At 68.2% G+C, this 46796-nt stretch carries 43 protein-coding genes, 1 tRNA gene and 1 pseudogene; 42 read left to right on the top strand and 3 right to left on the bottom strand.

The genetic code is table 11. The features are described 5' to 3' along the window. The first annotated feature begins 155 nt into the window (after nucleotides 1–155). Both ACQY7V_RS00295 and ACQY7V_RS00290 read left to right on the top strand, forming a co-directional pair. Nucleotides 156–3269 carry a DEAD/DEAH box helicase gene (locus ACQY7V_RS00295; RefSeq protein ID WP_428638388.1) on the top strand — a complete coding sequence of 1038 codons (3114 nt, stop codon included), beginning with the start codon at nucleotides 156–158 and terminating at the stop codon, nucleotides 3267–3269. Nucleotides 3270–3306: 37 nt separating this feature from the next. Continuing rightward, entirely contained in the window at nucleotides 3307–6558 is a 3252-nt protein-coding gene (locus tag ACQY7V_RS00290; RefSeq protein ID WP_320836428.1) for an error-prone DNA polymerase, read from the top strand. Here ACQY7V_RS00290 and ACQY7V_RS00285 read toward each other — a convergent pair. Next, nucleotides 6555–7217, bottom strand: coding sequence for an HAD family hydrolase (locus tag ACQY7V_RS00285; protein ID WP_320836427.1), 663 nt, complete (start codon nucleotides 7215–7217; stop codon nucleotides 6555–6557). The two genes, ACQY7V_RS00290 and ACQY7V_RS00285, sit on opposite strands and share 4 nt — an antisense overlap. A 68-nt stretch (nucleotides 7218–7285) precedes the next feature. Between ACQY7V_RS00285 and ACQY7V_RS00280 the strand changes: the two genes are divergently transcribed. The 7 genes from ACQY7V_RS00280 (at nucleotide 7286) to ACQY7V_RS00250 (ending at nucleotide 11812) form a co-directional block, all read left to right on the top strand. Then, nucleotides 7286–7792 (top strand): MarR family winged helix-turn-helix transcriptional regulator, encoded by a 507-nt coding sequence (locus tag ACQY7V_RS00280; protein WP_407822786.1) that lies wholly within the window; start codon nucleotides 7286–7288, stop codon nucleotides 7790–7792. 153 nt (nucleotides 7793–7945) lie between these two features. Further along, nucleotides 7946–8031: transfer RNA gene (locus ACQY7V_RS00275), tRNA-Leu, on the top strand. 103 nt (nucleotides 8032–8134) lie between these two features. After that, nucleotides 8135–8815, top strand: a complete 681-nt coding sequence (locus ACQY7V_RS00270; protein ID WP_303773386.1) for a DsbA family oxidoreductase — start codon at nucleotides 8135–8137, stop codon at nucleotides 8813–8815. Next, nucleotides 8815–9873 (top strand): GNAT family N-acetyltransferase, encoded by a 1059-nt coding sequence (locus tag ACQY7V_RS00265; RefSeq protein ID WP_428638385.1) that lies wholly within the window; start codon nucleotides 8815–8817, stop codon nucleotides 9871–9873. The genes ACQY7V_RS00270 and ACQY7V_RS00265 overlap by 1 nt, the downstream gene beginning before the upstream one ends. 70 nt (nucleotides 9874–9943) lie before the next feature. After that, nucleotides 9944–11041 (top strand): FAD-dependent oxidoreductase, encoded by a 1098-nt coding sequence (locus ACQY7V_RS00260; RefSeq protein WP_184452491.1) that lies wholly within the window; start codon nucleotides 9944–9946, stop codon nucleotides 11039–11041. Nucleotides 11042–11073: 32 nt separating this feature from the next. After that, complete coding sequence (locus ACQY7V_RS00255; protein ID WP_303773383.1) at nucleotides 11074–11355, top strand: DNA primase; 282 nt, start codon at nucleotides 11074–11076, stop codon at nucleotides 11353–11355. A gap of 235 nt (nucleotides 11356–11590) precedes the next feature. Next, nucleotides 11591–11812: a hypothetical protein gene (locus tag ACQY7V_RS00250; RefSeq protein ID WP_154477705.1), complete on the top strand. Its 222-nt coding sequence runs from the start codon at nucleotides 11591–11593 to the stop codon at nucleotides 11810–11812. Nucleotides 11813–11947: 135 nt separating this feature from the next. Here the strand turns inward: ACQY7V_RS00250 and ACQY7V_RS00245 are convergent, their stop codons facing one another. After that, complete coding sequence (locus ACQY7V_RS00245; RefSeq protein ID WP_428638382.1) at nucleotides 11948–12886, bottom strand: aldo/keto reductase; 939 nt, start codon at nucleotides 12884–12886, stop codon at nucleotides 11948–11950. A gap of 108 nt (nucleotides 12887–12994) precedes the next feature. On the opposite strand from ACQY7V_RS00245, the gene ACQY7V_RS00240 reads away from it, so the two are divergent. Continuing rightward, nucleotides 12995–13849 carry an undecaprenyl-diphosphate phosphatase gene (locus ACQY7V_RS00240; RefSeq protein WP_320836424.1) on the top strand — a complete coding sequence of 285 codons (855 nt, stop codon included), beginning with the start codon at nucleotides 12995–12997 and terminating at the stop codon, nucleotides 13847–13849. 37 nt (nucleotides 13850–13886) lie between these two features. Here the strand turns inward: ACQY7V_RS00240 and ACQY7V_RS00235 are convergent, their stop codons facing one another. Next, the gene (locus ACQY7V_RS00235) at nucleotides 13887–14756 is read right to left on the bottom strand and encodes a RecB family exonuclease (RefSeq protein WP_154477699.1); all 870 of its coding nucleotides are present in this window, start codon (nucleotides 14754–14756) and stop codon (nucleotides 13887–13889) included. 79 nt (nucleotides 14757–14835) lie between these two features. Here ACQY7V_RS00235 and ACQY7V_RS00230 point away from each other — a divergent pair, with 79 nt between their 5' ends. The 32 genes and pseudogenes from ACQY7V_RS00230 to ACQY7V_RS00075 form a co-directional block, all read left to right on the top strand. Next, entirely contained in the window at nucleotides 14836–15879 is a 1044-nt protein-coding gene (locus ACQY7V_RS00230; protein WP_428638380.1) for a tRNA (adenine-N1)-methyltransferase, read from the top strand. Further along, nucleotides 15872–17422, top strand: coding sequence for a proteasome ATPase (gene arc / locus ACQY7V_RS00225; RefSeq protein ID WP_154477695.1), 1551 nt, complete (start codon nucleotides 15872–15874; stop codon nucleotides 17420–17422). The genes ACQY7V_RS00230 and arc overlap by 8 nt, the downstream gene beginning before the upstream one ends. 1 nt (nucleotide 17423) lies before the next feature. Next, on the top strand, nucleotides 17424–18935 hold the full coding sequence (dop, locus tag ACQY7V_RS00220; RefSeq protein WP_320836421.1) for a depupylase/deamidase Dop: 1512 nt from the start codon (nucleotides 17424–17426) through the stop codon (nucleotides 18933–18935). 25 nt (nucleotides 18936–18960) lie between these two features. After that, on the top strand, nucleotides 18961–19143 hold the full coding sequence (locus ACQY7V_RS00215; protein WP_154477926.1) for a ubiquitin-like protein Pup: 183 nt from the start codon (nucleotides 18961–18963) through the stop codon (nucleotides 19141–19143). Between the two features lies 1 nt (nucleotide 19144). Beyond that, complete coding sequence (pafA, locus tag ACQY7V_RS00210; RefSeq protein ID WP_320836420.1) at nucleotides 19145–20533, top strand: Pup--protein ligase; 1389 nt, start codon at nucleotides 19145–19147, stop codon at nucleotides 20531–20533. Then, nucleotides 20530–21528: an FKBP-type peptidyl-prolyl cis-trans isomerase gene (locus ACQY7V_RS00205; RefSeq protein ID WP_303773373.1), complete on the top strand. Its 999-nt coding sequence runs from the start codon at nucleotides 20530–20532 to the stop codon at nucleotides 21526–21528. Before pafA ends, ACQY7V_RS00205 begins: the two co-directional genes overlap by 4 nt. 9 nt (nucleotides 21529–21537) lie before the next feature. After that, nucleotides 21538–22311, top strand: coding sequence for an imidazole glycerol phosphate synthase subunit HisF (gene hisF / locus ACQY7V_RS00200; RefSeq protein WP_154477687.1), 774 nt, complete (start codon nucleotides 21538–21540; stop codon nucleotides 22309–22311). Nucleotides 22312–22353: 42 nt separating this feature from the next. Further along, nucleotides 22354–23562: a chorismate synthase gene (aroC, locus tag ACQY7V_RS00195; protein ID WP_320772189.1), complete on the top strand. Its 1209-nt coding sequence runs from the start codon at nucleotides 22354–22356 to the stop codon at nucleotides 23560–23562. Next, the gene (gene aroB / locus ACQY7V_RS00190; RefSeq protein WP_303775454.1) at nucleotides 23559–25148 is read left to right on the top strand and encodes a 3-dehydroquinate synthase; all 1590 of its coding nucleotides are present in this window, start codon (nucleotides 23559–23561) and stop codon (nucleotides 25146–25148) included. Before aroC ends, aroB begins: the two co-directional genes overlap by 4 nt. Further along, on the top strand, nucleotides 25145–25693 hold the full coding sequence (locus tag ACQY7V_RS00185) for a shikimate kinase (RefSeq protein ID WP_428638375.1): 549 nt from the start codon (nucleotides 25145–25147) through the stop codon (nucleotides 25691–25693). The genes aroB and ACQY7V_RS00185 overlap by 4 nt, the downstream gene beginning before the upstream one ends. Nucleotides 25694–25702: 9 nt before the next feature. After that, nucleotides 25703–26266, top strand: a complete 564-nt coding sequence (efp, locus tag ACQY7V_RS00180) for an elongation factor P (protein ID WP_184452507.1) — start codon at nucleotides 25703–25705, stop codon at nucleotides 26264–26266. Then, a complete protein-coding gene (nusB, locus tag ACQY7V_RS00175; RefSeq protein WP_235360883.1) occupies nucleotides 26266–26874 on the top strand; it encodes a transcription antitermination factor NusB in 609 nt (202 codons plus the stop codon). Before efp ends, nusB begins: the two co-directional genes overlap by 1 nt. A gap of 217 nt (nucleotides 26875–27091) precedes the next feature. Further along, on the top strand, nucleotides 27092–27733 hold the full coding sequence (locus tag ACQY7V_RS00170) for a GntR family transcriptional regulator (protein WP_154477677.1): 642 nt from the start codon (nucleotides 27092–27094) through the stop codon (nucleotides 27731–27733). 297 nt (nucleotides 27734–28030) lie between these two features. Further along, on the top strand, nucleotides 28031–28807 hold the full coding sequence (locus ACQY7V_RS00165; protein ID WP_235360884.1) for an SDR family NAD(P)-dependent oxidoreductase: 777 nt from the start codon (nucleotides 28031–28033) through the stop codon (nucleotides 28805–28807). 82 nt (nucleotides 28808–28889) lie between these two features. Then, nucleotides 28890–29885 carry a TRAP transporter substrate-binding protein gene (locus ACQY7V_RS00160; RefSeq protein ID WP_428638371.1) on the top strand — a complete coding sequence of 332 codons (996 nt, stop codon included), beginning with the start codon at nucleotides 28890–28892 and terminating at the stop codon, nucleotides 29883–29885. Continuing rightward, nucleotides 29882–30529 carry a TRAP transporter small permease gene (locus tag ACQY7V_RS00155; protein ID WP_235360886.1) on the top strand — a complete coding sequence of 216 codons (648 nt, stop codon included), beginning with the start codon at nucleotides 29882–29884 and terminating at the stop codon, nucleotides 30527–30529. The genes ACQY7V_RS00160 and ACQY7V_RS00155 overlap by 4 nt, the downstream gene beginning before the upstream one ends. Beyond that, nucleotides 30522–31799, top strand: a complete 1278-nt coding sequence (locus ACQY7V_RS00150) for a TRAP transporter large permease (protein WP_235360887.1) — start codon at nucleotides 30522–30524, stop codon at nucleotides 31797–31799. The genes ACQY7V_RS00155 and ACQY7V_RS00150 overlap by 8 nt, the downstream gene beginning before the upstream one ends. A gap of 50 nt (nucleotides 31800–31849) precedes the next feature. Continuing rightward, nucleotides 31850–32689 (top strand): transketolase, encoded by an 840-nt coding sequence (locus ACQY7V_RS00145; protein WP_235360888.1) that lies wholly within the window; start codon nucleotides 31850–31852, stop codon nucleotides 32687–32689. Continuing rightward, nucleotides 32686–33633: a transketolase family protein gene (locus ACQY7V_RS00140; RefSeq protein WP_154477665.1), complete on the top strand. Its 948-nt coding sequence runs from the start codon at nucleotides 32686–32688 to the stop codon at nucleotides 33631–33633. The genes ACQY7V_RS00145 and ACQY7V_RS00140 overlap by 4 nt, the downstream gene beginning before the upstream one ends. 187 nt (nucleotides 33634–33820) lie before the next feature. Then, nucleotides 33821–34390, top strand: a complete 570-nt coding sequence (gene pyrR / locus ACQY7V_RS00135; protein WP_154477663.1) for a bifunctional pyr operon transcriptional regulator/uracil phosphoribosyltransferase PyrR — start codon at nucleotides 33821–33823, stop codon at nucleotides 34388–34390. A 1-nt stretch (nucleotide 34391) separates the two neighbouring features. Then, nucleotides 34392–35384: an aspartate carbamoyltransferase catalytic subunit gene (locus ACQY7V_RS00130; RefSeq protein ID WP_154477661.1), complete on the top strand. Its 993-nt coding sequence runs from the start codon at nucleotides 34392–34394 to the stop codon at nucleotides 35382–35384. A gap of 19 nt (nucleotides 35385–35403) precedes the next feature. Then, complete coding sequence (locus ACQY7V_RS00125) at nucleotides 35404–36696, top strand: dihydroorotase (RefSeq protein ID WP_428638390.1); 1293 nt, start codon at nucleotides 35404–35406, stop codon at nucleotides 36694–36696. Then, nucleotides 36696–37892, top strand: a complete 1197-nt coding sequence (carA, locus tag ACQY7V_RS00120) for a glutamine-hydrolyzing carbamoyl-phosphate synthase small subunit (RefSeq protein ID WP_407822787.1) — start codon at nucleotides 36696–36698, stop codon at nucleotides 37890–37892. The genes ACQY7V_RS00125 and carA overlap by 1 nt, the downstream gene beginning before the upstream one ends. Continuing rightward, nucleotides 37892–41191 carry a carbamoyl-phosphate synthase large subunit gene (gene carB / locus ACQY7V_RS00115; RefSeq protein WP_154477657.1) on the top strand — a complete coding sequence of 1100 codons (3300 nt, stop codon included), beginning with the start codon at nucleotides 37892–37894 and terminating at the stop codon, nucleotides 41189–41191. Before carA ends, carB begins: the two co-directional genes overlap by 1 nt. Continuing rightward, on the top strand, nucleotides 41188–42033 hold the full coding sequence (pyrF, locus tag ACQY7V_RS00110) for an orotidine-5'-phosphate decarboxylase (RefSeq protein ID WP_428638366.1): 846 nt from the start codon (nucleotides 41188–41190) through the stop codon (nucleotides 42031–42033). The genes carB and pyrF overlap by 4 nt, the downstream gene beginning before the upstream one ends. Before the next feature lie 85 nt (nucleotides 42034–42118). After that, the gene (gene mihF, locus ACQY7V_RS00105; protein ID WP_235360892.1) at nucleotides 42119–42430 is read left to right on the top strand and encodes an integration host factor, actinobacterial type; all 312 of its coding nucleotides are present in this window, start codon (nucleotides 42119–42121) and stop codon (nucleotides 42428–42430) included. Nucleotides 42431–42458: 28 nt separating this feature from the next. Next, entirely contained in the window at nucleotides 42459–43016 is a 558-nt protein-coding gene (gene gmk, locus ACQY7V_RS00100) for a guanylate kinase (protein ID WP_303773357.1), read from the top strand. Nucleotides 43017–43061: 45 nt separating this feature from the next. Further along, nucleotides 43062–43328, top strand: a complete 267-nt coding sequence (rpoZ, locus tag ACQY7V_RS00095; RefSeq protein WP_154477649.1) for a DNA-directed RNA polymerase subunit omega — start codon at nucleotides 43062–43064, stop codon at nucleotides 43326–43328. 3 nt (nucleotides 43329–43331) lie between these two features. Further along, the gene (coaBC, locus tag ACQY7V_RS00090; protein WP_428638363.1) at nucleotides 43332–44555 is read left to right on the top strand and encodes a bifunctional phosphopantothenoylcysteine decarboxylase/phosphopantothenate--cysteine ligase CoaBC; all 1224 of its coding nucleotides are present in this window, start codon (nucleotides 43332–43334) and stop codon (nucleotides 44553–44555) included. Beyond that, complete coding sequence (gene metK / locus ACQY7V_RS00085; protein WP_428638361.1) at nucleotides 44552–45745, top strand: methionine adenosyltransferase; 1194 nt, start codon at nucleotides 44552–44554, stop codon at nucleotides 45743–45745. Before coaBC ends, metK begins: the two co-directional genes overlap by 4 nt. Continuing rightward, nucleotides 45742–46344 (top strand): vitamin K epoxide reductase family protein, encoded by a 603-nt coding sequence (locus ACQY7V_RS00080; protein WP_303777837.1) that lies wholly within the window; start codon nucleotides 45742–45744, stop codon nucleotides 46342–46344. Before metK ends, ACQY7V_RS00080 begins: the two co-directional genes overlap by 4 nt. Nucleotides 46345–46382: 38 nt before the next feature. Then, nucleotides 46383–46796, top strand: a pseudogene (locus ACQY7V_RS00075) (primosomal protein N'); the annotation flags it as partial.

The following is a 46796-nucleotide window of genomic DNA, read 5'->3' as shown; positions in this document are numbered from 1 at the left end:
TTCTGTCTACGTGCGCGCCCGCCGCCCGGAGGGGGCGGATCTGCTCCTCGTCAACAGGGAGGGGCGGTGGTGGATCGACTCCGTTCTCGACTAGCCGTACTGACCGGGCGGCCTGCTTGAAGGAGTGCGACCCCTGCGGGGAATAGAATGACGAGATGCGCATTTCGTCCGAGACGGCACTGATCCTCATCGAATCCGAGGACCGGGAGCTCATGTCGCGCGCGGGACCGGCGAATTGGGCCAAAGGCGCGGCCCTCCTGAGCTCGGGCAAGCTCGTCTCCGTCGAAGAAGCCGAAGAGGCGCAGACGTGGACGGCTCGGGTCCGTGATCGCGGACTCGCTTACAGGACCTGGGTGCGCGTCCTGCCGGGAAAGGTCGAACTCAGCTGCGCGTGCCCCATCGGTCAGGACTGCGCGCACGCGGTGGCGCTTCTTCTCGCCCTGCGCGATGAGGCGCGCTCTGTCACGCACGAGCCCGCGCCGTGGCGGGCCCGCCTCGCGCCCCTGGTCGGCGGGAGAGGCGCTCGCGGAGAACCCCTCGCGCTCCTCGTGAACGCCGCCGAACACCCCGATGAGATCCTCCTCGAGCCTTTGCGGCGCGGCACGATCGTCCCGTGGACGCGCAAGCGCGCGAGCTGGCCCGACCTCGTCTCGACCCAGTGGGCCTCGGTCACCGAGGGAATCGATCCCGTCCACCTGGCGCTCATGCGGGAGGGGTACTCCCTGTCGCGCAAGGAGGACGCGTGGCACTCGCGCAACGAAGTCCGTCTCTCCTCCCTGGGGGCGGAAGCCCTCGGCTGGCTGCGCCGTCTCGCCCGAGAGGGCGTCGCCCTCTTCGCCTCCCTCGAAGACTTCGCGCCTCTGAGGCTCGACACGATCACCTGGGACCTGGGACTGGACCTGAAGGCGCTCGACTCCGGCTTGAGGCTCGACCGTCTCGCCACGAACGGCGAGGAACGGATCGTCCATCCGCGGATCGACGAGGGGGCGGGACTCATCGTCCTCGACGGGGGCGCTCGGCTCGGGGCCCTTTCCGGAACGGAGCTCCTCAAGCTCGTGCCCGCGCAGGGCCTCGCCATTCCCGCCGAGGACGTCGCCGACTTCACGACGGCCTTCCTCCCCGTTCTCAAACGCCAATTCCCGATCGTCTCGGTCGATTCCTCCGTGGATCTTGCATCGCCTCCCCCCGTCCGCCTCGTGGCGACGCTGCGCCTCGAGGATGCGCGCACGCTCCTCGTGCGCTGGTGGGCGGAGTTCGACTGCTCGGGAACGGCATCGCGGATCCTCCTCCAGCGCGCCCTCGATGCGCCGGGGGTGGCCGATCTCGCAGCGAGGATCGACGTCCTCGGCCGCGCTGCGGCACCGAGAGGGCTGTGGGAGCCGGGCCCCGCGACGCTGCGTCTTCCGGGCTGGCGCATCCCCGAATACCTGGATCGCGTCGTATCGGTCATCGATGACCCGGACCTCGTCTGGGATGTCGACGAGGCCGTATCCGGCGCGCAGCTTGACGCCGAGCCCCTCGTGATGACGGTCGACATGGCGGATCGCGACTCGGACTGGTTCGGATTGAAGGTCCGGCTCGATGTCGGCGGCGTGGAGGTGCCCCTCGCCGAGGTCCTTCGCGCGCTCGCCGAGGGCGAGGACCACCTCCTCGTGTCCGGACGCTGGGTGAGCCTCGACGGGCCGCGTTTCGAAGCGCTCGCCGCCCTCCTCGCCGAAGCGCGGGCGCTCAGCGATGAAGAGGAGCCGGCCATCGCCCCCCTCCACCTGGGACTGTGGCGGGAAATCGAAGAACTCGCCGATCACGCGCGCGCCGCCCGGGAATGGCAGGACCGGGTCAGAGGCCTCTCCTCGCCAGCCGAGGTCGAGATCGCCCCTCCCGCCGAGGTCGAGCTGCGTCCCTACCAGCGCGAGGGGGTCGAGTGGCTCGCCTCCCGAGCCGGAGCGGGTCTCGGCGCGATCCTCGCCGACGACATGGGACTGGGCAAGACCCTCCAGATCCTCACCGCCATCGCCTCGACCCGCCCCGATCCCGAGGCCCCGCCCGTCCTCGTCGTCGCGCCGACTTCGGTGGTGCCGACATGGAAGCGCGAGGCGCAGCGCTTCTTCCCCGGTCTGCGCGTGCGCCTCGTCGCTGAAACCCGCAGGAGGCGGGGAAGCCCCCTTTCCGAAGCCGCAGTCGATGCGGACATCCTCGTCACCTCGTACACCATCGCCCGACTCGAAGCCGAGGAGTGGGCCGAATCGGAGTTCTCCGGCCTCGTCCTCGACGAGGCTCAAGCCGCGAAGAACCCGAGAACCGCGATCTACAAGGCCCTTCGCTCTCTGCGCACCCCCTGGGCCTTCGCCGTGACCGGCACGCCGGTGGAGAACTCCCTCTCGGACCTGTGGGCCCTGCTCTCCCTCACCGACCCGGGCCTCCTGCCCTCCTGGACGACCTTCACGCAGGCCATGCGCAAGCCGATCGAGGACGAGGGCGATGAAGAGGCCCTCGCCAGGCTCCATCGTCTCGTGGCCCCCTTCATGCTCAGGCGCACGAAGGAGGAAGTCGCCTCGGATCTTCCGGACAAGGTCGAAACCCTCGTGCACATCGATCTGGGCGCCGAGCACCGCAGGATCTACGAGCAGGCGCTCATGCGCGAACGCGCGAAGATCCTCGACCTCGCGGGGGATTCGGCCAAACGGATCGACTTGCTCGCCTCCATCACGCGCCTGCGCCAGCTCGCCCTCGATCCGGCACTCGTGGATCCGGCGTACGGCGCGGCGGGCTCGGCGAAGATCGAGTACCTCGCCGACGCCCTCGACGAGATCGTCCCCAGGGGGCATCGCGCCCTGGTCTTCTCCCAATTCACCTCCTTCCTGGCGCGCATCCGCGACGTCCTCGAACGCCGGGGCGTACGGGTCGTGCAGCTCGACGGATCGACGAGGGACCGCGAAGGCGTGATCGACGATTTCCGTTCGGGACGGGCGCCCGTGTTCCTCATCTCGCTGAAGGCGGGCGGTACGGGATTGACCCTGACGGAGGCCGATTACGTGTACGTCATGGATCCGTGGTGGAATCCCGCCGCCGAAGCCCAGGCCGTGGATCGCGCGCACCGCATCGGTCAGGAGAAGAAGGTCAATGTCTACCGCCTCGTTGCCGCGGACACGATCGAGGACCGGGTGGTCGCCCTTCAGGAGCGCAAACGCGCGCTCGTCACCTCGGTCGTCGAGGGTGCGGGGGCCGCAAGCGGATTGAATGTGGCCGATCTCGCCGCCCTTCTCGACTGAGCACCGATGTCGAACACGTGTTCGATATCATGTGCGGGTGAGCAGAGACGAAGCCCCCGTGCCCTATGCGGAACTCCACGCGCACTCGGCCTTCACCCTGCTCGAAGGGGCCGATCAGCCCGAAGACCTCGTGCGCGCCGCAGCCGATATCGGCCTCGAGGCGCTCGCGGTTCTCGACGTCGATGCGATGCGATCAGCGGTTCAAGTCGCCACCGCCTCGCGGCGCTTCGGCCTCCCCGTCGTCCAGGGCGCCGAGCTCACCCTCGATGCGGCCAGTCTCACGCAGGTCGACCCTGCTGCACGGGGGAGGGGGTGGGGTCTCGTCCCGGGAGCGGAGGACCCGGGCGTGCGCCTGCCCGTCCTCGTCTCCTCGCCGAAGGGCTACACGGCCCTGTGCTCGGCGATGAGCGCCCATGCGCTCTCCCGACCGGGGCGCCGCCTCAGCCCCCACGCCCTGCCCGAACTCTCGGCGAGCGCCCGCGACTGGTACGTCCTTTCGGGGACGGGGCGGGGGCCGCTGCGACGCGCCCTCGTCTCCGGGGGACTCGCAGGCGCCAGGCGGATGCGCGATCTGCTCATCGAGGCCTTCGGCTGCGATCGCCTCCTCATCGAATCCGCCCTCGGACCGCATGACCGGGATGAACTCGCGGACCTTCTCGCCCTGCTCGCCGCCGAGAAGGACCTCCCCCTGGTCGCAACGGGAGCGGTGCGCTGCGCGACCCCGGCGTCTCAGGCGATCGGCGATGTCCTCGCCGCGACGCGCCTCGGGGTCCCCCTCAGTCGGGCTGAATCGCATCTGCCCGCTCTGCGCTCCTTCCTGCGCAGCGGAGAGGAGATGCTGCGCCTGCATCACCGGCATCCGCGCGCGATTGCGAACAGCGTCGAGATCGCGCAGAAGGCGGCCTTCGATCTGCGCCTCCTCGCCCCCGGGCTCCCGCGCACCCGCGTGCCCGAGGGGCTGGACGAGGAGACCTGGCTCGCCGAACTGACCAGGCGCGGAGCCCTCGAGCGCTACGGGGGCAGGGGAACGCACCCGCGCGCCTGGGAGACCATCGACCGCGAACTCGGGGTGATCAACGCCCTGGGCTTCCCCGGATACTTCCTCATCGTCAAAGAGATCATCGACTTCTGCGAGGAGAGGGGGATCCTCTGCCAAGGACGGGGCTCGGCCGCGAACTCGGCGGTGTGCTACGCGCTGGGGATCACGGCCGTGGACGCGGTGCGCCACCGCCTCCTCTTCGAGCGCTTCCTCTCAGCGGGGCGCTCGGGTCCGCCCGACATCGACATCGACATCGAGGCGGGTCGGCGCGAGGAGGTGATCCAGCACGTCTACTCGATGTACGGCCGCGAACGCGCGGCTCAGGTGGCGAACGTCATCACCTATCGCCCCCGCTCGGCCATCCGGGACGCCGCGCGGGCCTTGGGGTATCCGCCCGGCGTGGCGAAGGCGTGGGCGATGGAGGCGTCCCGCAGGGAATCTCCGGGCCCCGAGGGGGAAGGCGCGCCGAGGAGTGAGGAGGTCCCGCCCCTCGTCTCCTCGGTCGCGCGTGCGCTGCAGGGATTGCCGCGGCACATGGGGATCCACTCCGGCGGCATGGTCCTCAGCGAGCGGCCGGTCGCCGGGATCTGCCCGATCGTCTGGGCGGCGAAAGAGGGCCGGAGCGTCCTTCAGTGGGACAAGGAGGACTGCGCGGATGCGGGACTCGTGAAGTTCGACCTGCTCGGGCTGGGGATGCTCACCGCCTTGAGGATCGCGTTCACGCGCCTCGCCGAGGCCGGGGAGTCCGGCCGCAACGGGGCTCCCCTCGGCCTCCACAACCTGCCCGAAGAAGATCCCCGCGTCTACGACCTGCTGTGCGCGGCGGACACCGTCGGCGTGTTCCAAGTGGAATCGCGCGCCCAGATGAATACGCTGCCCCGTCTTCGCCCCCGCTGCTTCTACGACATCGTCGTCGAAGTGGCCCTCATCCGTCCCGGTCCGATTCAGGGAAGGGCGGTGAACCCCTATCTGAGGCGCCGACTGGGAAGGGAAGCCGTGTCCTACCCGCATCCGCTCCTCGAACCCGCTCTGGCGAAAACCTTCGGAGTGCCGATCTTCCAGGAGCAGCTCATGCAGATCGCGATCGACGCCGCGGGTTTCTCCCCCGCGCAGGCCGATCGGCTGCGTCGGGCGATGGGGGCGAAGCGCTCACCGGAGCGCATGGAGGAACTGCGCCCGGCCCTCATGGAGGGGATGGCCGCGCACGGGATCGGGGCCGCTGTCGGCGAGGAGATCTTCGCCCAGCTCAAGAGCTTCGCCGACTTCGGTTTCCCCGAGTCCCACGCCTTCTCCTTCGCGCACATCGTCTACGCCTCCGCCTGGCTCAAGGTGCATCATCCCGAGGAGTTCTACGCGGCCCTCCTCGCCGCTCAGCCGATGGGCTTCTACTCCCCGGCTTCGCTCGTTCACGATGCGCGCCGCCACGGGGTGCGCATCGCCGCTCCGGATGTGAACTCCTCGGAGCTCTCGGCCCGAGTCGCCCGCTCCGAGGAGCCCCGGGTGAACCCGCCCGTCGGCGCAGTCGTCCCTCTCGACGTGGATCCTTCCTCAGTGCTGCGCCTGGGGTTCGACTCCGTGCGCGGACTCGGGGCCGGGGGCGAGAAGCTCCTGAAAGCGCGCGAAGAAGGGCCCTTCAAGGATCTCGGGGACTGCGCCCGGCGGGCGAGTCTGTCGGAGTCCGAGATCGTCCGCCTCGCGAAAGCCGGGGCCTTCACGAGTCTGGGGGTGTCGGCGCGTGAGGGGGTGTGGGCGGCGGGGGCTCTCGGCAGGCCCTCGTGGGTTCAGCCCTTCCTCCCGGGAACCGAGGTCGGGGGCGATGCTCCCGGGCTCCCGGAGATGTGCGAAGAGGAGGCCCTGCGGGTCCAATGGGACGCCATGGGTCTTGCAGTCGAACGCCACCCATTGGAGTGCGCGCGCCCGCATCTTCGCGAACGCGGCGTGATGAGGGCGAGTGATCTCGCCTCCGAACGCGAGGGGGCGGTCGTGAGCGTCGCGGGCATCGTCACCCACCGTCAGCGCCCGCACACCGCGCGAGGGACCACCTTCCTTTCGCTCGAGGATGAAACGGGTCTGATCAACGTGTCCTGCGCGAAGGGGATGTGGGAGGCGCACAAGAGCGCCGGGCTCTTCTCTCAGGCGCTCGAAGTGCGCGGGCGCCTTCAGTTCGGCGACGGGGCGATCAACATCGAGGCGCATTCTCTGCGCCCCTTGTCGATTCCGGTCCCCGCCCGCTCGAGGGACTTCCGTTAGGACGCCGTCTCCTTCAAGCCCACGAGGGCGCCGAGCTCCTCGACGCTCGACGCGAGCGCGACGCAGGACGCCAAGTCCGCATCCTCGCCGTACCCCCATGAGACGCCGATGACTTCGACGCCCGCGCTCCGGGCGCCTTCGACGTCCCAGATCGAATCGCCCACGAGGACCGGGCGCGACACGTCCGCTCCGCGCGCGTCGAGCTGGGCGAGGGCGTCTGCGATGACCGTCGCCTTCGTCGACCCCGGCCCGGGAGTGGCTCCGGCGATCACGTCGAAAGCCGGGGTCAAGCCCAGGTGCTCGAGCTGGGCGGCCGCCATGTACTGCTGCTTCGAGGTCGCCGTCGCCAAGGGGAGGCCCTGGGCGTGGAGGGCGTGGAGGAGTTCGACAACGCCGGGGAAGGGGAGCGGGTCGAGGAACATCGCATCGTAGATCCTCCGGTAGCTCTTGACGAGAGTCGCGACCAGCTCGCCCTCGTAGCCGAGGTCCGAGAAGGAATGCCACAGGGGCGGGCCCACGTAGCGGCGGAGACGATCGGCTCCGGGCACGTCCAGCCCCGCCTCCTCCAGGGCCAATTGGAAGGCGCGCGTCACCTGCGGTGCGGAATCGACGATCGTTCCGTCGACGTCGAAGAGGACGCAGCTCCAGGGCTCAGACATGGGGATTCCTTCTCCAATGGTGGTTTCAACGCCTATCCTCCCATGCGGGACCGATAGGCTGAGACATCGTGAGAGATATCGACGAGGCTCGCAGAGCCGCCCGCAAGTCGGCAGCCGATGTGGAACGCGCGCGCGAGAAGGCGTGGCGCGTCTTCTTCGAGGCCTCCGGGCGCCTCCAAGGAATGCTGGAATCGCGCCTCAAGCGCTCATGGGGGCTCAGCCTGGTGGACTACAACGTCCTCCTCGCCCTGTGGGAGACGCCCGATCACCGCCTCCGGATGAGCGATCTCGCCTCGCGGGTCGTGTATTCGCCTTCGCGCCTCACCTACATCGCCGAGCACTTGGAACGCGACGGATGGCTGCGCCGCGTGGTGTCGCCGAATGACCGGCGGAGCCTCATCGCGTGTCTCACCTCACAGGGGATCGCGACGATCGAATCGGCTGCGGAAGCGCACCGCCAGATCATCCGCGAATACCTTCTGAAAGGGGTGGATGACGAGGAGATCGGCGAAATCGTGCGGATCTTCTCGGCGATGGGCGACCGCCTGCGCTCCGAGGATTCGAAGGGGCGCTGATCCGGCTCCCGTCTCGCTTTTTCGCCGTCAGCGCGCGGGAAATCAGCATTCGTGAAGGTCGGGGCCGACTTCGATTTGCCAAGCGCCCATCGGCCCGTGTTAAAGTCTTCCTCGTCCGAAAGCGAGTCCTTCTCGCCGAAGGGCGAGTCACCTGCGCGGGTGGCGGAATAGGCAGACGCGCTAGCTTGAGGTGCTAGTCCTCGTATTAGAGGGTGGGGGTTCAAGTCCCCCTCCGCGCACAAGGGGAGAGCCCGGGGCCGAAAGGCTCCGGGCTCTCGTCGTTTCCCCGGCCGATGAAGCACGGCGGTGCCGTCGAGCCGGATGCGGGAGGAAGGAGCCCTCGTGCACATTGACTACTGGTTCGATCTGACGAGCCCCTGGTGCTACCTCGGACTGCGTCACCTTCGAAGCGCGCTGTCCGGCTTCGCTCACGCCGACGAGGTCGAGGTCGCGCTTCACGCCTTCCTCCTCGATCCCGAACTCGTCCCATCGAAGGCCCTCCCGCGCCGCGTCCACCTCATCGAGAACGTCGGGCTCACCCTCGAGGAGGCCCGTGACCTCGACGCCCGCCTGGTCGAGCTGGGGCGCGCCGAAGGCCTCGCCCTGGACCTCGACCGCGCCCTGGTCGTCCCGACGTCCAACGCGCACCGGGCGATCGCGGCGGCCGCCGATTGGGACCTCGAACTCGGGGCGACGACGGGCGCCGATACCTACGCCCTCAAGCTCGCCGAGGCGATCCACCGCTCCCACTTCGAGATGGGGCTCGACGTCTCCGATCCGGACGTCCTCGTCGGCTGCGCCCAAGACGTGGGGATCGAAGCCGAACGCATCGTCGCCGCCCTCGCCTCCGTGGAACACGGGTCCCGCGTCTTCTCCGACTTCCAGATCGGAGCGCAGATGGGCATCGATCTGGTCCCCACCTATCTCATCGATCAGCGCTTCCTCGTCCAGGACCATCAGACGGTGACGGCCATGGGCAATATCCTGAACGCCGCATGGACCAACTCGGGAAAGGAACAGTGATGACCGCCCTCGAAGCCGCGACCCTGCGTTCTGCCCGGCTGATCCTCGATCCCATCGGAGCGGACGACGCGGAAGCGCTCACTGAGATCCTCCAGGATGAGCGGATCTCGCTCACGACGAGCGTTCCCCATCCCTACACGATCGACATGGCCGAATCGAACCTCGCCCTCTCGCCCGCCAAGTGGGAGGCGGGCAGCGCCGATTTCGCGATCCGAGCCGCCGACGATTCGCGCCTCCTGGGCCGCATCGAACTCATCCGCGGGGCGCGCGATCCGAAGAGCGTCGAACTCGCCTACTTCATGCGCGCCGACGAATGGGGCAAGGGCTACATGACCGAGGCAGTCGGGACGGCCGTCGACTACGCCTTCGCAAGGATGAACGCCGAGCGGGTCGAATGGTTCGCCCACGTCGGCAACTGGGGCTCGTGGAAGCCCGTCTGGCGCAACGGTTTCAGGCGCGAGGGCGTGCGACGACGGGTCGGCGGCCCCGACCTGTGGGCGGCGGCCCTCCTCAAGACCGACCCGCGCGAGCCCGCGGCGCCCTGGGACGGTCCCGGAGCGGGCCGCGGCCCCGCCCTCGACCCGACCCGCCCCATGGCCCTGGTCGAGCAATTCCACCGGACCTACTCCATGCCCGTGCGTCTGGGGACGGGCGCGGGGCCGAGCATCGACTACGAGCGCCTCGGGATGCGCATGTCCCTCATCGCGGAGGAGTACGCGGAACTCATGGGCGCCGTCTACGGGCCCGAGGCGCGCAGGATCGTCGAGGGGGCGAACGCCGCCGCCGTGGCCTCCGACGATCGCACGCGCGACCTCGTCGAGACAGCGGACGCGCTCGCCGACCTCGTGTACGTCATCTACGGGATGGCCCTCGAATCGGGGATCGATCTGGACGCCGTTCTCGCCGAGGTGCAGGCGTCGAACCTGTCCAAGCTCATGCCCGACGGCTCGGTCAAGTTGCGCGAGGACGGGAAGGTGCTGAAGGGCCCGGATTTCTTCGCGCCCGACGTGGCGCGCGCCCTCGGCCTCCGGCCGCGGCCGGCCGACGACGCGCGGTGACGCTGCCCCCGAGCGCATCGGCCCGCTCGATGACACAATAGGAACGACTCGAAGGCGAAGGAGAGATTCAGTGGCTCGTGTTGTCGTAATCGGCGGAGGCTACGGTGGCATCACCGTGGCCAAGGGACTCGATCCGGTCGCCGAGGTCATCCTCGTCGAGCAGAAGGACCAGTTCGTCCACCATGCGGCGGCCCTGAGAGCCGCCGTTGACGAGGTGTGGGAGCAGGCGATCTTCATGCCCTACTCCAATGTCCTGACCCGGGGCGAGTTCGTGCACGGCACGGTGTCGCGGGTTGAGGGGACGAGCGTGCACGTCTTCGGCCGTGAGCCGATCGAAGCGGACTACGTCGTCCTCGCGACTGGGGCGACCTACCCCTTCCCCGCGAAGTACTCCTCGTCGAGGTCCGTCGTCGCGAAGGCGCGTCTCCACCAGCTCCATGAGGATCTCGCGGGCGCGCGTTCAGTCATGCTCGTCGGCGGCGGGACCGTGGGCATCGAGTTCGCGGGCGAGCTCGCGCACACCTTCCCGGATCTTTCGATCACGATCGTGGAGAAGACCGACACGATCCTGGGCACCCCCGGCTATTCGGACGAACTGCGCGCGGAGATCACCTCGCAGCTCGACGAGCTCGGCATCCGCGTGGTGACCGGCTCCGAGCTCGCCTTCCTCCCGCCCCACAACGTCGGTGAACTGGGCCACTTCCAGGTCAAGACGGTCGCCGGCGATCAGATCGAGGGCGACATCTGGTTCCAGTGCTACGGATCGAGGGCGGCCTCCGGCTTCCTCGCGGGAACGGATTACGAAGCGCAGCTGCACCCGAACGGGACCATCCGCGTCGATCCGAACCTGCGCGTCATCGGGCACGATCGGACCTACGCCGTCGGAGACATCACGGATGTCCGCGAATCGAAGCGCGCCGATGCCGCCCGCCAGCAGGCCCGCGTCGTCATCGCCAACATCTCCGCCCAGATCGCGGGTGAGACGCCCGAATCCGTGTACGAGCCGACGAAGGAATGGGTGATCCTCCCGCTCGGCCCGAACATGGGCGCCTCGCAGCTCATCGACTCCGAGGGGGTGTCGAGGATCGTCGGCGCCGATCAGACCATGGAGATCAAGGGCGCGGATCTCATGGTGTCCGTTATCCGCTCGCAACTCAATCTGCCCTGATCCGAAACGCCCGCTCACGGTAGGATCGTCGTATGACTGAAGAATCGGGTCTCGCTCTCGAGCGTCTCATCGCCGCATTCCACGAGCACTACCTGATCGCCCGGGCGGGCGATCAGGCGGATGCCGAATCCCTGGTCGCGGCCGAGGAGGCCTTGCGCGACGCCTTCTTCACCTACGACGATGAGCTGTTCACCCGCTTCGGAGTCGAGCTGCCCTTCGACCTGCTCGACGATGAGTTCGACGATGAAGAGGACGACCTCGAAGAAGAGGAAGCCGAGGACGGCGACGACGACTTCATCGACGTCGACGACTGAGCCCACTGCCTCCTGGGTCCGGAGCCCTCCTCCCGACGCGGAAGTATTGACTTTCGTCGACTATTTCCTCGCTTCCGCGGGCGCTCGTCTCGTTCCAAGGAGGCCGAGCGAAGGTGTCGGCCTCCTGGATGGAGGCGGAAATGTCTCGTTTTTCATGGGTGAGCGCTTTGTGCGCTTCGCTGTTCGTCTTCTTTGGCTCTGCGGGAAAAGGTCAGAACAACTAGAGAGGAGATGGATGATGCATCCGCTCACCCGTACAGGAATCGTCATCGCAGGAGCGGGACTCGTCCTGCTCCTCATCGTCCAGGTCCTCTTGCGCGTGCTCTCAGCCGGCACGGGGGCGAACATCGGCCTCGGAATCCTCGGCATCGCCTCCTACATCGCGATCGCCCTCGGCGTCATAGCAATCATCGCCGGGCTCCTCATGCGCTCAAGGCGCGAAGAAGAGGACTTCTGACATGACGGAACAGGCGGCCGCCCGCGAACTCTTGACGGGCGGCCGCCTGAGTATGTCGCCGATCGCATTCGACGTCGAGCGCGCTTCTCGGATGCGCCCGGCTCAGCAAAGCGGGCGCGGGCTAAGACCGCCTTCTCACAAGCCCGCGATCTCATCGAGCACCGAGCGGATCGGAGCGGGGATCGCCTCACCGGACTCCAGATTCACCTCGAGCTGGCGCAGGGTGCGCGGACCGATGAGCGCCGAGGTCACGGCGCTCGAATCACGGACCCACGAAAGGGCCAGGTCGAGCGCACTGCGGTCGAGCCCCTCGGCGGCGCGGGCGACGCCCTCGACGAGGGCGCGCGACCCCGAACGCAGATGCGGGTCGACGAGCGCGCGCAGATGCGGCGAAGCGGCCCGAGAGTCCGGGGGAGTGGAGTGCCGGTATTTCCCGGTGAGGACGCCGCCCGCGAGCGGCGACTGGGCGATGACCCCCATGCCCAAGTGCCGGGCGCGCGTCACGAGCTCCGACGAATCCTTCGCCGTCAAGAGCGAATAGGGGACCTGGACGACGGCGGGCATGATGCCCTTGAGCTCGTCGAGGAGCGTGATCGCCCTGGCCGCATCCCACAGGCCGAAGCCGTTGAGACCGATGTAATGGGCGCGCCCGGATCGGTGCGCGGCCTCCAGGGCGCCGAGAGTCTCCTCGAGGGGAACCGCGGGGTCGAAGCTCGCCAACCACAGATCGACCTCGTCGATGTCGAGCCGGGCGAGCGCATCGTCAAGGCTGCGGAGCATGTCGCCCCTGGCGCCCGAGGAGGTCCAGCTCCCCGAATCGAGGCGCCTGGAGGCGCCCCTCATCGCAAGGACCGTCCTGTGGCGCCCCACGCGCGCGAGCGCGGAGGCGAGGACGTCGAGGGCGCGACCGTCACCGTCCAGGGGGGAGACCTCCACGAAGGTCCCGCCCGCTTCGACGAAACGGGCGAGCATGTCACAGGCTTCAGGCGCTTCGGTGTCCCGCCCCCACGTGAGCGCGCCGAGTCCGACGGACGACAGGCGCAAGCCCGATGTCCCGCACTGACGAATCTCCATACCGCCAGCCTACTCGGCCGAACGGGCTCGGAGTCGCGTGTCGGGTCCCACACCCGACTTCGGCGAAGGAGCGCGCCCGGGCGCGATGACGGTCATAAGGTGGCACCCATGACCTGGTTCGACGCGATCCTCCTCGGCCTCATCCAGGGCCTGACGGAATTCCTCCCCATCTCCTCGTCCGCGCACCTGCGGATCTTCGGCGAGCTCTTCGGCTCGAAGGACCCGGGCGCCGCTTTCACGGCGATCACGCAGATCGGCACCGAGACCGCGGTGCTCATCGTCTTCTGGAAGGACATCGTGAGGATCCTGACGCGCTGGTGGAGGGCCCTGCCCTTCCACGCCGCGGACTCGCGAATCCCCTCGACTGATCCCGATGCGCGCATGGGGTGGATGATCATCATCGGATCACTGCCGATCGGCATCCTCGGCCTCGCCCTGCAGGACTGGATCGACACCAGCTTCCGCAACCTCTGGATCACCGTGGCCATGCTCGCCGTCTTCGCCGTCCTCCTCGGACTCGCGGACCGCTTCGCCCCGCTCAAGCGCAATCTCGACGAGATGAGCTGGAGGGACGCGATCCTCTACGGATGCGCACAGGCGATGGCGCTCATCCCCGGCGTGTCCAGATCCGGCGGGACGATCACCATGGGGCGCGCGCTCGGCTACACGCGCGAGGCCGCCGCCCGCTACTCCTTCCTCCTCGCAATGCCCGCCGTGTTCGCCTCGGGCCTGTACAAGGTCTACAAGGTCGTCGCAGGCGGCGAGCAGATCGCCGTCGGGCCGACGATCATCGCGACCCTCATCGCCTTCGGCGTCGCCTGGGCCGTCATCATCTGGTTCCTCAAGCTCGTGTCGACGAAGTCGTACAAGCCCTTCGTCTACTACCGGATCGGACTGGCCCTCCTCGTGGCGATACTCCTGGGCGCGGGGGTCCTCACCGCGACCTCGACGGCCTTCGCCTGAGGCCTTCGCTGCGGCCCCGAGCCCCTCGTCCCCGGGCTCACGCCCCGCGGGCGACGCGAGTGCGCAGCAGACGCTCGAATCCGCCCTCGGGGGGTTCGGGCGTCCGCCCGTCGAAGAGCGGGCACAGGGACTGCACGTGGCACCAGGGGCACAGGGGATTGCTCCGGGGGGCGAACTCCCCGCGTTCGGCATCCCTTTCGATCCGTACCCACAGGGCCTCGATCTCCTCGCTGAAGCGCGCGATGTCGTCGGCGGTCGGATCGAAGGTGAGGACCTGCCCGGTCCGCAGATACACCAGCTGAGTGCGCGCGGGAAGGCGCGAGACGAGGGACAGCAGCAGGGCGTAGAAGCGCATCTGGAAGAGCGCTTCATCCTGGAAGCGCGGTGAGGGCGCCTTGCCGGTCTTGTAGTCGACGACGCGCAGCGCGCCCTCGGCGTTGGAATCGATGCGGTCGATGAATCCGCGCAGGCGCACCCCCGAGGGCGTGACCGCCTCGACGAGCTGCTCACGCGCCGCCGGGGCCAGCCACTGAGGATTCTCGATCGCGAAGTAGCCGGAGACGAGATCGCGGGCGCCGTCGATCCAGGCCGCCAGATCCGCATCCCCCTCGAAGAGCTCGAGGACGCGGGGGTCCGTCTCGCGGGTCGCCCGCCATTGGGCCTCGAAGAGCTCGAGGGCCGCTTCGGCGCTGCGCTCGGGCGCGGGGAGGTCGAAGAGGCGCTCGAGCACCGAATGGATGAGCGTGCCGAGGGCCGTGTGCCGCGTCGGAGGGTCTTGAATCCGGTCCACGACGTGCAGGCGGTACTGCAGGGGACAGCGTTCGTATTCCTTCGCGCGTGAGGCGGACAGGGCCGGCCCCTGCAATCCGGCGGTGCGCTTCGTCGAAGCGGATGCGTGCGAGTTCATGCCCCCACGCTAACGCCCGCCGCCCTCGTCTGCGGATCTCACACGGGCCGGGATCGACTTCGGCGGTAGAATCGCCGGGATGAACACGACACCCCTGAACGAGTCCCTTTCGGCGCCCATCGGACAGCAGCGCAGGCGCGGGCCGCTTGCCGAGGGCGATCGGGTGCAGGTGAGGGACCCGAAGGGACGCCTTCACCAGGTGATCCTGGTGGGAGGGGGCACCTTCCAATCGAATCGCGGATCCTTCAAGCACGATGACGTGATCGGCCTGCCCGACGGCCAGGTGATCGAAACCGAAGAGGGCCGCCAGTTCCAGATCCTGCGCCCCCTCCTCGTGGACTACACGATGGCGATGCCCCGCGGCGCGGCGGTCGTCTACCCCAAGGACGCGGGGACGATCCTCCACATGGCGGACATCTTCCCCGGCGCGAGGGTCGTCGAAGCCGGTGCCGGTTCCGGAGCCCTGTCGATGGCGCTGCTCAACGCCGTGGGGCCCCGGGGGAGCCTCGTGTCGGTCGAGCGACGCCAGGACTTCGCCGATATCGCGCGGGCGAACGTGGACCTCTGGTTCGGGGCCGAGCACCCCGCGTGGGACCTGCGCGTCGGCGACCTCGACGCCGAACTGGAGACGATGGAGGCCGGCAGCGTCGACCGCGTCGTGCTGGACATGCTCGCCCCCTGGGAGAACATCGACGCCGTGGCCCGCGCGCTCATCCCCGGCGGCGTCCTGTGCTGTTACGTCGCGACGGTGACCCAGCTGTCGCGCCTCACCGAGGACCTGCGCGCCTCGGGCCGATTCACGGATCCGGTCGCCTGGGAGGACATGCGGCGCGAATGGCATCTCGACGGCCTCGCGGTTCGTCCCGAGCACCGGATGGTCGCCCATACGGGCTTCCTCCTCATCACCCGTTCGCTCGCCCCGGGGATCTCGCCGCAGGCGCGTTCGACGCGTCCGGCGAAGTCCTCGGAGGGCATGGGCGGCCAGTGGGACGGGGAAGACGACTGGTCCGAGCAATCCGTCGGGGTGCGCGTCTCCTCGGAGAAGAAGATCCGCAAGGTGCGCCGCGATGTGACCGCGAAGGCCGACACCTGGGTCGACGGAAGGGAGGGCGCCGATGAGTGAGGACTTCCACGCCACTCGCATCGATGAGCTTCAACGCCTCGTCGTTTCGCTCGAGGAGAAGAACGGCCGCCTCGCCACCGCCCTCACGCAGGCCCGCGGGGAGCTCGTGAAGGCCCAGTCGCAACTGCTCGAGGTCAACCGGCCGCCGCTCACACTCGCGATGTTCCTGCGCTCGGACCCGAGCGCGCGCGAGATCGAGGTCGTGCTGAACGGCCGGCGCATGCGCCTGGCCGCGGCTCCCGGGCTCGACCTCGCCGCCCTGTCGTACGGGCAGCTCGTCCGCGTCGACGACAAGCTCGTCGCGGTCGCCCCCGATCGTTTCGCGCGGACCGGCTCGATGGCGTCCGTCCTCGAACTGGTCGGCCATGATCGCGTCCTCGTCGCCTCCCAGGCCGGGCAGGAGCACCTCCTCGTCCTCGCGGGCCCCCTCAGGCACGGGAATCTGCGCCCCGGCGATTCGCTCGTGGTCGACCTGCGCGCCGGCGTCGCCCTCGAGAAGGTCGTGCGCTCGGACGTCGAGCAGCTCCTCACGCCCGAGGTGCCCGACACGACCTACGAGGACATCGGCGGTCTGGACGCGCAGATCCAGCAGGTCCGCGATGCGATCGAGCTCCCGCTCACCCATCCCGAGCTGTACCGCGCCTACGGCTTGCGCCCGCCCAAGGGCATCCTCCTGTACGGGCCCCCCGGCTCGGGCAAGACCCTCATCGCGAAGGCCGTTGCGAACGCCCTGTCCGCGAAGGGCTCGGGGAAGAGGACCTGCTTCCTGTCGATCAAGGGCCCCGAACTGCTCAACAAGTTCGTGGGGGAGACCGAGCGCCAGATCCGCGCGATCTTCTCCAGGGCCCGCTCCCTGGCCGCGGGGGACGTCCCGGTCGTCGTCTTCTTCGACGAGATGGAGGCCCTGTTCCGCACCCGCGGAACCGGCGTCTCCTCCGATGTGGAGACGATGATCGTGCCCCAGCTCCTCGCCGAGATGGACGGCGTCGAGGCCCTCGACAACGTCGTCATCATCGGCGCCTCGAACCGCGCCGACATGATCGATCCCGCGGTCCTGCGGCCCGGACGACTGGACGTGCGCATCCGCGTGGAGCGCCCCGATCGCGCCGGCGCCCGCGACATCATGGCCAAGCACCTCCGGGCCGGTCTTCCGGTGCGTTCCGACGAGGTCGCGCGCATCGGTTCGGCCTCGTCCGCGCTCGAGGGCATGATCGACGCCGCGGTCGAGCGCCTGTTCACCGAGGACTCGTCCACCGCCCTCTTCGATGCGAGGCTCGCCTCGGGCAGGCGCATGCGGATCCACCTGTCCGACGTGGTCTCGGGGGCGATGATCGCCGGAATCGTCGAACGGGCGAAGAAACTCGCCATCAAGGACTCGCTTTCGGGCGCGGCCCCCGGGCTCGCGGTCGAGCACGTCCTGGCGGGCGTCGACGAGGAGATGCGCGAATCGATCGAATTGGCGCAGACCTCCTCTCCGGACGACTGGGCGCGCACGATCGGCCTGAGGGAAGAGATCGTCTCCATCGCACCGGTGAAGGACTGACATGAGGATCATCGGAACCGAGACCGAGTACGGCGTCTACCGCCCGGGGGACCCCTGGGCCAATCCGATCGCCCTGTCCGCGCAGGCGGTCCGCCACTACGCCGAGATCTCCCGGCGGGGAACCGCCGCCGAGGGCGCGCCGCCGGTGAGATGGGACTACACGGGCGAGGATCCCCTCAACGACCTGCGCGGGATGAGGATGTCGAGGGCGGCGGCGGACCCCTCCCTGCTCACCGACGACCCGTACCACCTCGCGCCCTCGGGGGGCTCGGAGAAGATCGCACGGCCGACGCCTGAGGAACTCGCGCTGCCCGCCCAGACGACCGCGGTCCTCACCAACGGCGCGCGGCTCTACGTCGATCACGCCCACCCCGAGTACTCCTCCCCGGAGGCCCTCGGCGCCCTCGACGCCGCGTTGTGGGATCGGGCGGGCGAGGTGATCGCCCAGCGCATCATGGCCCGCGCCGAGCAGGCCGGCGAGCCCCTCGTCCTCGTCAAGAACAACACCGACGGCAAGGGCGCGGCCTACGGCACCCACGAAAACTACCTCATGCGCCGCGACGTCGATTTCGACGAGGTCGTGCGCGGCCTCACCCCCTTCTTCGTGACGCGTCCCGTCATCTGCGGGGCCGGCCGCGTCGGCATCGGACAGAAGTCGCAGATCCCCGGCTTCCAGATGTCTCAGCGCGCCGACTTCGTCGAGAACGAAGTCGGCTTGGAGACCACCTTCAACCGCCCGATCATCAACACCCGCGATGAGCCGCACGCGAATCCCGCTTCGCACCGGCGCCTCCATGTGATCGGCGGCGACGGCAACATGTTCGACGTCTCGATCCTCCTCAAACTGGGAACGACCTCGCTCGTCCTGTGGGCGATCGAGCAGGGCATCGGCCTGGACTGGGACGCGATCGTCCTCGACGATCCGGTGGCGGAGACCTGGAACGTCTCGCATCACCCGGATCTGGACTACCGGCTGTCGACGGCCGGAGGGGGCTCCTACACGGCCGCCGAGCTCCAGCAGGTGATCCTCGACCTCGTCGTGGAGACCTTCGACCGGCTCGGGCAGACTCCGGACGAGGGCGATAGGGCCGTGCTCGAACTCTGGCAGTCGGTGCTCGATCGCATGCGCGCCGACCTCTTCTCCGTCGCTGCCGAAGTCGAATGGGTCGGCAAGTACGCCCTCCTCGGGCGACTCAAGGAGCGTTCGGGACTCGAATGGTCCGATCCGCGTCTTCAAGCGATGGATCTTCAATGGGCCGACCTGCGCCCGGACAAGTCGCTCGCCCTCAAACTCTCGCGCGCAGGACGGGTGAAGCGCCTCTTCACCGACGAGCAGGTCGAGGAGGCCGCCGACGCCCCGCCGGCGAACACGCGCGCGGCGATCCGAGGAGGGGCCGTCGCCTCGCGGCCCGATCTCGTCAAAGCATCCTGGAGCTCGCTCGTCGTCGACCCCGGCGCGGGCGACCTGATCCGTTACCCGATCGCGGATCCCCGGGCGGCGATCCGCCCCTGAGCACGGATATTCGAAGGAGACAATGATGGACATCACACAGCTCTTCGCACCCTCCGGAGATTCGGACGAGCCGGACGCCGTCGAGGCCGCCGGGCGCGTCACGGCGCGCGCCGAGTCGCTCGACGACATCCTCGACGAGATCGATGCCGTGCTGGAGACGAACGCCGAGGCCTTCGTCCAGGGATTCGTCCAGAAGGGCGGCCAGTGAGGTGAGGCGCCGCGTCGTCGGAATCGAGACGGAGTACGGGCTGATGGCGGCCCGGGCCGATGGGGGAGCATCCGCGATGGATGCCGAGCACGCCGCTCAGCATCTCTTCCAACCGCTGCTCCGCGCCGGGCGCAGTTCGAACCTGTTCCTCGCGAACGGCGGACGCCTCTACCTCGACGTGGGCGCGCACCCCGAATACGCGACCGCCGAGTGCGACCGTCTGGAGGACCTGCTCGAGCAGGACCGGGCCGGCGCCGCGATCCTCGCCGAGCTCGCACTGCGGGCGAACGAGTCCTTCGCGCAAGTGGGCGCTTCAGAGCGTCTTCACCTCTTCCGGAACAATCTCGACGCCGAGGGCAACTCCTGCGGCTGCCATGAGAACTACCTGCTCCATCGGCGCAGGGACTTCCGTCAAGTCGCCGACGCGCTCATCACCTTCTTCATCACGCGGCAGATCCTCGTCGGCAACGGGAGGATCCGGATCGGGGCCTCGGGGGCCCATCTCGTCTTCTCGCAGCGCGCCGAGCAGATGTGGGACGCGGTCTCGGCCGCCACGACCCGCTCCCGGCCGATCATCAATACGCGCGATGAGCCCCTGGCGGACTCGGGCTCCTACCGGCGCATGCACGTCATCGTCGGCGACACGAATGTCGCAGAGCCCACCACCGCGCTCAAGATCGGCGCGACCGAGATGCTCCTCCAGGCGGTCGAGGACGGGGTGCGCATCGAGGACCTCGCCCTCGCCGATCCGATGCGGGCGATCCGCGAGGTCTGCCTCGACCTCAGCGGCCGCGCCGAGATCGAACTCGCCGACGGCCGGAGGATGAGCGCGACCGCGATCCAGAAGGAGATCCGGGATCGCGTCCTCGCCTCGCTCGACCCGGGAAGCCTCGACGGGATCCACGCCTACGTCGCCGATCTGTGGGGGCGCGGGATCACGGCCCTCGAGTCGGGGGACTGGTCCGGCATCGACACCGAGCTCGACATCGCGATCAAGAAGAAGCTCCTCGAGACCTATGCGGCGCGTCTGGGCGTCGGCCTGGCGGATGCGCGCATCCGGCGTCTCGACATGTCCTATCACGACATCACGGATACGGGAATCGTGAAGAAACTGGAGAAGGCCGGTCTGGTCCGCCGACTCACGACCGACGAGGGCGTCAGGCGCGCGATGACGAGGGCGCCGCTCACGACGCGCGCGCATCTTCGAGGACGGATCGTCGCGGCGGGACAGGCCGCGCGGACGGATGTCACGGTCGATTGGGTGCATGCGCGCCTGGACGATCAATCGACTCCGCCGCTCACGCTGAACGATCCTCTCGTCAGTGAAGATCCCCGGGTGGACGCCTTCATCGAGAAGATCTCATCCTCGGCTCCGGTGCTCCCGGCATGAACGAACCCAGGCTTCCCCAGTCCTTCCCCTCGCGGCGCACGGCTCAACCCCCTCGCCCGCGCAGGCGCTTCGGGCCGCTCGCGGCGCTCCTGGTCCTCGCCGTGGCACTGGCGGCCGTCGTGGGCGTCTGGCGCCTCCTGCCCTCGCGGAACGGCGCCGAGGGGACCCTTCAGGAGCTGATCGGCCCCTTCGACCGCATCTCCGTCTCCGGCCGCGTGGGCGCGACGCCCGTCGTCGACTTCTCCGGACCGGTCCGGACCTCAGCGGTCAAGGTTCGCGAGCTCATCGCTGGCGACGGAAGAGAGATCGAGCAGGGGGGCCCGGTCCTCCTGTCGATCAGCGCTTTCGATGCGACGACGGGGGAGAACCTGGCCGAATCGGCACGGCCCGATCTCTTCGTGGGCAGGGCGACACCGGAGGAACTGGGGTCGGACCTCGCGTCTCTCGTCATCGGCCGAAAGGAGGGGGCGCGCCTCCTCGCGATCCATCCGGTCTCTCAGGAGTCGGGGCGCGCGACGAGCGAAGTCGTGGTCGTCGACGTCCTCTGGTCGACCGCGAAGGGCGCTGAGGACACCGTCAACGAATTCGGCGCGGTATCGGTGGCGATGAGCCCGACGGGCCCGATCGTCTCCCACGATGAGAAGGCCCCCGACGGTTTGACCGTTCAGAGCCTCATCGTGGGCGACGGCCCCCAGGTCGGAGTCGACGACTCCGTCGTCGCCCAGTACCAGGTGGTGGGGTGGACGGACGGCGCGGTCCGTTCGTCGACGTGGCGCACGGGAATGCCGGAGGTCATCGCCCTGCCCGAGGCGATGAAGGGACTCGTGCAGGGGGTGACGGACCGGCGCGTCGGATCGCGCCTGGCGATCACCATCCCCGCGGACTTCGCCTCCGGGGACGACACCCTCATCGTCGTCATCGACATCCTGGGGACGGAGCCGAGGTCCTCGTCGGATCTTGAGAGCGCGCCCGGTGAGGCCGCGCAGTCGAAGTAGGATCGGCCCATGTCTGTCGCTCTGCGCATCATCCCCTGCCTCGATGTCGATGCCGGCCGCGTCGTCAAGGGAGTGAATTTCGAGAACCTCCGCGATGCCGGGGACCCGGTGGAGCTCGCCCGCCGCTACGGCGCCATGGGCGCCGATGAGATCACCTTCCTCGATGTCTCCGCCTCGGTCGAGGGCCGCGCGACGATGCTCGACGTCGTGTCCGCAACCGCTGAGCAGGTGTTCGTGCCCCTGACGGTCGGGGGCGGCGTCCGTTCCGTCGACGATGTGGCGCGCCTGCTCGCGCACGGCGCCGACAAGGTGGGGATCAACACGGCGGCGATCACGGATCCGGATCTGCTCAGTCGCGTCTCGGACCGTTTCGGCGACCAGGTGATCGTCTTGTCCGTCGATGCGAGGCGCTGCCCCCGGGGCGTGAGCACCGCGTCGGGCTTCGAGGTCACGACTCACGGCGGGAAGCGCTCGACCGGAATCGATGCCCTCGAGTGGGCCAAACGCGCCGAGGCGCTCGGGGCGGGCGAGATCCTCCTCAACTCGATGGACGCCGACGGCGTGCGCCGGGGCTTCGACATCGAGATGCTCCGTCTCTTCCGCTCCGAGGTGAGGGTCCCCCTCATCGCCTCCGGCGGCGCGGGCGCGGCCGAGCACTTCGTCGAGGCGGCGCGCACCGGCGCGAACGCCCTGCTCGCCGCTTCCGTCTTCCACTTCGGGACGGTGGGGATCGACGAGGTCAAGCTCGCCCTCGATCGCGAGGGCTTCGACGTGAGGATCTGAACGCGCGAAGAGAGCCCTGGGCGCCTGTGGGACACTGGAGCCATGCTCACGTGGATGACTGCGGGCGAGTCGCACGGCCCCGCCCTCGTTGCTGTGATTGACGGCGTGCCCTCCGGCTTGGAACTCACCACCGCCGACCTGGAGCGCGCCCTCGCCCGCCGGAGGCTCGGCTACGGCCGCGGCGCCCGTCAGGCCTTCGAGCGCGACGAGGTCCGCATCCTCTCGGGGGTGCGCCACGGGCGCACGATCGGATCCCCGATCGCGGTGGAGATCGCGAACTCCGAATGGCCCAAGTGGCGCACGGTCATGGCAGCCGATCCCGTCGATCCCGCGGAGCTTCTCATCGATGCGGGTACGGGGGATGAGCGCGAGATCGCGCGCAACCGCCCGCTCACGCGCCCGCGCCCCGGTCACGCCGATCTTGCGGGGATGCTCTCCTACGACCTGCCGGAGGCCCGACCGGTCCTCGAGCGGGCGAGCGCTCGCGAGACTGCGGCGCGTGTCGCCCTCGGAGCGATCGCCGAGGCCCTCCTCGCGCAGGTGGGCGGGATCGAATTGGTCGCGCACGTGGTCGCGGTCGGCCCCTTGCGCGCCGAGGGCGGGCTCCCGCGCCCGCAGGACGCGGCGGCGCTCGACGAGGCGAGGATGCGCGCCCTGGATCCCCTCACCGATCAGGCCTTCGTCGATCTCGTGGACGAGGCGAAGGCGCAGGGCGACACCATCGGCGGCGTCGTCGAGGTCGTCGCCTGGGGCGTGCCCGTCGGTCTGGGATCGCACGTCGCCGCTGCGCGCCGACTCGATGCCGCGATCGCGCAGGCGATCATGTCGATCCAGTCGGTCAAGGGCGTCGAGATCGGGGACGGCTTCGCCCAGGCGGCCCTGCTCGGCTCGCAGGCGCACGACGAGATCCTCAAGGGCGCCGATGGGCGCCTCCGCCGCGCTTCGAATCGGGCGGGCGGGATCGAGGGCGGCACCTCCAACGGCGAGGCGATCGTGGTGCGCGCGGCATTCAAACCGATTTCAACGGTTCCGAGGGCCTTGCGCAGCGTGGATCTGGTGACGGGCGAGGAGGCCCGCGGACTCCATCAGCGTTCGGACGCCTGTCAATTGGTGCCGGGTGCGCTCATCGCTCAGGCGGAGCTCGCCCTGGTCCTGGCCGATGCGCTCTTCGCGCACGCGGGGGGCAATTCCATCGTCGAGATGAAGCGCAATCTGGCGGCCTACCTCGAGCGAGTGGCGGAACGCGCATGAAGGGCCTGGAACTGCCGATCGTTCTCGCGGGCCTCCCGGGATCGGGAAAGTCGAAGGTCGGACGCATCCTCGCGAAGAGGCTCGGCGTCGAGCACGTGGATACGGACGATCTCATCGTGGCCGAGGCGGGGATCCCGATCTCGCGGATCTTCGAAGAGGAGGGAGAAGCGGCCTTCAGGCTCCGGGAGGCGCGCGCCGTCGAACGGGCCTTGTCGCGGCGCGCCGTCGTCTCCCTGGGGGGAGGGGCGGTCACGACTCCGCGCGTGCGCGCCCTCCTGGCCGATGCGAGCGTCGTGACGATCGACGTCGAGCATGACGAGCTCCTCCGGCGAGTGACCCGCAAGTCGCATCGGCCGCTCCTGCGCGAGGACCCGGAGGGGGCGCTCCGGCGTTTGAGGAGTGAGCGCGAGCCGTATTACCGCCAGGTCGAGAAGCTTCGCGTGCATTCGGATTCGGGACCCGCCGTCGAGGTGGCGGAGAGGATCTTCCGCATGGTCGAAGGTGTTTTCACGACTGTGGCGGTCGGAGGCGAGGCCCCCTATGACGTGCTCATCGGCAGGGCCATCCCCTCGCGCTTCGTGCGGGAGGCGCTGCGGCCGGAGGCGACGCGCGCCCTCATCGTTCACGCCCCCGAACTCGAGGGCCCCGCTCGGGTTCTGGCCGAGGACCTGCGCGCAGGGGGGCTGGGCGTCCATCTCGCCTCCCATCCTCGGGGCGAGGCCGCCAAGTCCCTCGAGGTCGTCGAGGGCTTGTGGGGGCTCGCGGGAGAACTCAAGCTCGGGCGGGCCGACGCCGTCATCGCGATGGGCGGCGGAGCCACGACGGATATGGCCGGATTCGTCGCCGCGACCTGGTTGAGGGGCATCGATTTCCTTTCTCTTCCCACGACGCTGCTCGCCATGGTCGACGCGGCGGTCGGCGGCAAGACCGGGATCAACTCCTCCGCGGGGAAGAACCTGATCGGCTCCTTCCACCCCGCGCGGCGCGTCCTGTGCGATCTCGAGTACCTGACGACCCTGCCCGAGGCCGAGTTCCGCGCGGGCCTGGGAGAAGTGGTGAAGTGCGGCTTCATCGCCGATGAGGCGATTCTCGAGATCATCGAGGGCGCCGATGAGGGGGCCCTCATCGATCCTGCGTCCCCCGAGGTCGCCGAGCTCATCGGCCGCGCGATAGCGGTCAAGGCGAAGGTCGTGTCCGCGGACCTCAAGGAATCGGGCTTGAGGGAGATCCTCAACTACGGCCATACCTTCGCGCACGCGATCGAACGCTGTGAGGACTACTCGGTGCGGCACGGCGAGGCGGTTGCGATCGGCTGCGTCTTCGCGGCCGCTCTTGCGCAGTCCAAGGGCATGCTCACCCCCGCCGAGGTCGAGCGGCACATCGCGGCCTTCGCGAAGGCCGGATTGGCGACGACCTATTCGGGTGCGGCCCTGAGCGATCTGACGGATGTCATGCTCTCGGATAAGAAGGTGCGGGCGGGCGCGCTGCGCTTCGTCCTGCTCGAGGGGATCGGGAATCCCCGGACTGTGAGGATCGATCCGAGTGAGCTCGCGCTCCCCGCATCGCGGATCGGGGTGAAGCGATGACGGGCGCTCCCGGAATCGTGCTGCTCGGCGTTTCCGGGGCGGGCAAGACGAGCGTGGGCAGGATCCTCGCCGAACGGCTCGACGTCGATTTCGTCGATGCCGACGACCTGGTCGCGAAGGAGGCGGGAGTGCCGTTCGCCGAACTCGTCATCGCGCAAGATCCGCGGCTGGAGCGGTTGAGAAGGTCGGCCGCGCGGCGGGCGCTCGCATGCCCCGGCGCGGTCGTGGCCCTCGGCGCGAGCCAGATCGAGGACGCCGACACCCTCGACGCCATTCGCGAGGCCAAGACGCGGGGGGCCTTCGTCGTCGAGCTCGTCGCCGATACCGCTGAGGTCGCCCGGCGCTCAGGACTCAACCGCCCCCGATCGGTGGGGCTCGGGGCGCCGCGGGCGCTGCTGACCGCGATGATCGCAGCCCTGCATGAGCGCTACGCGGATGTGGCGGATTCGTCAGTGCAGACGGGGGGCGCGGGCCCCGCCCTCGTGGCCGATCGGGTGCTGGGGGAGTGTAGACTAGCGGGCGATTCCCCGAACAACCGAGATTGAGGTACACCTGTGGCAACGACGAATGATCTGAAGAACGGCCTTGTCATGGTCATCGAGGGCCAGCTCTGGCAGGTCGTCGAGTTCCAGCACGTCAAGCCCGGCAAGGGCCCGGCCTTCGTGCGCACGAAGATCAAGAACGTCCTGTCCGGCAAGACCGTCGACAAGACCTTCAACGCCGGTATCAAGATCGAGACGGCGACCGTCGATCGTCGCGATATGACCTACCTGTACCAGGACGGCGCCGACTACGTCTTCATGGATCAGTCCACCTACGAGCAGATCAACGTTCCGGGTGAGACCGTCGGCGACGCCCGCAACTTCATGGTCGAGAACCAGGACGTCATCGTCTCGCTGCACGACGGCAACGTCCTCTTCGTCGAGCTCCCCGCGACCGTGGTCCTCACGATCACGCACACCGAACCCGGGCTGCAGGGCGACCGCTCCTCGGCGGGCACGAAGCCGGCGACCCTGGAGACGGGTTATGAGATCCAGGTGCCGCTCTTCATGGAAGAGGGCACTCGCGTCAAGGTCGATACCCGCGACGGCTCCTACTCCGGCCGCGTCACCGACTGATGTCGAAGTTCCGTTTCACTTCTCGGACGAAGGCGCGCAAGCGGGCGGCCGATGTCGTCTTCGAGGCCGATCAGCGGGGGATGGGCCGCAATCCTGAGGTTCTGCGCGACATCCTCCGCCAGCGCCGCGCGGTGACCGCTGCCCAGACGCCGCTGCCCGAGTATTCGGTGCGGATCGTCGAGGGCGTGGCCGATCACCTCCGCAGGATCGACGATCTCATCTCGGCCCGCGCGAAGGTCGCCGGCCTCGACCGGGTCGCGGCGGTCGACCTCGCCGTCATGCGCGTGGCCGTCTGGGAGATGCTCGAGAACTCCGAGGACGTGCCGGCGGTCATCGCGATCGATGAGGCGATTTCGATCGTGAAGTCCCTCTCGACTGAGTCGGCCCCCTCCTTCGTCAATGCGGTCCTCGATGCGATCCGCAAGGACATCGAGGCTCCCGCGTGGGCGCGCAGGTCCTCTGAGGGCGCGGAGGCGTCGTCCTCGTCCGAGGACGGGCCGAGCGGGGAGGCCGTCCAGGACGCCGCCGGGACGCCCATGACGACCTCGGCCGAGGAGATGTCGGTCGAGGATCTCGAGGAACTCGACGAGCTGCTCGGAGAGTACTGATACGGAGGCGGGCCCACCGTCCCGGTGATGCGTTGAACCGCGCGTCGCCGGGGCGGTGGGCTCTTCTGATTCCCTCCCTCGGAGGGGCGCTGTCGAGGATCGGCTGGCGCCTTCACGCGTGCGCCGTGGCTCTTGCGAGGATTGCGGAGTAGAGTGTCCCCGAGTTGTCGATTGTCAACGGCTGGCGCTTACCGGCCGTCAAGCTGGAGGATCTGCGATGCCGGGCATCATTCGACTCACGCTGCGTGAGCAGGTGTGGGCGACTTTGCGAGAGGAGATCCTCAACGGCACCCTTCCCGCGGGTGCGCGTCTGGGCGAGGTCGAATTGGCCGAGCGCCTCGGGGTCAGTCGGGGAACGGTGCGTGAAGCACTGCGAAAGCTCCAGCAGTCGGGCCTGGTCGAGGGCGAGGATCGGGCGGGGCTCAGCGTCGCCCGTTTCGACTCGCGTCAGCTGCGGGAGCTCTTCGACGTGAGGGCGGCCCTCGAGGGCCTCGCCGCCACGACCATTGTGAAGAGCGGTCGTGGCGAGGAGGTGGCAGGGCGGTTGGAGAAGCGCCTTCCCGAACCTGAGAGGACCGCGAGCCTGGCGGAGGTCCTCGACATCGATCTCGGTTTCCACGAGGCCCTGTGCCGGGAGGCGGGCAATGCGACGCTTCTGGAGATGTGGCACGATCTGCAAGATCGCATGCGCATCGCGGTCATGACCGATCCGGAGGCTTTGAGCTCGCAGTTCCTCGGCAGCGCTTATCATCAGCCGATAGTCGACGCCTTGAGGTCGGGCGATCCTGAACAGGCGCGGATCACGATGGAGCAGCATATGCACGGTGCTGCGGAATCCTGGGCGAGCCGTCGGGACTAGTCCTACTCCGCTCGTCTCAACGGCGTCGATGCTCGGCCCGGTGCGGGCTTCAGAGCAGGCCCTTCTCCGGGGTGATGGAGACTTCCGCATCAGATGCGCGCGTTCATGCTGCGTCGCCGCGGCATGCCCTGTGAGCACCTCCTCCGAAGTTCGGATTTTCTTCCGGGAGGCTCGTCGCGCCCGCTCAGGCCCCATTCCTCATGTGAATCATGTGATGTGATTGACAGTAGAAGGTTAACTGCTTACTGTTAACAACAGCGAGCAAGGGTGCTCGTCATCACGAAGAAGTGAGGATCAATGAGCTACGGCACAGGCATCGGAATACGGACCGCCGTCGTCACGGGGGCGTCTTCTTTGAAGGGAATCGGTTTTCATGCCGCCCTTCGTTTCGCGCAGGAAGGCTGGGCGGTGGCGATGCTCGACATCAACGCCGCCGGAGTCGAAAGGGCGGCCGCGGAAGTGCGCGAACGCGTACCCGGCGCTCGGGTCGCCTCCTTCGTCGCCGATGTCGGCAACCCGGAGTCGGTCGAAGCCGTCGCAAAAGCGATCGCCGACTCCGCCCTCCCGCCCGTCGGCGCACTCGCGAACATCGCGGGGATCCCGTCTCCCACGCGCTTCCTCGATCTGACGCTCGCCGAATGGAACCGCGTCATCACCATCAACCTCACGGGCTGCTTCCTCCTCTCGCAGGCCCTCGTGCCGATGATGATCGAGGGCGGATACGGGCGCGTCGTCAACATGTCCTCTGTGACGGCCCAGCACGGAGGCGGCGTCTTCTCGAAGACCTCCTACGCGGCGGCGAAGGCGGGCGTCATCGGCCTCACACGGGGAATGGCCCGTGAACTCGCCGAGTACGGCATCACCGTCAATGCGGTGGCCCCGGGCGTCGTCAACACGGATATCCGTTCCGGCAACTCCGAGGAGAACGAGTCGGCCCTCGCTGAAGCGGTGCCGCTCGGCCGTCAAGCGGAGCCCTGGGAGATCGCGGCACTGGTGTGCTGGCTGAGCTCTGAGGACTCCGCATACATCACCGGTATCACCCACTCCATCAACGGCGGAACCTACATCTGCTGACCCCCATCCCATCACCATGAGATAGGAGGAACACATGCCTCGCTCTCGCCAGATCGCACGATGTGCGATTACGGCTGCGGCAGTGACCGCGCTCCTCGCCGGTTGCGCCGGCGGTGCGGGCCCCCGCAACACCGATTCGATCCGCATCATCCTGGGGCACGGCGCGGCCCCGGGGAATCCGCGCTCCAATGCGGCGCTCCTCTTCGAAAAGCTCGTCGAGGAGAAGTCGGACGATGCGATCGACATCCAGATCCTCGGTCAGGAGACCGTGGGATCGGACTCCGAGATGATGATCTCGGTCGCATCGGGCACCCTCGACATGACGATCAACTCTCAGGGCCCCTTCGCGACCTACGTGCCCGAGGCCGCGCTCATCGGCCTGCCCTTCCTCTTCGAGAACTCCCAGCACGCCTACGCGGTCATCGACTCGAAGGAGATCAGCGGGTACCTCGCTAAGAAGGCCGAGGAACGAGGCTTCCACCTCCTCGGATTCTGGGATAACGGCATGCGCGATCTCACGAATTCCAAGCACCCGATCGAAACCCCAGAAGACGTCGCCGGCCTCAAGATCCGCACCCCCGACGACACGATGACGATCTCGATCTTCAACCAACTCGGCGCCAACCCCACACCGATGGCCTTCGGAGAGCTCTACCTCGCGCTCAGGACCGGTGCCGTTGACGGCCAGGAGAATCCCGTCGTCAACATCAAGAGCTCGAAACTCGACGAGGTCCAACCGAATCTCGCGGTCACCGGCCACAAGTACGAGGCGAATCCCTTCGTCATCTCGACGGCCCGCTGGTCGAGGCTCACCCCCGAGCAGCGGTCCATTCTCCAGGAGGCGGCGGACGAGGCCCGCGCATCCCAGCGCGAGGAAATGAGCGTCCAGACGAGGCGGATCTACGAGGAGTTCGAGCTAAAGCTCGCCGTCACGCACCCGGACAAGGAGGCCTTCCGCACCCTCACCGCTCCGGTGTACGACTCCTGGTCCGCGAAGTTCCCGGAGTTCTTCACCACCATCACATCAACCGCGGATGGACTCCGCTCCGAGTACACGCAAGGGGATGAGGCCAAATGACGAAGCCGCCTCACGCAGCGGACGAAACGACGGCCGTCGGCACCGTCATCACCGAGGACGACATCGCCGCCCTCGATACTCAATCCGTCCTCGATGAACCGCTCGAAGCGACCGATCCGATCAACCAGAAGTTCCTCAGGGCCGCCTCATGGGCCGCCGCTGCGATCACGATCATCATGCTGGTCCTCGTGACGCTCTCAGTGGTCATGAGATACGTCTTCAACTCGTCGATCGACCTCGCCGCCGAAGGGCCGAGCTACCTCCTGCCCTGGTTGATCTGCGCCGGTGCGATCGTCGCCCAGGCGCAGATGGCGCACGTCGGGGTGAACTTCTTCCTCGAGAAGCTCCACGGCAGGGCCTTCGAGATCGCCTCCATCGCGATCTGGATCTTCGTCGCGATCCTGATGGCCTACCTCACCTACCTGGGCGCCTACATGGCCGGACCGATGTCCGCGCAGATCACCCCGATCATGGGATGGCCGCAGATCGGCAGCTTCGCCGCTTTCATCGTCATGACGGCCTGCCTGAGCATTCAGGCCGCGGTCAGGGCGTGGTTCTTCTACCGCAAGGGTGCGGTCCGCAGCATTGATATCGGCTCCCCGGTCGAGGCCGAGGACGCAGTCAAGGAGGTCCACGGTGTTTGAAGTCGCCGTCGCAATCATCGTCTTCATCGCTCTTCTCCTCCTCGGCGTCCCAGTCGCCTTCTCGGTGATCGCCGGAACCGTCGTCGGCCTCTTCGCGATCGGATCCCTCCCGATGGAGGCGCTCGCCCTCCAATCCTTCGGCGGAGCGACCGACTACTCGATGCTCGCCATCCCCTTCTTCATCCTCACCGCCGACCTCCTCTTCTCGGGCAGGCTCGGAGCGCAGGTCATCGGCCTGGCCACCCGCGTGGTGGGCCGTTTCCGAGGCGGCGTCGGCATGACCTCCGTTCTCACGAACGCCGTCTTCGCCGGCGTCTCGGGCTCGGCCGTCGCTGACGCGACCGGCCTGGGCAAGGTCATGATCCCCTGGACGAAGAAGCTCGGCTACCCGGCGCAGTACGCCGCGGCCGTCAACGCCTCCTCATCGGTGCTCGGCGTCATCATCCCGCCCTCGATCCCGATGATCCTCTTCTCGGCGGCCTCCGGCGCCTCGGTTGCAGCGGTGTTCAACGCGGGCCTCATCCCCGGCATCGTCATGGCCGTGGCCCTCATGTTCGGATGCTGGTTCCTCGCCTTCAAGAACAACTATCCGCGCGTGCGGGCCAAGCTCACGATGAAGAAGCTCCTCATCGACCTTCTCATCGCGACGCCCGCGATCCTCATCCCCGTGATCCTCATCCGCGTCTTCCTCTTCACCGGAACGGCGACGGTCACCGAGGTCTCGGTCCTCGCAGCCGTCTACGCGCTGCTCATCCGCACGACGATGTACAGGGACCTCACCTGGAAGTCCTTCATGCGGTCCGTGACGGAGTCGGCGGCATCGACGGCGGTGGTCATGGTGCTCATCATGTTCTCCGCCGCACTGTCCTGGCTGCTCACGATCCAGGAGGCCCCTCAAAAGCTCGCCTCCGCACTGCTCTCCCAGACGGATTCGACTGCGCTCATCATCCTCTTCATCGTGATCATCCTGATCATCACCGGGATGTTCCTCGATATGGCGCCGGCGATCCTGCTGCTCACGCCCGTTCTCCTGCCTCTCGCCTCGGCGATCGGAATGGGAACGGTCCAGCTGGGAATCCTCATGGTCTGCACGCTCGCCATGGGCCTGTACACCCCGCCCGTCGGCACGACCCTGTACATCTCCGCAGGCATCGGCCGCGTCGGCATCAACAAGGTGACGCGCGAACTCCTGCTCTTCTACGTGCTCATCATCGCGTTCGTGCTCATCATCGCCTACGCCCCGGGCCTCATGCTCATCCCGACGAGCTGAATCCGCAGACCCCACCGACCCGCATCCGCACAAAGACGAAGGACAAGATCATGGTGCGATCAGTCACCACTGAAGAATTGAAGGAGCGCGCCAAGCAGCTCCGCATGACATCCGTCCAGATGATCTACGAGGCCCAGTCCGGACACCCCGGCGGCTCCCTCTCGGCCGCCGATGTCGTGGCGAACCTGTACTTCAGGGAGATGCGCTACGACCCGGCGGACCCGAAGTGGGAGGACCGCGATCGCTTCGTTCTCTCCAAGGGGCACGTCGCGCCTGTGCTCTACTCGGCCCTCGCGATCGCGGGCTTCGTCCCGATGGAGACGATCCATACCCTGAGGAAGAAGGGCTCCGCCTTCCAGGGGCACCCCGACTCCAAGAAGTGCCCGGGAATCGAGATCTCGACGGGCTCGCTCGGCCAGGGGATCTCCGCCGCGGTCGGCATGGCGATCGGCCTCAAACGCGACGGCAAGGACTCGAGGGTCTACACCCTGCTCGGCGACGGCGAGACGCAGGAGGGCCAGGTCTGGGAGGCCGTTCAATGCGCCCGCACCTACGAACTCGACGCCTTCACCGTGATCATTGATGAGAACAACCTCCAGATCGACGGCCACTGCGACGAGGTGAGCCCGAACTTCGACTTCGTGAAGAAATTCGAAGCCTTCGACTACGACGCGATCCGCATCGACGGTCACGACATGGACGCGATCTCGAAGGCCTTCGACGCCTTCCGCGGGATGAAGAACGGCAAACCGAAGGCCCTGATCCTCAAGACGATCAAGGGCAGAGGAGTGTCGTACATGGAGGACGTGGCGGGCTGGCACGGCGCCGCGCCGAACGATGAACAGTACGCACAGGCCATGGCCGAACTCGAGAAAGGACTGGATCGATGAGCCTCACCGTCGACTACACCAGCAAGAAGCCCACGCGCACGGGCTTCGGCGATGAGATCCTCGCGCTCGGGCAGGAGCGCCCGGAGATCTTCGTCGTCGACTGCGACATCGCGAAGTCCTGCCAGACGACGGCCTTCTCCAAGGCCCTCCCGGCCCAGCACGTCAACGTCGGCATCGCCGAGCAGAACGGCGCGGGCGTCGCAGCCGGCCTCGCCACGACCGGGAAGATCCCCTTCGTCGTCACCTACGCGGTGTTCGGCTCCCTGCGCATGGGCGAGCAGATCCGCCAATCGATCTGCTACCCGAAGCTCAACGTGAAGATCGCCTGCTCCCACGGCGGCCTCACACCCGGGAATGACGGCGGTTCGCACCAGGCGATCGAGGACATGGGCACCATGCGCGGGCTGCCGGGCATGACGGTCGTCATGCCGGCGGATTACAACTCGGCGCGCAAGCTGGTGCGCGAGGCCGCCGATTGGGCGGGGCCGATGTTCCTCCGCTTCACCCGCGATGCCGTTCCGGAGATCTACGGGCCGGACGAGGAGTTCGAGATCGGCAGGGCCAAGGTCCTCTCCGAAGGAGACGACCTCGCGATCATCGCCAACGGCGACACCCTCCGCCTCGCGATCGAAGCCGCGAACGCCCTGGAAAGCGAGGGCGTCTCGGTGCGCGTCGTCGACATGCACACGATCAAGCCCCTCGACGTCGATGAGGTGAGGCGCTGCATGACGACCGGACGGATCGTCACCGTCGAGGACCACACGGTCATGCACGGTCTGGGCGCTGCGGTCAGCCAGGTCGTGGCGGCCGAGGGCGGTGCGCGCGTCGCGCAGATCGGCATTCAGGACCAGTTCGGCCAGTCCGCGACCTATGAGGAACTGCTCGAGATGAACGACATCACGGTGGAGGGGATCCTCGAGGCCGCGAAATCGCTCCTGGACTGATACACCCCCTCCTCGCCCGAGCCCGTTCCCGCACCGCTCTCCAACCCGGTGCGGGGGCGGGCTCGAACGCGACGAGGCATCCGAGGCTGTGATGGACGGGACTGAGCGCGACGGCGAAGAAGCGGTAGGCTGAGGCGCGGAAGCATTCCTTTAAGGACCGTCCAGAGAGGCGGGGAAGGAGATCCGCATGGGATCAGTGCATTCAATCGGGGCACGAGGCGCGGGCGGCAAAGAAGTGCTCGGCGCGGGCGACATCTCCCGCTCACTCACCCGCATCGCCTACGAAATCATCGAACGCAACTCCGGGGCGGAGGACCTTGTGATCGCGGGAATCCCGACCAGGGGGGCGACGCTCGCGCGACGCCTGGTCTCGCGGATCGAGGAGGTCGGCGGAGGCTCGGCCGGACTCGCCATCATCGACACGACGATGTACCGGGACGACCTGCGATCACAGCCGCTCAGAGTCCCCCAGGAAACGCGGATCCCGGCTTCGGGGATCGACGCCCGGACCGTCGTCCTCGTCGACGACGTCCTCTACACGGGCAGGACCATCAAAGCCGCTCTCGACGCCCTCGGCGGCCTCGGGCGTCCTGCCGCCGTGCAGCTCGCGGTCCTCGTCGATCGCGGCCACCGCGAACTGCCGATCCGCCCCGACTTCGTCGGCAAGAACCTGCCGACATCGCGCCACGAAACCGTGACGATCCTGCTGGAGGAGACGGACGGCCGCGATGCGGTCCTGCTGGGGAAGAGGGACTGACATGAGCCTCGACCATCTCATCTCGATCCGCGACCTCGACTACCGCGAGGCGCTCCTCCTCCTCGACACGGCCGAGCAGATGGCCGCGACCCAGTCCCGGCGCGTGAAGAAGCTCCCGACGCTTCACGGCCGGACGGTCGTCAACCTCTTCTTCGAGGACTCCACCCGCACCCGCCTCTCCTTCGAGGCCGCGGCCAAGCGCCTGTCCGCCGATGTCATCAACTTCTCCGCGAAGGGCTCATCGGTCTCCAAGGGGGAGTCGCTCAAGGACACCGCCCTCACCCTCCAGGCGATGGGCGCGGACGCCGTCATCGTCCGCCACTCCTCGTCGGGCGCCGCTCACCGGCTCGCGCACGCCGGGTGGATGGACCTGCCGGTTCTCAACGCCGGCGACGGGACGCACCAGCATCCGACGCAGGCCCTCCTCGACGCGATGACCCTGCGCCGCCACTTCCACCGGGATCCGGCCGACCCCGAGGTCGAGCCCCTCGCGCCCGGGACGGATCTCGCCGGTGCGCGCGTCGTCATCGTCGGCGACGTCCTCCACTCCAGGGTCGCCCGCTCGAACGTCGACCTGCTCACCCTGCTCGGCGCGTCCGTCACCCTCGTCGCCCCGCCGACGCTCCTGCCCGTGGGCGTGGAGACCTGGGACTGCGAGGTCGAATACGACTTCGATCGCGCACTCGCGCAGGAGCCCGACGCCGTGATGATGCTCCGCGTGCAACGCGAGCGCATGAGCGCGGCCGGAGGCGGCTTCTTCCCGTCCCCCGGCGAATACCACCTGGCCTACGGCCTCGACCGTCAGCGATTCGACGCTCTCGGTCCCGACACGATCATCATGCATCCCGGCCCGATGAACCGCGGACTCGAGATCAGCGCCGAAGCCGCTGACTCCCCGCGATCGGTCGTCGTCGAACAAGTCGCCAACGGCGTCTCGGTCCGCATGGCCGCCCTCTACCTCCTCCTCGCCCCGGAAGGAAACCCCCGTGACTGACTCCTCTCGCTCCTGGTTCATCTCCTCGGCCGACATCTGCGGTGAGGGGCGCTCCGACATCCTCGTCCGCGAGGGCGTGATCGTCGCCCTCGGGAAGGAGGCTCGCGACGGCGCACGGGAGGCGAGGCGCATCGACGCCGACGGGCTCATCGCCCTTCCCGGCCTGGTCGATCTGCACACGCACCTGCGCCAACCGGGCCAGGAGGACGCCGAGACGATCGAGACGGGCACGCGCGCCGCGGCGATCGGCGGTTACACGGCCGTCCACGCGATGGCGAACACCACGCCGGTCGCCGATACGGCCTCGGTCGTCGATCAGGTGTGGGAGGTCGGGCGTGAAGCCGGATGGGTCGAGGTCCGCCCCGTCGGAGCCGTGACCAAGGGGCTCGCGGGGGAGCACCTGTCCTCGATGGGCGCGATGGCGAAATCGCGCTCGCAGGTCAGGGTCTTCTCCGACGACGGCAAATGCGTCTTCGACCCGGTCCTCATGCGCCGCGCCCTCGAATACGTCAAGGCCTTCGACGGCGTGGTCGCACAGCACTCCCAGGACCCCGGTCTGACCGAGGGCGCCCAGATGAACGAGTCCGCCCTGTCGGGAGAACTCGGACTCGCCGGCTGGCCGGCCGTCGCCGAAGAGGCGATCATCGCGCGCGACATCCTCCTGGCCAAGCACGTGGGCTCCAGGCTCCACGTCTGCCACCTGTCCACGGCGGGATCGGTGGACCTCATCCGATGGGGCAAGCGCATGGGGGTCGACGTCACCGCTGAAGTGACCCCGCATCATCTGCTCCTCACCGAGGAACTCGCGCGGACCTACGACCCGCTCTACAAGGTGAACCCGCCCTTGCGCAGCGCCGAGGACGTCGAAGCGGTGCGCGAGGGGCTCGCCGACGGGACGATCGACATCGTCGGCACCGACCACGCGCCCCATCCGCTCGAATCGAAGGACTGCGAGTGGCAGGCGGGCGCCTTCGGCATGACCGGATTGGAGACGGCGCTCCCCGTCGTCATCGAGACGATGGTCGACACCGGGCGGATGACGTGGAAGGACGTCGCCCGAGTGCTCTCGACGGCGCCGGCGCGGATCGGCCGGGTCGCGAGCCAGGGGAGGGGCCTCGTCGTCGGCGCGCCGGCGAACATCGCCCTCGTCGATCCGGCAGTCCGAAGGAAGGTCGACCCGTCCGCCCAGTGGACTCGTTCGACGAACACCCCCTATCGGGGCATGGAATTGCCGGGACACGTGCTCTACACGTTCCACAGGGGCGATTCGACCGTGAGCGAAGGAAACCCCATTCCCAAGGAGGACCGCTGATGCGAAGCGAACTCGCCCTTCTCGTACTCGAGGACGGAAGCGTATTCCCGGGTCGCGCCTGGGGAGCGCGCGGCAGGACCCTCGGCGAGATCGTCTTCTCCACCGGCATGACCGGATACCAGGAGACCCTGACGGATCCGTCCTACCACCGCCAGATCGTCGTGATGACGGCGCCCCACATCGGCAACACCGGCGTGAACGACGAGGATCCGGAATCGAAGCGGATCTGGGTGGCGGGCTTCGCCGCCCGAGACCCCGCCCGGCGCGCCTCGAACTGGCGCTCGACGCGATCCCTCGACGACGAGCTCCTCGCCCAGGGGATCGTCGGCATCTGCGAACTCGACACGCGCGCCGTGACGCGGCACATCCGCTCCCAGGGCGCCATGCGCGCGGGGATCTTCTCCGGTGACGCGCTTCCGGCGGGCGCCGAGCACCTGGGCGAGCAGGTCCGCGAAGCGCTCGTGAGGATCGTCGTCGACCAGCCCGCGATGTCGGGGGCCGCCCTCGCGCAGGAGGTCTCGACGAACGAGTCCTACGTCGTCGAAGCCGTGGGGGACAGGCGCGCGCGGATCGTGGCCGTCGACCTCGGCATCAAGTCCCGCACTCCCGAGCAGCTCGCCGAACGCGGCATCGAGGTGACGATCGTGCCCAACACGGTCACCTTCGCCGAGATCACGGCCCTCAACCCCGACGGCGTGTTCTTCTCGAACGGACCGGGCGACCCCGCCTCCGCCGATCATGAGATCGAGCTGCTGCGCGCGGTCCTCGATGCCGGAATCCCGTACTTCGGGATCTGCTTCGGGCACCAGCTCTTCGGGCGCGCCCTCGGTTACGGCACCTACAAACTGGACTTCGGGCACCGCGGCGTCAACCAACCCGTCAAGGATCTTCAGACGGGCCGCGTCGAGATCACGGCCCACAATCACGGCTTCGCCGTGGATGCGCCCATCGGCGAGCCCTCGATCGCGCCCTTCGATTCGGGCCGCTACGGCCGGGTCGTGGTCAGCCACGTCGGACTCAACGACGGCGTCGTCGAGGGCCTGCGCGCCCTCGACATCCCCGCCTTCTCCGTCCAGTACCACCCCGAGGCCGCCGCGGGCCCGCATGACGGCGAGCACCTCTTCGACCGTTTCTGCACCATGATCCTCGACCGCGCCTCCGCGGGCGCCTCCGAGGGAGAAAGCGAGAACGACTGATGCCCGCAAGGAAGGACCTCCGCTCCGTCCTCGTCATCGGCTCCGGCCCGATCATCATCGGGCAGGCCTGCGAGTTCGATTACTCGGGCACCCAGGCCTGCCGCGTCCTCAAGGAGGAGGGCCTGCGGGTCGTCCTCGTCAACTCGAACCCGGCGACCATCATGACCGACCCGGAGATGGCCGACGCGACCTACGTCGAGCCGATCACCCCCGAAGTGGTCGCGCGCATCATCGAGAAGGAGCGCCCCGACGCCCTCCTGCCGACCCTCGGCGGCCAGACCGCCCTCAACACGGCGATCGCGCTGGCGGACCAGGGCGTCCTCGAACGTTACGGCGTCGAACTCATCGGCGCCTCGATCGACGCGATCCGAGCGGGTGAGGACCGCGAGGAGTTCAAACGGATCGTCGAGGAGTGCGGGGCCGAAGTCGCCCGGTCGGTGATCGCCCACAGCCTCGAGGAATGCCACGCGGCCGCCGCCGAACTCGGATACCCCCTGGTCGTCCGCCCCTCCTTCACCATGGGCGGTCTGGGCTCCGGTTTCGCGTACACGCCCGAGGACCTCGATCGCATCGCGGGCCAGGGCCTCGCTGCCTCGATCACCACCGAGGTCCTCCTCGAGGAGTCGATCCTCGGATGGAAGGAGTACGAGCTCGAGCTCATGCGCGACACGGCCGACAACGTGGTCGTCGTCTGCTCGATCGAGAACCTCGACCCGGTCGGCGTGCACACGGGCGACTCCATCACCGTCGCGCCGGCGCTCACCCTCACGGACCGCGAACTCCAGCGCCTGCGCGACATCGGCATCGCCGTGATCCGCGCCGTCGGCGTCGACACGGGCGGCTGCAACATCCAGTTCGCGGTCGAGCCCGACACGGGCAGGGTCATCGTCATCGAGATGAATCCGCGCGTCTCGCGCTCCTCGGCGCTGGCCTCGAAGGCGACCGGCTTCCCGATCGCGAAGATCGCCGCCAAGCTCGCCACGGGGTACACCCTCGACGAGATCCCGAACGACATCACCGGCTCGACGCCCGCGTCCTTCGAACCGACGCTCGACTACGTGGTCGTCAAGGTCCCGCGCTTCACCTTCGAGAAGTTCCCCCAGGCCGATCCCACCCTCACGACCTCGATGAAGGCCGTCGGCGAGGCCATGGCGATCGGCCGCAATTTCACCGAAGCCCTTCAGAAGGCCCTGCGCTCGATCGACAAGGGCGGCGTCCAATTCGACTGGTCGACGCCCGCGCCCACCGAGGAGGAGACGCGCGCCCTCGTCGCCGCTGCCGCGACGCCCACGGAGGGCCGACTCGTGCAGGTCCAGCGCGCGATCCGCGGCGGGGCTTCCATCGAGGAGCTCTTCGAGGCCACGGGGATCGACCCGTGGTTCCTGGACCAGATCGTCCTCCTCGACGAGGTGGCGAACCGGATCCTGGCCGCACCGGCCCTCACTCGCGGCGTTCTCGAGGAGGCGAAGCGTCACGGCTTCTCCGACCGCCAGATCGGCCTGATGCGCCGCCTCACCGAGACGACTGTCCGCGAGGTCCGCGGCGCCTTCGGGATCCGCCCGGTCTACAAGACGGTGGACACCTGCTCGGCCGAGTTCGCGGCGCGCACGCCCTACCACTACTCCAGCTATGACGCCGAGACGGAAGTCGCCCCGCGTGAACGGGAAGCCGTCATCATCCTCGGCGCGGGCCCCAACCGAATCGGCCAGGGCATCGAGTTCGACTACTCCTGCGTCCACGCGGCGATGGCCCTGCGCGATCGTTTCGAGACCGTCATGATCAACTGCAACCCGGAGACGGTCTCCACCGACTACGACATCTCCGATCGCCTCTACTTCGAGCCCCTCACCCTCGAGGACGTCCTCGAGGTGTATCGGGCCGAGTGCGAGGCCGGTCCGGTCAAGGGCATGCTCGTCCAGCTCGGCGGGCAGACGCCCCTGTCCCTCGCGAACGACCTCGCCGAGGCCGGTGTGCCGATCCTCGGCACCTCGCCCGCATCGATCGATCTGGCGGAGGACCGGGAGGAATTCGCCCAGGTCCTCGTTCAGGCGGGCTGCCCCTCACCCGCCCACGACGTGGCGCACGCGCCCTCTCAGGTCCACTCCGTCGCCGCGCACGTGGGATACCCGGTTCTCGTCCGCCCGAGCTTCGTCCTGGGCGGCCGGGGCATGGAGATCGTCAACGATCCGGCGGCGCTCGACGCCTATCTCGGCCGCGAGGACCTCGACGCGCTCTTCGAGCGGGGCCCCCTGCTCATCGACCGCTTCCTCGACCAGGCGATCGAGATCGACGTCGACGCCCTCTTCGACGGCGAGGAGCTCTTCATGGGCGCCATCATGGAGCACATCGAAGAGGCCGGGATTCATTCGGGCGATTCCGCGTGCGTGCTCCCGCCGATGACGCTCTCCGCGCGCGAATTGGCGAGGATCACCGCCTCGACGGAGGCCATCGCCCGCGGCGTCGGCGTGAAGGGCCTCATCAACATCCAATTCGCCCTGCTCTCCGACACCCTCTACGTCATCGAGGCGAACCCGAGGGCCTCGCGCACCGTGCCCTTCGCCTCGAAGGCGACCGGAGTGCCCCTGGCGAAGGCGGCCGCGCTCATCCAGGTGGGGGAGACGATCGCCGACCTGCGCTCCATCGGGATCCTCCCCGAGACGGATGCGCGGGTGATCCTCGACAACTCCTCGATCGCGGTGAAAGAGGCGGTCCTGCCCTTCAGGCGCTTCAGGCGCGCCGACGGCGGGATGGTCGACACGATCCTCGGGCCGGAGATGCGGTCCACGGGCGAGGTCATGGGCATCGATCGCGACTTCCCGACGGCTTTCGCGAAGTCGCAGTCCGCGGCCTTCGGGGAGCTGCCCACCGAGGGCACCGTGTTCATCTCGATCGCCGACACCGACAAGAGGGCCATCGTCTTCCCTGCCGCCCGCATGCACGAGCTCGGCTTCGCGATCCTCGCGACGGCGGGAACCGCCTCCGTCCTGAGGCGCAACGGCATCGAGGCCCAGGTCGTGCGCAAGTCCTCCGAGGGGCGCGGGCCGAAGGGAGAGCCGACGGTCGTCGATCTCATCGCCGAGGGGGTGATCGACATCGTCGTGAACACGCCGCAGACGTCCGAGAACCGGCACGACGGATTCCAGATCCGACAGGCGGCGACCTCGAACGACAAGACGATCATCACGACGCTTCAGGCCTTCAACGCCGCGGTTCAGGCGATCGAGGTGAGGACTCGCGGCGCCTACCGCGTCCGCTCCCTCCAGGAATGGGACGCCGAGCGAGAGGCGGCGGGACGATGAGCCCGCGTTCCTTCGGCGATCGGCTCGCCGATTCCATGTCCGAGCACGGCGGGCTCGCCGTCGGCATCGATCCCCATCCCGGCTTGCTGGCCGCATGGGGGCTCTCGGACGATCCCGCGGGGCTGCGCAGCTTCTCACTGGGCGTCGTCGAGGCGCTCGGCGGACGGGTCGGCGCTTTCAAGCCCCAGGCCGCCTTCTTCGAACGCTTCGGCTCGGCGGGGATCGCGGTCCTCGAGGAGACGATCGATGCCTGCCGGGGCGCGCGCTCCCTGTGCATCGTCGACGCCAAGCGCGGTGATATCGGTTCGACGATGCGCGGCTATGCCGGCGCCTTCCTCGCCGAGGGCTCGCCCTTGGCCGGCGACGCGGTGACGCTGTCGCCCTACCTGGGCGTCGGGGCGCTGGCGCCCGCGCTGGAACTCGCCGCCCAGACGGGACGCGGGGTGTTCGTCCTCGCGCTCACCTCGAATCCGGAGGGCGCGTCGATCCAGCACGCCCGTTCGGCTCGGGGGGCCTGCGTCGCCGCGACCGTCGTATCGGAGCTGGCGGCCTTCAACCGGAGCGTTCCCCACGAGCGCCTCGGCCCGGCGGGAGTGGTGGTCGGAGCCACGGTCGGACGCGCCGTGCACGACCTGGGCGTCGACCTCGAGGCCCTTGAAGGCCCGATCCTGGCACCGGGAGTCGGCGCTCAAGGCGCGGGGCCCGCCCAGATCGACGCGGTGTTCGGTCCGGCACGGCGCGCCGTGCTCGCCTCCTCGTCGAGGGCGATCCTCGCTGCGGGGCCGGATCCGGAGGGATTGAGGCAGGCCTACGACGCGGCCGTGCGGGCCCTGGCCGAATAGCGAATCGCCGCCCATTCCCCAGCCGGATGTGTGATTTTGGCGATAGGATGCACACGCAATACCCGACGCGAAGGAGTGGGCGGCAATGGCGCTACCTCAACTGACCCCGCAGCAGCGCGCTGAAGCGCTCGAGAAGGCGACGGTCGCGCGGCGACGCCGCGCCGAGATCAAGACGAAGCTCAAGAACAGGGAGATGACGCTCTCCGAGGTCCTCGGCTTGGCCGAGTCGGATGAGGCGGTGGCGAAGATGCGGGTCCTCGCCCTCCTCGAATCCTTGCCGCGCGTCGGCGTCACCACCGCCGCGAAGCTGATGGACGAGTACGGCATCGCCGAGACCCGCCGCGTCCGCGGACTGGGGCACGTGCAGACGCAGGCCCTCATCGAACGATTCGGCTGATCGGAGGGGCGGTGGCAGACTTGGGGGCATGACACCCCCTCGTCTCACCGTTCTCGCGGGGCCGACGGCCGTCGGCAAGGGCACCGTCGTCCAGGCGCTCCGCAAGCTCCATCCCGAACTCGTCGTCTCGGTGTCCGCGACGACGCGCCCGCCCAGGCCCGGCGAGGTCGACGGCGTCCACTACCGCTTCCTCAGCGACGACGAGTTCGATGAGCTCATCGCCTCCGATGGGATGCTCGAATGGGCGACCGTTCACGGCCGTCACCGCTACGGAACGCCCCGCGGCCCCGTGGAGGACGCATTGGCGCGCGGCGAGCGCGTCCTCCTCGAGATCGATCTTGATGGCGCCCGCCAGGTGCGGTCGAGCATGCCCGGGGCCCGCTTCATCTTCCTCGCCCCGCCGAGTTGGGACGCCCTCGTCGCCCGACTCGTGGGCAGGGGCACCGAGAACGAGGAGGAACGCCTGCGGAGGCTGGAGACCGCGAAGATCGAACTCGCGGCCGAGGCGGAGTTCGACGTGACTGTGATCAATGACGACCTCGATCGGACCGTTTCGGAACTGGCCCAGCTCATGGGGCTGGAGTAGACTGGCTGCTCGTGGCCGAACGGCCGAGGAGATCAGGAGGAGTCAATGTCCGGAATCGTCGCGCAGCCCGAAGGCATCACGTCCCCGCCGATCGACGATCTCCTCGAGCACGTCGACTCGAAGTACGCGCTCGTGATCTTCGCGGCCCGTCGCGCCCGGCAGATCAACTCGTACAATCTCCAGCTCGAGCAGAACATGATCCAGTACGTCGGTCCGGTCGTCGAGACCGAACCCGATGAGAAGCCGCTGGCCATCGCCCTGCGTGAGATCAACGAGGGCCTGCTCACGCTCGAAGCCTCCTCGAAGGCCTGAGACATGACCGCCTCGATCGTCGTCGGGGTCGGAGCCGGAATCGCCGCCTACAAGGCGGCGATTCTTGTACGCGAGCTCATCCGCTCCGGCGCGCGGGTTGACGTCGTGCCCACGCCCCGCTCCCTCGAATTCGTCGGCAAAGCGACCTGGGAGGGGCTCACCGGGCGCCCCGTCCACGTGGGCGTCTTCGACCACCCCGGATCCGACCACGTCGAGCTCGCCCGGCGCGCCGACCTCGTCGTCGTGGCCCCCGCAACGGCTGATCTCATCGCGCGGGTCCGCGCGGGATTCGCCGATGACCTCCTCACGACCACGATCCTCGCGGCTTCGTGCCCCGTGCTCCTCGCACCCGCGATGCATTCGGCGATGTGGACGAATCCGGCGACGCAGGACAACCTCCGCGAGTTGCGCGCCCGAGGGTTCACTGTCATCGAGCCCGAGGTCGGCGCCCTCGGTTCGGGGGATTCGGGCATCGGGCGCCTTCCGGAGCCCTCCGCAATCGCCGCGCGCGCCTTCGAGTGCTTGAGCAGCGGCGAGAAGCGCCTCGCGGGCAAGAGGATCCTCGTCTCCGCAGGGGGGACCCGCGAGCCCGTCGATCCCGTCCGCTTCATCGGGAACCGCTCCTCCGGACGACAGGGGATCGAGATCGCGAGGGCCGCCGCGGACGAGGGCGCCGATGTCGTCCTCGTCGCGGCCAACATCGAGGAGGCCCTGCTCGCGCCTCTTGCGGGACGGATGCAGATCGTCGACGCTCCGAGCGCCGCCGACGTCGAAGCGGCCGTTCTGGGTCGGCTCGCGGACCTCGACGCGGTGGTGATGGCCGCCGCAGTCGCCGATTTCCGTCCGATCCGCGTCGAGGCGGCGAAGATCAAGAAGGACCCGGACTCCTCGGAGGCTCCGACCCTCGTCCTCGAACGGACCGTCGATGTCCTCAAAGCCGTGTGCGACTCCGAATCCCGTCCCGCGCTCGTCGTCGGCTTCGCGGCCGAAACGGGCACCCGGGAACAGGTCGAGGCCTTCGGAAGGGACAAGGCGCGCCGCAAGGGCGCCGATCTCCTCGCGGTGAACCGGGTGGGCGGGGGCCTCGGATTCGGGGACGTCGACAACGAGGTCCTCCTGCTTGATTCTGCGGGTCGGCGCCTCGGCGGCCGAAGCGGTTCGAAGGCGGCGGTCGCCCGGTTCCTCGTCGGCATGATCGCGGAGAGACTCGATAGGATGGCCCAATGACATCTGCGCTCCAGCTTTTCACGTCCGAATCCGTCACCGAGGGCCACCCCGACAAGGTGTGCGATCGCATTTCGGATGCGATCCTCGACTCCCTCCTCGAGAAGGACCCCGCTTCGAGGGTCGCGATCGAGACGATGGTGACGACGGGGCTCGTCCACGTCGCCGGCGAGGTGACGACCGAGGCCTATGTGGAGATCCCCCAGATCGTCCGCGACGAGATCCTCAAGATCGGGTACGACTCATCGAGGATGGGATTCGACGGCGCGTCGTGCGGCATTTCGGTCTCCCTCGATTCGCAGAGCCCGGACATCGCCGGCGGCGTGGACAACGCGCTCGAGGCCCGCGAGGGGTCGGCGCGCGACGAGCGCGACGCCCAGGGCGCGGGTGATCAGGGCATCATGTTCGGCTACGCCTGCGACGACACGCCGGATCTCATGCCCGCGCCGATCTGGCTTTCGCATCGCCTCGCCAAGCGCCTCGCCGAGGTCCGCCATTCGGGCCTCGCCCGGGGACTACGCCCGGACGGCAAGACCCAGGTGACCCTGGCCTACGAGGGCGATCGGCCTGTCGGCATCGACACCGTCCTCGTCTCGTCCCAGCACGACGAGTCGCTGAGCCGGGCGGAGCTCACGGACCTCATCGAGTCGCTCGTAGTGGCCCCCGTGCTCGAAGCGAGCGGGCTCGACCTCGATACGAGCGCGATGCATCTCCTCGTCAATCCTTCGGGACGATTCGTCATCGGGGGCCCCGCGGGTGATGCGGGCGTGACGGGCCGGAAGATCATCGTCGACACCTACGGCGGCATGGCGCGCCACGGCGGCGGGGCGTTCTCCGGGAAGGACCCGTCGAAGGTCGATCGCTCGGCGGCCTACGCCGCCCGGTGGATCGCCAAGAACGTGGTCGCCGCCGGTCTTGCGAAGCGCTGCGAGCTTCAGCTCGCCTACGCGATCGGACGCGCGAATCCCGTGGGGCTGTACGTGCAGACCTTCGGCACGGGCGTCGTCGAGGACGCCCGGATCGGTGCGGCCATCCGCGAGGTCTTCGATCTGCGTCCCGCGGGGATGATCGCCGACCTGGACCTCCTGCGCCCGATCTACGCCGAGACCTCCGCCTACGGCCACTTCGGCCGTTCGGGTTTTCCCTGGGAGGAGACGAACCGCGTGGAGGCCCTGAAGGCGGTGGTGTCATGAGCGCGCTCGACGAGGACTTCGACCTGCGCTGGCGGCGACGGACGAGCCTGGAGATGGCGGTCTCGGGCGCGATCGGCTTGGTCGCCTCCTTCGTCTTGTCGATCGAGGCCTGGCAGCTCGCCAAGGACGCCTCGGCGAACTTCGCGTGCGATGTCTCCTCCGTCCTGTCCTGCTCGACGGTCGCGCTGACGCCGCAGGCCCACGTGCTCGGCTTCCCCAACGCCTTCCTGGGGATCCTCTTCGAGGCGGTCGTCCTGGCGATCTCGGTCGCGTTGTTCGCAGGTGTCCGCTTCCCGCGGTGGTACATGCTCGGCGCGAACCTCATGTACCTCATCGCGATCTGCTTCGCCTACTGGCTGTTCCTCCAGTCGTATTTCGTCATCCACGTGCTGTGCCCGTGGTGCCTGCTCATCACGGTGACGACGACGCTCGTGTTCGCGGGGCTGACGAGGATCAACGTCCGGGAGGGCGTCATCGCCTCGCCGCCCGGCGTCCGGCGCTTCGTCGCCCGCGGCTATGACTGGACGATCACGGGATTGCTGCTCTTCATCATCCTCGCGATGCTCGTCGCCGGATACGGGGTCGCGCTCCTGGGCTGAGGGGCTCAAACGCCCGTGGCTCGTGGTGCAATAGGAGCGTGGACGAGCAGATAGCCTTTGAGGGATTCGCACCGGCGTCGGCGGAGCCGAGGCCGGTGGCGGCCGTGCTCGTCGACATCGATCTGCCCCACCTCGATCGACCCCTGGATTACTCCGTGCCCGAGGCCCTCGCGGGCGAGGTCGAGCCCGGAAGGATCGTCCGGGTGAGCCTCGCCGGCAAGCGCCGCTTCGGCTGGGTCGTGGAGGTGAAATCCACTTCGCCCCTCACGGCGCTCGCACCGATCGAACGCGTGGTCTCCCGCACCCCGGTGCTCACGCCCCGGCTCATCGATGCCGCGCGCAGGATCGCCCAGCGCAATCTCTCCACCGTGTCTCAAACACTGTCCCTGGCGGTCCCGGCCCGCCACGCGACGGCGGAGAAGGAGGTGCTGGCCTCGTCGCCTCCGGCACTA

Source organism: Schaalia sp. (assembly GCF_050312375.1).
GTDB classification, from domain to species: Bacteria; Actinomycetota; Actinomycetes; order Actinomycetales; family Actinomycetaceae; genus Pauljensenia; species Pauljensenia hyovaginalis.
This window is presented reverse-complemented; position numbering and strand designations above follow the sequence as displayed.

What these genes read in the sequence shown, in the direction of transcription:
- ACQY7V_RS00295 (WP_428638388.1), top strand. Translation starts at nt 156, where the DNA reads ATGCGCATTTCGTCCGAGACGGCACTGATCCTCATCGAATCCGAGGAC.
- ACQY7V_RS00285 (WP_320836427.1), bottom strand. Translation starts at nt 7,217, where the DNA reads ATGTCTGAGCCCTGGAGCTGCGTCCTCTTCGACGTCGACGGAACGATC.
- ACQY7V_RS00265 (WP_428638385.1), top strand. Translation starts at nt 8,815, where the DNA reads ATGACCGCCCTCGAAGCCGCGACCCTGCGTTCTGCCCGGCTGATCCTC.
- ACQY7V_RS00255 (WP_303773383.1), top strand. Translation starts at nt 11,074, where the DNA reads ATGACTGAAGAATCGGGTCTCGCTCTCGAGCGTCTCATCGCCGCATTC.
- ACQY7V_RS00250 (WP_154477705.1), top strand. Translation starts at nt 11,591, where the DNA reads ATGATGCATCCGCTCACCCGTACAGGAATCGTCATCGCAGGAGCGGGA.
- ACQY7V_RS00245 (WP_428638382.1), bottom strand. Translation starts at nt 12,886, where the DNA reads ATGGAGATTCGTCAGTGCGGGACATCGGGCTTGCGCCTGTCGTCCGTC.
- ACQY7V_RS00240 (WP_320836424.1), top strand. Translation starts at nt 12,995, where the DNA reads ATGACCTGGTTCGACGCGATCCTCCTCGGCCTCATCCAGGGCCTGACG.
- ACQY7V_RS00235 (WP_154477699.1), bottom strand. Translation starts at nt 14,756, where the DNA reads ATGAACTCGCACGCATCCGCTTCGACGAAGCGCACCGCCGGATTGCAG.
- ACQY7V_RS00230 (WP_428638380.1), top strand. Translation starts at nt 14,836, where the DNA reads ATGAACACGACACCCCTGAACGAGTCCCTTTCGGCGCCCATCGGACAG.
- arc (WP_154477695.1), top strand. Translation starts at nt 15,872, where the DNA reads ATGAGTGAGGACTTCCACGCCACTCGCATCGATGAGCTTCAACGCCTC.
- dop (WP_320836421.1), top strand. Translation starts at nt 17,424, where the DNA reads ATGAGGATCATCGGAACCGAGACCGAGTACGGCGTCTACCGCCCGGGG.
- ACQY7V_RS00215 (WP_154477926.1), top strand. Translation starts at nt 18,961, where the DNA reads ATGGACATCACACAGCTCTTCGCACCCTCCGGAGATTCGGACGAGCCG.
- ACQY7V_RS00205 (WP_303773373.1), top strand. Translation starts at nt 20,530, where the DNA reads ATGAACGAACCCAGGCTTCCCCAGTCCTTCCCCTCGCGGCGCACGGCT.
- hisF (WP_154477687.1), top strand. Translation starts at nt 21,538, where the DNA reads ATGTCTGTCGCTCTGCGCATCATCCCCTGCCTCGATGTCGATGCCGGC.
- aroC (WP_320772189.1), top strand. Translation starts at nt 22,354, where the DNA reads ATGCTCACGTGGATGACTGCGGGCGAGTCGCACGGCCCCGCCCTCGTT.
- aroB (WP_303775454.1), top strand. Translation starts at nt 23,559, where the DNA reads ATGAAGGGCCTGGAACTGCCGATCGTTCTCGCGGGCCTCCCGGGATCG.
- ACQY7V_RS00185 (WP_428638375.1), top strand. Translation starts at nt 25,145, where the DNA reads ATGACGGGCGCTCCCGGAATCGTGCTGCTCGGCGTTTCCGGGGCGGGC.
- nusB (WP_235360883.1), top strand. Translation starts at nt 26,266, where the DNA reads ATGTCGAAGTTCCGTTTCACTTCTCGGACGAAGGCGCGCAAGCGGGCG.
- ACQY7V_RS00170 (WP_154477677.1), top strand. Translation starts at nt 27,092, where the DNA reads ATGCCGGGCATCATTCGACTCACGCTGCGTGAGCAGGTGTGGGCGACT.
- ACQY7V_RS00165 (WP_235360884.1), top strand. Translation starts at nt 28,031, where the DNA reads ATGAGCTACGGCACAGGCATCGGAATACGGACCGCCGTCGTCACGGGG.
- ACQY7V_RS00155 (WP_235360886.1), top strand. Translation starts at nt 29,882, where the DNA reads ATGACGAAGCCGCCTCACGCAGCGGACGAAACGACGGCCGTCGGCACC.
- ACQY7V_RS00145 (WP_235360888.1), top strand. Translation starts at nt 31,850, where the DNA reads ATGGTGCGATCAGTCACCACTGAAGAATTGAAGGAGCGCGCCAAGCAG.
- ACQY7V_RS00140 (WP_154477665.1), top strand. Translation starts at nt 32,686, where the DNA reads ATGAGCCTCACCGTCGACTACACCAGCAAGAAGCCCACGCGCACGGGC.
- pyrR (WP_154477663.1), top strand. Translation starts at nt 33,821, where the DNA reads ATGGGATCAGTGCATTCAATCGGGGCACGAGGCGCGGGCGGCAAAGAA.
- ACQY7V_RS00130 (WP_154477661.1), top strand. Translation starts at nt 34,392, where the DNA reads ATGAGCCTCGACCATCTCATCTCGATCCGCGACCTCGACTACCGCGAG.
- carA (WP_407822787.1), top strand. Translation starts at nt 36,696, where the DNA reads ATGCGAAGCGAACTCGCCCTTCTCGTACTCGAGGACGGAAGCGTATTC.
- carB (WP_154477657.1), top strand. Translation starts at nt 37,892, where the DNA reads ATGCCCGCAAGGAAGGACCTCCGCTCCGTCCTCGTCATCGGCTCCGGC.
- pyrF (WP_428638366.1), top strand. Translation starts at nt 41,188, where the DNA reads ATGAGCCCGCGTTCCTTCGGCGATCGGCTCGCCGATTCCATGTCCGAG.
- mihF (WP_235360892.1), top strand. Translation starts at nt 42,119, where the DNA reads ATGGCGCTACCTCAACTGACCCCGCAGCAGCGCGCTGAAGCGCTCGAG.
- gmk (WP_303773357.1), top strand. Translation starts at nt 42,459, where the DNA reads ATGACACCCCCTCGTCTCACCGTTCTCGCGGGGCCGACGGCCGTCGGC.
- rpoZ (WP_154477649.1), top strand. Translation starts at nt 43,062, where the DNA reads ATGTCCGGAATCGTCGCGCAGCCCGAAGGCATCACGTCCCCGCCGATC.
- coaBC (WP_428638363.1), top strand. Translation starts at nt 43,332, where the DNA reads ATGACCGCCTCGATCGTCGTCGGGGTCGGAGCCGGAATCGCCGCCTAC.
- metK (WP_428638361.1), top strand. Translation starts at nt 44,552, where the DNA reads ATGACATCTGCGCTCCAGCTTTTCACGTCCGAATCCGTCACCGAGGGC.
- ACQY7V_RS00080 (WP_303777837.1), top strand. Translation starts at nt 45,742, where the DNA reads ATGAGCGCGCTCGACGAGGACTTCGACCTGCGCTGGCGGCGACGGACG.